64 protein-coding genes and 1 riboswitch (1 of these 65 only partly in view) are annotated in these 55,205 nt (G+C 51.1%); of the genes, 54 read left to right on the top strand and 10 right to left on the bottom strand.

All coding sequences use genetic code 11. The features are described from left to right. Positions 1-93: 93 nt before the first annotated feature. Positions 94-219: a hypothetical protein gene (locus NK662_RS23520; protein WP_279663167.1), complete on the bottom strand. Its 126-nt coding sequence runs from the start codon at positions 217-219 to the stop codon at positions 94-96. A 133-nt stretch (positions 220-352) separates the two neighbouring features. Then, positions 353-495: riboswitch (cyclic di-AMP (ydaO/yuaA leader) on the top strand. A gap of 131 nt (positions 496-626) precedes the next feature. Between NK662_RS23520 and NK662_RS01540 the strand changes: the two genes are divergently transcribed. Beyond that, a complete protein-coding gene (locus NK662_RS01540) occupies positions 627-2,453 on the top strand; it encodes an APC family permease (RefSeq protein WP_254756653.1) in 1,827 nt (608 codons plus the stop codon). A gap of 156 nt (positions 2,454-2,609) precedes the next feature. On the opposite strand, the gene NK662_RS01535 is transcribed toward NK662_RS01540, so the two are convergent. From NK662_RS01535 to NK662_RS01525, 3 genes are read right to left on the bottom strand one after another with little or no spacing between them, the layout of a single operon-like run. Beyond that, a complete protein-coding gene (locus NK662_RS01535) occupies positions 2,610-2,741 on the bottom strand; it encodes a YezD family protein (protein WP_254757423.1) in 132 nt (43 codons plus the stop codon). A 38-nt stretch (positions 2,742-2,779) separates the two neighbouring features. Next, positions 2,780-2,941: a Fur-regulated basic protein FbpA gene (locus NK662_RS01530; RefSeq protein ID WP_254756651.1), complete on the bottom strand. Its 162-nt coding sequence runs from the start codon at positions 2,939-2,941 to the stop codon at positions 2,780-2,782. A gap of 19 nt (positions 2,942-2,960) precedes the next feature. Beyond that, positions 2,961-3,722: an alpha/beta hydrolase gene (locus NK662_RS01525; protein WP_254756649.1), complete on the bottom strand. Its 762-nt coding sequence runs from the start codon at positions 3,720-3,722 to the stop codon at positions 2,961-2,963. 392 nt (positions 3,723-4,114) lie between these two features. Here NK662_RS01525 and NK662_RS01520 point away from each other — a divergent pair, with 392 nt between their 5' ends. The 11 genes from NK662_RS01520 to NK662_RS01470 all read left to right on the top strand — a co-directional run bounded on the left by NK662_RS01520 (position 4,115) and on the right by NK662_RS01470 (position 13,627). Beyond that, positions 4,115-4,879, top strand: coding sequence for an ABC transporter ATP-binding protein (locus NK662_RS01520; RefSeq protein ID WP_254756647.1), 765 nt, complete (start codon positions 4,115-4,117; stop codon positions 4,877-4,879). Between the two features lie 16 nt (positions 4,880-4,895). Next, positions 4,896-5,906: an aliphatic sulfonate ABC transporter substrate-binding protein gene (locus NK662_RS01515; RefSeq protein WP_254756645.1), complete on the top strand. Its 1,011-nt coding sequence runs from the start codon at positions 4,896-4,898 to the stop codon at positions 5,904-5,906. A gap of 11 nt (positions 5,907-5,917) precedes the next feature. After that, positions 5,918-6,778 (top strand): ABC transporter permease, encoded by an 861-nt coding sequence (locus tag NK662_RS01510; protein ID WP_254756643.1) that lies wholly within the window; start codon positions 5,918-5,920, stop codon positions 6,776-6,778. A 59-nt stretch (positions 6,779-6,837) separates the two neighbouring features. Continuing rightward, positions 6,838-7,374 (top strand): NADPH-dependent FMN reductase, encoded by a 537-nt coding sequence (gene ssuE, locus NK662_RS01505; RefSeq protein WP_254756641.1) that lies wholly within the window; start codon positions 6,838-6,840, stop codon positions 7,372-7,374. A gap of 18 nt (positions 7,375-7,392) precedes the next feature. Next, positions 7,393-8,532 carry an FMNH2-dependent alkanesulfonate monooxygenase gene (gene ssuD, locus NK662_RS01500; protein WP_254756639.1) on the top strand — a complete coding sequence of 380 codons (1,140 nt, stop codon included), beginning with the start codon at positions 7,393-7,395 and terminating at the stop codon, positions 8,530-8,532. Between the two features lie 338 nt (positions 8,533-8,870). Continuing rightward, positions 8,871-9,764 (top strand): cation diffusion facilitator family transporter, encoded by an 894-nt coding sequence (locus NK662_RS01495; RefSeq protein WP_254756637.1) that lies wholly within the window; start codon positions 8,871-8,873, stop codon positions 9,762-9,764. Between the two features lie 213 nt (positions 9,765-9,977). After that, on the top strand, positions 9,978-10,295 hold the full coding sequence (locus NK662_RS01490) for an ArsR/SmtB family transcription factor (RefSeq protein WP_254756635.1): 318 nt from the start codon (positions 9,978-9,980) through the stop codon (positions 10,293-10,295). A 70-nt stretch (positions 10,296-10,365) separates the two neighbouring features. Beyond that, positions 10,366-11,403: an ACR3 family arsenite efflux transporter gene (gene arsB, locus NK662_RS01485; protein ID WP_254756633.1), complete on the top strand. Its 1,038-nt coding sequence runs from the start codon at positions 10,366-10,368 to the stop codon at positions 11,401-11,403. A gap of 24 nt (positions 11,404-11,427) precedes the next feature. Continuing rightward, positions 11,428-11,832, top strand: coding sequence for an arsenate reductase (thioredoxin) (gene arsC, locus NK662_RS01480; RefSeq protein WP_254756631.1), 405 nt, complete (start codon positions 11,428-11,430; stop codon positions 11,830-11,832). A gap of 330 nt (positions 11,833-12,162) precedes the next feature. Continuing rightward, positions 12,163-13,059 carry a cation diffusion facilitator family transporter gene (locus NK662_RS01475; protein WP_254756629.1) on the top strand — a complete coding sequence of 299 codons (897 nt, stop codon included), beginning with the start codon at positions 12,163-12,165 and terminating at the stop codon, positions 13,057-13,059. Between the two features lie 256 nt (positions 13,060-13,315). Next, on the top strand, positions 13,316-13,627 hold the full coding sequence (locus tag NK662_RS01470) for a hypothetical protein (RefSeq protein WP_254756627.1): 312 nt from the start codon (positions 13,316-13,318) through the stop codon (positions 13,625-13,627). 150 nt (positions 13,628-13,777) lie between these two features. On the opposite strand, the gene NK662_RS01465 is transcribed toward NK662_RS01470, so the two are convergent. Further along, positions 13,778-14,662, bottom strand: coding sequence for a cation diffusion facilitator family transporter (locus NK662_RS01465; RefSeq protein ID WP_254756625.1), 885 nt, complete (start codon positions 14,660-14,662; stop codon positions 13,778-13,780). 355 nt (positions 14,663-15,017) lie between these two features. On the opposite strand from NK662_RS01465, the gene sigK reads away from it, so the two are divergent. The 3 genes from sigK to NK662_RS01450 all read left to right on the top strand — a co-directional run bounded on the left by sigK (position 15,018) and on the right by NK662_RS01450 (position 17,974). Next, positions 15,018-15,731 carry an RNA polymerase sporulation sigma factor SigK gene (gene sigK, locus NK662_RS01460; RefSeq protein ID WP_254756623.1) on the top strand — a complete coding sequence of 238 codons (714 nt, stop codon included), beginning with the start codon at positions 15,018-15,020 and terminating at the stop codon, positions 15,729-15,731. A gap of 154 nt (positions 15,732-15,885) precedes the next feature. Continuing rightward, a complete protein-coding gene (locus tag NK662_RS01455) occupies positions 15,886-16,770 on the top strand; it encodes an ABC transporter ATP-binding protein (protein ID WP_254756621.1) in 885 nt (294 codons plus the stop codon). A 1-nt stretch (position 16,771) separates the two neighbouring features. Next, the gene (locus NK662_RS01450; protein WP_254756619.1) at positions 16,772-17,974 is read left to right on the top strand and encodes an ABC transporter permease; all 1,203 of its coding nucleotides are present in this window, start codon (positions 16,772-16,774) and stop codon (positions 17,972-17,974) included. A 37-nt stretch (positions 17,975-18,011) separates the two neighbouring features. Here NK662_RS01450 and pssA read toward each other — a convergent pair whose 3' ends face one another. Beyond that, positions 18,012-18,548 carry a CDP-diacylglycerol--serine O-phosphatidyltransferase gene (gene pssA, locus NK662_RS01445; protein WP_254756617.1) on the bottom strand — a complete coding sequence of 179 codons (537 nt, stop codon included), beginning with the start codon at positions 18,546-18,548 and terminating at the stop codon, positions 18,012-18,014. A gap of 105 nt (positions 18,549-18,653) precedes the next feature. Here pssA and NK662_RS01440 point away from each other — a divergent pair, with 105 nt between their 5' ends. Continuing rightward, a complete protein-coding gene (locus tag NK662_RS01440; protein WP_254756615.1) occupies positions 18,654-19,433 on the top strand; it encodes a phosphatidylserine decarboxylase in 780 nt (259 codons plus the stop codon). A gap of 51 nt (positions 19,434-19,484) precedes the next feature. On the opposite strand, the gene NK662_RS01435 is transcribed toward NK662_RS01440, so the two are convergent. Beyond that, positions 19,485-19,637 (bottom strand): sporulation histidine kinase inhibitor Sda, encoded by a 153-nt coding sequence (locus tag NK662_RS01435; protein WP_254757421.1) that lies wholly within the window; start codon positions 19,635-19,637, stop codon positions 19,485-19,487. Positions 19,638-19,912: 275 nt separating this feature from the next. Here NK662_RS01435 and NK662_RS01430 point away from each other — a divergent pair, with 275 nt between their 5' ends. The 8 genes from NK662_RS01430 to NK662_RS01395 are packed head-to-tail and all read left to right on the top strand — an operon-like array spanning position 19,913 to position 24,911. Further along, positions 19,913-20,425: a YqeG family HAD IIIA-type phosphatase gene (locus NK662_RS01430; protein ID WP_254756613.1), complete on the top strand. Its 513-nt coding sequence runs from the start codon at positions 19,913-19,915 to the stop codon at positions 20,423-20,425. A gap of 2 nt (positions 20,426-20,427) precedes the next feature. Further along, complete coding sequence (gene yqeH / locus NK662_RS01425) at positions 20,428-21,534, top strand: ribosome biogenesis GTPase YqeH (RefSeq protein WP_254756612.1); 1,107 nt, start codon at positions 20,428-20,430, stop codon at positions 21,532-21,534. A 26-nt stretch (positions 21,535-21,560) separates the two neighbouring features. Continuing rightward, positions 21,561-22,394 carry a shikimate dehydrogenase gene (gene aroE, locus NK662_RS01420; RefSeq protein WP_254756610.1) on the top strand — a complete coding sequence of 278 codons (834 nt, stop codon included), beginning with the start codon at positions 21,561-21,563 and terminating at the stop codon, positions 22,392-22,394. Positions 22,395-22,397: 3 nt separating this feature from the next. Continuing rightward, positions 22,398-22,688, top strand: a complete 291-nt coding sequence (yhbY, locus tag NK662_RS01415; protein ID WP_254756608.1) for a ribosome assembly RNA-binding protein YhbY — start codon at positions 22,398-22,400, stop codon at positions 22,686-22,688. Next, entirely contained in the window at positions 22,685-23,290 is a 606-nt protein-coding gene (locus NK662_RS01410) for a nicotinate-nucleotide adenylyltransferase (protein WP_254756606.1), read from the top strand. The genes yhbY and NK662_RS01410 overlap by 4 nt, the downstream gene beginning before the upstream one ends. Continuing rightward, on the top strand, positions 23,244-23,816 hold the full coding sequence (yqeK, locus tag NK662_RS01405; RefSeq protein WP_254756604.1) for a bis(5'-nucleosyl)-tetraphosphatase (symmetrical) YqeK: 573 nt from the start codon (positions 23,244-23,246) through the stop codon (positions 23,814-23,816). Before NK662_RS01410 ends, yqeK begins: the two co-directional genes overlap by 47 nt. Continuing rightward, positions 23,809-24,165 (top strand): ribosome silencing factor, encoded by a 357-nt coding sequence (gene rsfS, locus NK662_RS01400; RefSeq protein ID WP_254756602.1) that lies wholly within the window; start codon positions 23,809-23,811, stop codon positions 24,163-24,165. Before yqeK ends, rsfS begins: the two co-directional genes overlap by 8 nt. Then, positions 24,162-24,911 (top strand): class I SAM-dependent DNA methyltransferase, encoded by a 750-nt coding sequence (locus NK662_RS01395; protein WP_254756600.1) that lies wholly within the window; start codon positions 24,162-24,164, stop codon positions 24,909-24,911. The genes rsfS and NK662_RS01395 overlap by 4 nt, the downstream gene beginning before the upstream one ends. A 127-nt stretch (positions 24,912-25,038) precedes the next feature. On the opposite strand, the gene comER is transcribed toward NK662_RS01395, so the two are convergent. Further along, positions 25,039-25,863 carry a late competence protein ComER gene (gene comER / locus NK662_RS01390; protein WP_254756598.1) on the bottom strand — a complete coding sequence of 275 codons (825 nt, stop codon included), beginning with the start codon at positions 25,861-25,863 and terminating at the stop codon, positions 25,039-25,041. A 98-nt stretch (positions 25,864-25,961) separates the two neighbouring features. Here comER and NK662_RS01385 point away from each other — a divergent pair, with 98 nt between their 5' ends. The 3 genes from NK662_RS01385 to NK662_RS01375 are packed head-to-tail and all read left to right on the top strand — an operon-like array spanning position 25,962 to position 29,391. Continuing rightward, positions 25,962-26,549 carry a helix-hairpin-helix domain-containing protein gene (locus NK662_RS01385; RefSeq protein ID WP_254756596.1) on the top strand — a complete coding sequence of 196 codons (588 nt, stop codon included), beginning with the start codon at positions 25,962-25,964 and terminating at the stop codon, positions 26,547-26,549. 58 nt (positions 26,550-26,607) lie between these two features. Then, the gene (locus tag NK662_RS01380; RefSeq protein WP_254756594.1) at positions 26,608-27,024 is read left to right on the top strand and encodes a deoxycytidylate deaminase; all 417 of its coding nucleotides are present in this window, start codon (positions 26,608-26,610) and stop codon (positions 27,022-27,024) included. A gap of 33 nt (positions 27,025-27,057) precedes the next feature. Beyond that, a complete protein-coding gene (locus NK662_RS01375) occupies positions 27,058-29,391 on the top strand; it encodes a DNA internalization-related competence protein ComEC/Rec2 (protein ID WP_254756592.1) in 2,334 nt (777 codons plus the stop codon). Positions 29,392-29,414: 23 nt separating this feature from the next. Here the strand turns inward: NK662_RS01375 and NK662_RS01370 are convergent, their stop codons facing one another. Continuing rightward, on the bottom strand, positions 29,415-29,549 hold the full coding sequence (locus NK662_RS01370) for a YqzM family protein (RefSeq protein WP_254756590.1): 135 nt from the start codon (positions 29,547-29,549) through the stop codon (positions 29,415-29,417). 285 nt (positions 29,550-29,834) lie between these two features. On the opposite strand from NK662_RS01370, the gene holA reads away from it, so the two are divergent. Further along, entirely contained in the window at positions 29,835-30,845 is a 1,011-nt protein-coding gene (holA, locus tag NK662_RS01365) for a DNA polymerase III subunit delta (protein WP_254756588.1), read from the top strand. 78 nt (positions 30,846-30,923) lie between these two features. On the opposite strand, the gene rpsT is transcribed toward holA, so the two are convergent. After that, positions 30,924-31,190: a 30S ribosomal protein S20 gene (rpsT, locus tag NK662_RS01360; RefSeq protein WP_254756586.1), complete on the bottom strand. Its 267-nt coding sequence runs from the start codon at positions 31,188-31,190 to the stop codon at positions 30,924-30,926. A 187-nt stretch (positions 31,191-31,377) separates the two neighbouring features. On the opposite strand from rpsT, the gene gpr reads away from it, so the two are divergent. From gpr to NK662_RS01230, 26 genes are all read left to right on the top strand, one after another. After that, on the top strand, positions 31,378-32,484 hold the full coding sequence (gene gpr / locus NK662_RS01355) for a GPR endopeptidase (protein ID WP_254756584.1): 1,107 nt from the start codon (positions 31,378-31,380) through the stop codon (positions 32,482-32,484). Between the two features lie 42 nt (positions 32,485-32,526). Next, a complete protein-coding gene (locus NK662_RS01350; protein WP_254756583.1) occupies positions 32,527-32,877 on the top strand; it encodes a YqxA family protein in 351 nt (116 codons plus the stop codon). Positions 32,878-33,004: 127 nt separating this feature from the next. Continuing rightward, positions 33,005-34,828: a translation elongation factor 4 gene (gene lepA / locus NK662_RS01345; protein WP_254756581.1), complete on the top strand. Its 1,824-nt coding sequence runs from the start codon at positions 33,005-33,007 to the stop codon at positions 34,826-34,828. A 52-nt stretch (positions 34,829-34,880) separates the two neighbouring features. Continuing rightward, a complete protein-coding gene (gene hemW, locus NK662_RS01340; protein WP_254756579.1) occupies positions 34,881-36,017 on the top strand; it encodes a radical SAM family heme chaperone HemW in 1,137 nt (378 codons plus the stop codon). A 213-nt stretch (positions 36,018-36,230) separates the two neighbouring features. After that, positions 36,231-37,265: a heat-inducible transcriptional repressor HrcA gene (gene hrcA, locus NK662_RS01335; protein WP_254756577.1), complete on the top strand. Its 1,035-nt coding sequence runs from the start codon at positions 36,231-36,233 to the stop codon at positions 37,263-37,265. 98 nt (positions 37,266-37,363) lie between these two features. Next, positions 37,364-37,909, top strand: a complete 546-nt coding sequence (grpE, locus tag NK662_RS01330) for a nucleotide exchange factor GrpE (RefSeq protein ID WP_254756575.1) — start codon at positions 37,364-37,366, stop codon at positions 37,907-37,909. A 20-nt stretch (positions 37,910-37,929) separates the two neighbouring features. Continuing rightward, positions 37,930-39,759 carry a molecular chaperone DnaK gene (gene dnaK, locus NK662_RS01325; protein ID WP_254756573.1) on the top strand — a complete coding sequence of 610 codons (1,830 nt, stop codon included), beginning with the start codon at positions 37,930-37,932 and terminating at the stop codon, positions 39,757-39,759. A gap of 186 nt (positions 39,760-39,945) precedes the next feature. After that, positions 39,946-41,058: a molecular chaperone DnaJ gene (dnaJ, locus tag NK662_RS01320; RefSeq protein ID WP_254756571.1), complete on the top strand. Its 1,113-nt coding sequence runs from the start codon at positions 39,946-39,948 to the stop codon at positions 41,056-41,058. A 63-nt stretch (positions 41,059-41,121) separates the two neighbouring features. Beyond that, positions 41,122-42,066, top strand: a complete 945-nt coding sequence (gene prmA, locus NK662_RS01315; protein WP_254756569.1) for a 50S ribosomal protein L11 methyltransferase — start codon at positions 41,122-41,124, stop codon at positions 42,064-42,066. 9 nt (positions 42,067-42,075) lie between these two features. After that, complete coding sequence (locus NK662_RS01310; protein WP_254756567.1) at positions 42,076-42,825, top strand: 16S rRNA (uracil(1498)-N(3))-methyltransferase; 750 nt, start codon at positions 42,076-42,078, stop codon at positions 42,823-42,825. A gap of 4 nt (positions 42,826-42,829) precedes the next feature. After that, positions 42,830-44,188: a tRNA (N(6)-L-threonylcarbamoyladenosine(37)-C(2))-methylthiotransferase MtaB gene (mtaB, locus tag NK662_RS01305; RefSeq protein ID WP_254756565.1), complete on the top strand. Its 1,359-nt coding sequence runs from the start codon at positions 42,830-42,832 to the stop codon at positions 44,186-44,188. A 185-nt stretch (positions 44,189-44,373) separates the two neighbouring features. Next, positions 44,374-45,048, top strand: coding sequence for a deoxyribose-phosphate aldolase (gene deoC / locus NK662_RS01300; protein ID WP_254757419.1), 675 nt, complete (start codon positions 44,374-44,376; stop codon positions 45,046-45,048). A 194-nt stretch (positions 45,049-45,242) separates the two neighbouring features. Next, positions 45,243-45,416 carry a 30S ribosomal protein S21 gene (rpsU, locus tag NK662_RS01295; protein WP_129727313.1) on the top strand — a complete coding sequence of 58 codons (174 nt, stop codon included), beginning with the start codon at positions 45,243-45,245 and terminating at the stop codon, positions 45,414-45,416. Between the two features lie 14 nt (positions 45,417-45,430). Beyond that, positions 45,431-45,874 (top strand): GatB/YqeY domain-containing protein, encoded by a 444-nt coding sequence (locus NK662_RS01290; RefSeq protein ID WP_254756563.1) that lies wholly within the window; start codon positions 45,431-45,433, stop codon positions 45,872-45,874. A 146-nt stretch (positions 45,875-46,020) separates the two neighbouring features. Next, the gene (gene yqfC / locus NK662_RS01285; protein ID WP_254756561.1) at positions 46,021-46,299 is read left to right on the top strand and encodes a sporulation protein YqfC; all 279 of its coding nucleotides are present in this window, start codon (positions 46,021-46,023) and stop codon (positions 46,297-46,299) included. 12 nt (positions 46,300-46,311) lie between these two features. After that, the gene (gene yqfD, locus NK662_RS01280; RefSeq protein WP_254756559.1) at positions 46,312-47,511 is read left to right on the top strand and encodes a sporulation protein YqfD; all 1,200 of its coding nucleotides are present in this window, start codon (positions 46,312-46,314) and stop codon (positions 47,509-47,511) included. A gap of 3 nt (positions 47,512-47,514) precedes the next feature. Beyond that, positions 47,515-48,474 carry a PhoH family protein gene (locus NK662_RS01275; RefSeq protein ID WP_254756557.1) on the top strand — a complete coding sequence of 320 codons (960 nt, stop codon included), beginning with the start codon at positions 47,515-47,517 and terminating at the stop codon, positions 48,472-48,474. Positions 48,475-48,886: 412 nt separating this feature from the next. After that, entirely contained in the window at positions 48,887-51,031 is a 2,145-nt protein-coding gene (locus NK662_RS01270) for an HD family phosphohydrolase (protein WP_254756555.1), read from the top strand. Further along, positions 51,031-51,504, top strand: a complete 474-nt coding sequence (gene ybeY, locus NK662_RS01265) for an rRNA maturation RNase YbeY (protein WP_254756553.1) — start codon at positions 51,031-51,033, stop codon at positions 51,502-51,504. The genes NK662_RS01270 and ybeY overlap by 1 nt, the downstream gene beginning before the upstream one ends. Then, a complete protein-coding gene (locus NK662_RS01260) occupies positions 51,501-51,857 on the top strand; it encodes a diacylglycerol kinase family protein (RefSeq protein WP_254756551.1) in 357 nt (118 codons plus the stop codon). The genes ybeY and NK662_RS01260 overlap by 4 nt, the downstream gene beginning before the upstream one ends. 17 nt (positions 51,858-51,874) lie before the next feature. Continuing rightward, complete coding sequence (locus NK662_RS01255) at positions 51,875-52,273, top strand: cytidine deaminase (RefSeq protein WP_254756549.1); 399 nt, start codon at positions 51,875-51,877, stop codon at positions 52,271-52,273. Then, positions 52,266-53,174 (top strand): GTPase Era, encoded by a 909-nt coding sequence (gene era, locus NK662_RS01250; RefSeq protein ID WP_254756547.1) that lies wholly within the window; start codon positions 52,266-52,268, stop codon positions 53,172-53,174. Before NK662_RS01255 ends, era begins: the two co-directional genes overlap by 8 nt. A gap of 92 nt (positions 53,175-53,266) precedes the next feature. Continuing rightward, on the top strand, positions 53,267-53,410 hold the full coding sequence (locus NK662_RS01245) for a YqzL family protein (protein WP_254756545.1): 144 nt from the start codon (positions 53,267-53,269) through the stop codon (positions 53,408-53,410). Positions 53,411-53,443: 33 nt separating this feature from the next. After that, positions 53,444-54,190 carry a DNA repair protein RecO gene (recO, locus tag NK662_RS01240; protein ID WP_254756543.1) on the top strand — a complete coding sequence of 249 codons (747 nt, stop codon included), beginning with the start codon at positions 53,444-53,446 and terminating at the stop codon, positions 54,188-54,190. A 237-nt stretch (positions 54,191-54,427) separates the two neighbouring features. Further along, on the top strand, positions 54,428-55,066 hold the full coding sequence (ccpN, locus tag NK662_RS01235; protein WP_254756541.1) for a transcriptional regulator CcpN: 639 nt from the start codon (positions 54,428-54,430) through the stop codon (positions 55,064-55,066). A 23-nt stretch (positions 55,067-55,089) separates the two neighbouring features. After that, a protein-coding gene (locus tag NK662_RS01230; RefSeq protein WP_254756539.1) for a pyruvate, water dikinase regulatory protein crosses the window boundary here: on the top strand, positions 55,090-55,205 show its beginning. 694 nt of this gene lie beyond the right edge of the window; the window shows 116 of its 810 coding nt (coding positions 1-116); its start codon is at positions 55,090-55,092; the stop codon falls past the right edge of the window.

Raw genomic sequence — 55,205 nt, 5'->3', positions numbered from 1 at the left:
ACAGAAGGAATTATGCAATGCGGTCTCCCGTATCCAAGGGGAAAAAGAGGGGTTTTGCGGCAGGGGAAGCAGAAAATAACCTCCTGCACAAGGCTATTCTGCGAGGTCATTTCCTGCTTCTGTCGGGGGCTGTATAAGGTTTTCTCCGTACAGTTTATTAATTTCCTTCACGGTCTCATCAATAAACTCATCGGATAAAATGGGCCGTCGTTCCTTCATCCTGCGGCTCCTCCAATCCATGTGCCGTACTGTATGGTATTAATATAACCAGTCTGCAAAAATGTAGTCTCCGCCTGCATGAATGCATATTTACTTTTACCAAATTTGGGAGTATGATAGGGAGCAGTTTCAAATTTCTAAATCGCTGAAACCAATGCGGTGCGGGGGAACCAGGTTTGTGGGTTTATTTTGAATCCAAGGGGTGAATCCTTTTAGGTAGGGCTACTCAAGGTCCGAATCCGTCAGCTAACCTCGTAAGCGTTCATATGAGAAGGAAGGTGGAACTTGTGACACAGAAAAAATAATGTGCCTGCAAGTTTATTCGTGATGGCTTGCAGGCTTTTTTATTTATCCGGCTTTTGCTTTGTATAATTCTACATATTAGAAAAACGGATGGTGAGCAAACCATGTTTTCTGCGATAAAAAGATTCTTAATCGGACGTCCTTTAAAGTCCACCGAACTGGGAGAGCAGAAGCTGAATAAGACAAAAGCGCTGGCAATTCTTTCATCTGACGCCTTGTCATCGGTTGCGTACGGCCCTGAACAAATCTTAATTGTGCTGGTCACGCTGGGAACGGCTGCTTTCTGGTATTCGCTTCCCATTGCTGTTGGAGTGCTCATTCTGCTTACGGCACTGATTTTTTCGTACAGACAAATCATTTTTGCTTATCCGCATGGCGGCGGAGCCTATGTTGTGTCAAAGAACAATTTGGGGACGAATGCCGGATTGGTGGCCGGCGGCTCCTTGCTGGTGGACTACATTCTAACAGTTGCGGTAAGTGTCTCCGCTGGGACGGATGCCATCACGTCCGCTTTCCCATCCTTGCATGCGCACACGGTGGGAATCGCCATTATTTTCGTGATATTTCTGACCATCTTGAACCTGCGGGGCGTAACGGAATCTGCGTCCATCCTGGCGTATCCTGTATATTTGTTCGTGCTGGCGCTGTTTATCTTAATTGCAGTCGGTCTCTATAAGGTTGCCACAGGCGCCGTGCCGCCGGACTTGCATGCGCCAATCGGCACGCCGATTGCGGGAGTCAGCCTTTTTATTCTGCTGCGGGCATTTGCTTCGGGAAGCTCTGCTTTGACAGGCGTGGAGGCCATCTCCAACGCCATCCCGAACTTTAAAGACCCGGCACCCAAGAATGCGGCCAAAACGCTCCTGATGATGGGGGGGCTGCTCGCCCTGCTGTTCACAGGCATAGTGTATTTGGCATATTACTACGCCATTGTTCCGAACGCGGAAGAAACCGTTGTCTCACAGATTGCTGATAAGACCTTTGGCAGAGGCTTTATGTATTTCTTCATTCAAGGAACAACGGCTTTGATTCTGGTTCTCGCGGCCAATACCGGATACTCGGCATTTCCGCTTCTGGCGGTGAATCTGGCCAAGGATAAGTTCATTCCGCGCATGTTCCTGATCCGGGGGGACCGGCTTGGATATTCCAACGGCATTATCATCCTTGGACTCGCGGCCATCATCCTCATCGTTGCGTTCCAGGCACAAACAGAACATCTCATTCCGCTGTATGCGGTGGGTGTGTTTCTTCCGTTTACCTTGTCACAATCAGGGATGATGGTGAAATGGCTCAAGGAAAAGCCGGAGGGATGGGTGCCCAAATTTATCATCAATACAACAGGCGCCCTGATCAGCCTCATCGTTACACTCATGTTTTTCCTGACAAAGTTTCAGCAGGTCTGGTCCATTTTAATTTTCCTGCCAATTATCATTTTCCTGTTTCATCGAATCCGCAAGCACTATGATGCGGTGGGAGAACAGCTGCGGATTGCTGCTGAACAGCCGCATGTTCCCATCGAGGGCAATGTGATTATTGTTCCTGTTGCGGGCATCACACAAGTGGTGGAGAATTCCCTGAACTATGCGAAATCACTGTCTGCCGATCAAATTATCGCGGTGTATGTCGGCTTTGAACGAGAAGAGGAAAAAGCCTTCGAGGAAAAGTGGAAGAAGTGGCAGCCGGATGTGCGGCTTGTAACGCTGTACTCCCACTATCGGAGCATCATTCAGCCACTGACAAAATTTGTGGATACAGTCGAGCACAAGGCAAGCCAGCACAATTACCGCGTGACAGTAATCATTCCGCAGTTTATACCGAAGCGCAGCTGGGAGAATATTTTGCACAACCAGTCAAGCCTGCTGATCCGATCCTTCCTGCTGTACAGACGAAATGTAATTGTGTCCACTGTGCCGTATCACCTAAAGAAATAGATTAAACCTGCGAAGCTTGAGAAGGCAGCCTTACGGGCTGCCTTCTGTTATTTCCAGAAATGATAAAAGGCAAACAACATACCCGGCGGGCCATCATTGTTTGCCGATTTGCTCCATATTTTCTTCTGCAGTAAACCAGACTTTAAAGTGTACTGTCTATTTGGAAAGCCGATGCTTTTCAGCAACATCCAGCTGTGTAATCTTTCCGTCATGAATCACAATCGTTACAGATCCGTACTTAATTTTCTCCACCAAGGCAACCAAATAGTTGATCTCTGACTGCTTCATCTCCGCCACATATACTCCCCCTCGGGCAATCGTCCCTTTTATTTCTCTGTTTTCCTCACAAAATGGTATCCCTTCTCGAGTTCACTGGTGGTCCATTCAAACAGATGCTTCTCTTCTTTCTTATACATACCGGAGGCAATCAGCTGTTCAATCCAATATTGCTTTCGCTTTTCCAGCATGCCGCGAAGTAGACGGCTCATCTGTTACACATCCCATTCTTTAAATCTGTTGGGGCACCGGTGCACTGCAGCTTTGAATGAAGGAAACCATTTCTGCCGCAATTTTTTCTTTATCGTAGTCCATGGAAGCCACATGATAGGAATCATACAACGGAACGATCTGTTTGATGTCTGAACGGACCAGTTGCATCATTTCATCTGTGTTTTCGGGCGGGACGACATGGTCCTCCACGGAGGCAAATGCCAGAACCGGGCAATGGATTTGCGAAAGTCGTGTTCTCGTTTCATCTGCCAGCTGCAGAAGCTGCTGTATGGCGGAAACAGGAGCCTTTGTGTAAGTAATTTCATATACATCCGGATCCTTAATGTCAGGCGCATCTTCCTCCAACAGCAACGAAGGATCCTGATGCCGAAATGCTTCAAAGGCAGGTATGGTTGTCATCGCAGCGTTAATCAGAATGATACCGGCAACCGGATGCGTGCCGGCCAGATGAGAGGTAAGTGTGCCGCCCATAGATTGGCCGATTACATAGATCTCCCTGCACTGCTCCTGCAGAAACTGATAGCCTTGCTCCAGGCTGTGCAGCCAATCCTTATACGTGCATTGCGCCATTTCCTCATAATGCGTGCCGTGCCCGGCCAATCGGACGCCATATACGGTGAAGCCCTGCGCAGCCAGGCTTTCGCCCAGAAAGCGGACGCTTTGCGGCGTTCCGGAAAAGCCGTGCGAAATCAGGATGCCAGTGTCGCCTCCCGGAAAGAAGAAGGCCTCAGCCCCCGGCAAAATTGGGTAATTCTTCATTTCGTTTCCTCCTTCTGCAGCATTAGCTTCCAATGTGGCAAATATAGAAGAAGACACCAATGCCACAAAGTGGTTCAGGTGCCTTTGGTTGACCAATCGGCTTACACTTATACATCCCATATTAAAATGTATTATTCCTATGAGTCAAGTATGAATTAGGGCATTTGGATTATTTTTTCATATGCAGCATACTTTTTATGATAAAAGCTTTTATTTGAAACTTAGTAAAAATTTGGTTGACATTCCGGTGATGTCGAAGGTAATATTAAGAACAATTCAACACGCTTTGACCGATCAGGCAGACTGAAGGTCCTTAACTTTCCAGGTTAAGGACCTTTTTTGTTTCTTAAAAAAAAGTTAACTGATTGGATTAGTTTAATAAGGAGGGGCATATGGGGGTTCACATTACATCGCTTACCAAGGCATTTGGGAAGCAAAAGCAGACTGTTGTACTTGAGGACATCAATTTGCAGGTTGGAAAGGGAGAGTTCATCACCATCATTGGGCCAAGCGGATGCGGCAAAAGCACGCTGCTGAAGCTGGCGGCAGGATTGGACGGCGAGTATGACGGAAGCATTGAGATGAATGGCGAGGCAATTGCCGGCCCCGGGGTGAAGCAGGGCTTCATTTTTCAGGAGCACAGGCTGTTTCCCTGGCTGACCGTCGAGAACAATATCGCTGCCGATTTGTCCTTGCGCAATCCAAAGGTGCGCAGGGAGGTGGATGAGCTGATTGAGCTGGTGAGGTTGCAAGGCTTCGAGCAAGCTTATCCGAGGGAGCTGTCGGGAGGCATGTCCCAACGTGTGGCCATAGCAAGGGCACTGCTGCGGAAGCCGGAGGTGCTGCTGCTTGATGAGCCGTTCGGAGCATTGGACGCTTTCACCCGAACACATCTGCAGGAGGCGCTGCTGGAGATTTGGCAGAAGCAGCGGACGACCATGATTCTCGTAACCCACGATATTGATGAGTCTATTTATCTGGCGGACCGGGTTGTGATTATGAGCACCAAGCCGGGGCGCATCAGCAGCATCATTCCCATCGGTCTGCCGCATCCGCGCAAACGCGGGAGCCGGCCGTTTCAGGAGCTGCGGCAAAAGGTTCTGGGGGAGTTTGAAAAGGTGGAAGAGCTGCAGTTGATAGATGGCTCAGGAATTTAAAAGGAGGGGAAGAAGAATGAAAAAGCGGAGATTGATTGTATCTGTACTGGCAGCTGTGCTGCTGACAGCAGGATGCACAAGCAAAACGACAAGCGGGGACAACAAAGAGACAGAGAAGGTCACTATTAACATCGGAATTCAGCAAAGTCTTGGACCTTTGCTTATTGCCAAGGAAAAGGGGTGGTTCGAGGAGGAGTTTCGGAAAACAGGGCAGGAAGTGAAGTGGACCGTATTCCAGAGCGGACCGCCGCATTTTGAGGCCTTGGCTGCCAACCGGCTGGATTTCGGAGCAGTGGGAAATTCACCGGTTATTGCAGGGCAGGCGGCAGGCATTCCTTTTACTGAAATTGCTTTGAGCGGCGATGGCTTGAAGGGGAACGCAATTCTTGTAAAGTCCGGCAGCCCAATTCAGAATCTGGCAGATTTAAAGGGCAAGAAGATTGCAGTGGCCAAAGGCAGCAGCGGATTTAACCTCCTGTACCGGGCGCTGGATCAGGCCGGACTGAAGCCGGAGGATGTGAAAATTATTCAGCTGCAGCCGGACGAAGCGCAGCCTGCTTTTGAATCAGGGGCTGTGGATGCCTGGTCCATCTGGGAGCCGTTCATTTCCCTGCAAACCATTACCAATGGGGCAAGGGTGCTTGAGGATGGGCAATCACTGCATGTATATTCACCGGGCTTTGTGATTGCACGTACGGCATTTGTAAAGAAGCATCCGGAGCTGGCTGTACGTTTCCTGAAGGTGTATGAAAAAGCAAGGCTGTTTGAACAGGAGCACCGCGAAGAAGTTATTGACCTGTACGCCAACGCGAAGAAGATTGATCAAGCAATTATTCGCCGGGTGCTGGAAAACAATCAGTCACTTAATCAGCCCATTACAAAGGAAATCATTCGCGCGCAGCAGGACACAGCTGACTTTCAATATTCTCTAAAGGCCATTACAAAGCAGATTGACACATCCAAAGTTGTGGATAACTCCTACATCCAGCAAGCGCTGAAGGAAGTGCGGGAAGAACAGAAAAAGTGAGGGGATGACAAATGAGTAAAGGAAAAGGAACAGCTGATGTGATACATGCCGGCGGCCTCAGAAGATATGGGTGGCCGCAGCTGGCCGGGGGAAGCAGTTCTTGGCGTACCGTTGGCATACTTCGGGGTCTCGCGTTGCCTGTATTGATTGTATTGGTTTGGCAGGCAGGCTGCACACTGCTGCAGGTATCTCCGACTGTGCTGCCGGCGCCGCTGCAAATTTTGCAGACGCTGCAGGACCTGCTGCAGTCCGGGGAGTTGATCAATCATTTGGCAGTCAGTGTGACCCGGGCACTTACCGGCTTTCTGCTGGGAGCCGGTCCCGGTCTTCTCCTGGGCATGCTGATCGGATTGTCGCGGCGCACTGAACAGTTCATGGACCCGACATTACAGATGCTGCGCACCGTGCCCCATCTGGCACTCGCGCCATTATTCATCCTTTGGTTTGGGCTTGGAGAGCTGTCCAAGGTGCTGCTGATCGCTCTTGGCGCTTTCTTTCCGCTGTATGTCAACACGTTTCTTGGCATTCGCGGCGTGGACCAAAAACTGTTTGATGTGGCCCGCATTCTGGAGTTCAGCCGCAGGAAGCAGGCAACAAAGCTGATTTTGCCGGCAGCACTTCCCAATATTCTGCTGGGTATCCGGCTGTCGCTCGGGGCAGCATGGCTCGGACTGGTTGTATCAGAGCTCATGGGAGCGAGCGAAGGCATCGGCTATCTCATCATGGATGCCCGGCAGTTCTCACGCACCGAGGTGGTGTTCATCGGCATTCTCATTTTTGCCATTGGCGGCAAGGCGGCGGATTCCTTTGTCCGCATACTGGAATCCCGGCTGCTGCGCTGGAGGGACAGCTATCAGGGAAAGGAAAGGTGAATATTCCTCCTAAAACCAAGTAAAAACATTTGGAAAATATGATTTGAGGAGGGAGCACAATGGCACAAATCGTCATTATTTCTGGAAGTCCGGCAGCGGTCTCCCGTTCCGCAGCTTTGTCTGCCTATATACGCGAAAAGGCGGAAGCGTCGGGATATACAGCAGAAGCTTTTGCCGTGCGGGATTTACCGCCGGAGGATTTAGTGTACGCGCGCTGGGACAGTCCGGCAATCCAAGAAGCCCAGGCGGCTGTGGCGGAGGCTGGCGCAGTTATCCTCGTCGGCCCGGTATATAAAGCAAGCTATCCAGGTGTGCTGAAGGCATTCCTGGATCTCATCCCTGAGAAAGGTCTATCGGGGAAGATTCTTCTTCCTATCGCAACCGGTGGGACAGTTGCCCATCTGCTTTCGTTGGAGTATGCCTATAAGCCGCTGTTGTCAGTATTGGGAGCAAGAGAGTTTATTGATGGAGTATATCTGTTGGAAAGGCAACTGGCTTATCAGGGACATCAGCTGACATTTCTGGATGCGGAAGCGGAGCAGCGCCTGCTGGCGGCAGTTGAGGGGCTGCTGTCCCGTTTGCAGCAAAATCAATAAAGGAGAGTGGAGAAAAGCATGGATATTTTATGGTTTATTCCGACGCATGGAGACAGCCGGTATTTGGGAACAGCAAAGGGGGGAAGAACAGCGGATTTCTCGTATTTCCGCCAGGTGGCACAGGCGGCTGACCGCCTTGGATACACAGGCGTGCTGATTCCTACGGGGAGATCCTGCGAAGATCCTTGGACACTGGCCTCTGCTTTGTCTGCGGTGACGGAGCGTCTGAAGTTTCTGATTGCGGTCCGGCCTGGCATCATGTCTCCTTCCGTGGCGGCACGCATGGCCGCCACCGTTGACCGGATTTCAGACGGCCGCCTGTTGATCAACGTTGTGGCCGGCGGAGATCCGGTTGAATTGGCTGGCGATGGGTTGTTCTTATCCCACGATGAACGGTATGAGGTGACGGATGAGTTCCTGACAGTATGGCGACAGCTGCTGGAGGGGCGCGAAGTAAACTACGCCGGGAAGCATCTTCGGATTGAAGGCGGACAGCAGCTGTTTCCGCCGGTGCAGCAGCCGCACCCGCCAATTTATTTTGGCGGCTCCTCACCGGCTGGCCAGGCGGTGGCGGCGAAGCATACAGATGTATACCTGACATGGGGCGAGCCGCCTGCCCAGGTGGAGGAAAAGATCAGGCAGGTCCGCCGATTGGCGGAACAAGAGGGAAGAACTGTCCGATTCGGCATCCGGCTGCATGTCATTGTGCGGGAAACCGAACAGGAAGCTTGGGAAGCAGCCGATCGCTTAATTCAGCATGTGGATCAAGGGATAATTGAAGCTGCGCAGCGCACGCTGGCGCGCCAGGATTCTGTAGGACAGAAGCGGATGCTGCAGCTGCATAATGGAGGCAGAGAAGCATTGGAAATCAGCCCCAATCTTTGGGCCGGCGTCGGCCTTGTCCGCGGGGGAGCAGGCACGGCGCTCGTCGGAAGTCCGGAGCAGGTCGCAGCCCGGATCAAGGAATATGAGAACTTGGGGATAGACACCTTTGTCCTGTCCGGCTATCCGCATTTGGAGGAAGCCTATCAATTTGCCGAGCTGGTGTTTCCGATGCTGCCGTTTTCCGGGCAAAAAGCATGCAGGGGCGGCAAGCATATGCCGGCCGGCGAGATGATTGCAAATCAGTATGCTCCACAGACCGCCAGCAAAATATAGCTGATTGCAATATGAAATGAGCAGGCGCCCCTAGGAGGACCTGCTCATTTTACTGCGAAAACACCTATCTTTGAGAGAAAGATAGGTGCTTTTGATTTGCCGCCGGCTAACCCATTAGCAATACATAACACCCTCTAATACACCCTCCCCAGTTGTAAGACCCTGGAATTCATCTTCCAACTTCTTTTTCTATCTGCTAAATAGTATGAAAAAGAGTGCAGAAGGCTATACAAATGGAGATATGGGTATGTTAGTGTTGAGAATAAATGGAGGCTTTATCTTGTTTCGTGATAGGACGCAAAAGTTTTGAAATGTTGGCAAGGCAAGGTGGGAAAGGGATGGAAAATAAGCGGGAACGAATTGCCAAGCAGGTGGCCTGGCTGAGTATCATAAGCAATATTGTGCTGACGGTTGGAAAAATCGGAATTGGCTTGTACGCGGGAAGTGAAGGGGTGGTGGCGGACGGAATCCACTCTGCAGCCGATGTATTTGCATCCGCCATCGTATTGCTGGTGATCGGGATGGCAAATAAGCCGGCAGACCTGGAGCACCCATATGGCCATGGAAAGGCAGAAGTCATTATTTCCGGCATTGTCGGTGTGCTGCTGGGCGCGGTATCTTTCTACATTGTATATGAGGCTGTCAGCGGCTTTTGGCATCCGCTCGAAGCGCCGACGATTGTGGCGATGTGGGTGGCGCTCTTCTCTTATGCGGCCAAGCTGATGCTGTATCGATATTCGCTGAATGTCGCAACGAAATACAGCAGTAAGGCAATTGAAGCCATCGCCTATGACCATAAAGCCGATATTGTCGCATCCCTGGCAGCAGCTGCGGGTGTTCTCTTATCCATCCTGGGGAAAAGACTGGATATTACAGCTCTTTTGTATGGAGATAAGATTGCCAGTATCTTTGTGGCCTATCTGATTTTCAGAATTGCCAAGGAAATGTGCACGGAAGCATTTGATATTCTATTGGAGCGAAGCGTGGATTCGCAGGTGCTTGAGGGCTACAAAGCCGTTGTGCAGCAGTTTCCGGAAGTGAAGAGAATTGACCGGATCCGGGCCAGGGAGCATGGGCATTATGTGCTTGTGGATCTTCGAATTTCCATTGATCATGACAGGACCATTAAAGAAGGACATGACTTGGGCAGAGAGATTAAGCGCGCCTTAATGGAAACGTACAATGAGGTGAATGAGGTGCTGATTCATTTAAATCCTTATTTTCCCGAGTAGCAGCCTGCATCCAATATGCGTAAGCGGCGCCGGCAGAGCCATCCTGGCATGGTTCGCCGGCGCAGGGCGGCTGTGTTCGCAAAAAGGAAATCAAGAACTGGAGGAGCGGATTCCGTCATATTCATCAAGAAAAATTGATGAAGGGCTTACGGAAGCCGCCTCTGCTTATGTATACTAAAAGCATCTAACAATTTGCTGAGGGGAAATGCACTCATGACAGCAGGAAAACAGCGGTTTGATCTGTATGAGAAGAAGTTTAAAGCATTGGCGGACGGAAAGCGTCTCGAAATCCTGTATGAGCTTTGTCAAAGGGGGAAAACATGCGTATGTGATTTGACAGACATCTTTGATATGCCGCAGTCCAAGCTGTCTTATCATTTGAAAGTCTTGCTGGAGGCAGGCTTCATCACGAAGGAAACGAAGGGGACATGGAGCTATTACGATTTGCATGACAGCGAAGTCAACAGTCTGTTGTCGGAGGAATTGTGCTTCGTGTTCCGAAAAGCGGAAACGGGCAAAAGCTGCTGCTAGTCTTTGCTTGTCTCCGTTTGAGGTGTATATCAACTTTTTTTGATGAAAGTAGACTGAAGGGGAATTGGACATGAAGCGTTTATCATTCTTGGATCAGTATTTAACACTTTGGATTTTCCTGGCGATGGCAGCGGGCATCGGGCTGGGATTTGTATTTCCCGGCTTCGTTGACGGGCTGAACCGCCTGCAGGCCGGCACAACCTCCGTTCCGTTGGCAGTCGGTTTAATGCTCATGATGTATCCGCCGCTGGCAAAGGTCCGCTATGAGGAAATGGGGCGTGTGTTCAAGGATGTGAAAGTCCTGGTGCTGTCCCTTGTGCAGAACTGGATCATTGGACCTGTTCTCATGTTTGTGCTGGCAATCGTGTTCCTGCCTGATAAGCCTGAATACATGGTCGGACTTATTCTGATTGGGCTTGCCCGCTGTATTGCCATGGTCATTGTGTGGAATGACTTGGCGAATGGAGACGCGGAGTATGCGGCTGGGCTTGTGGCATTTAACTCTGTATTTCAAATGATTTTCTTCTCTCTATATGCCTACGTATTCGTTACAATCATTCCAGCATGGTTTGGCATACAAGGCGCCATCATTCATATTACCATGGCAGAGGTTGCGAAGTCCGTGCTGATTTACTTGGGAATCCCGTTCTTTGGCGGTATGCTGACACGCCTCACATTGGTCAGAGCGAAGGGAAGACAATGGTATGAAAAGGTCTTTATCCCGAAAATCAGCCCGATGACACTTGCTGCGCTGCTCTTCACAATTGTCATCATGTTCTCCCTGAAAGGAGAAATGATTGTAAGCCTGCCGCTTGACGTGGTGCGCATTGCCATTCCGTTGCTGGTGTACTTTATGGTTATGTTCTTTGTTTCCTTCTTCCTTGGAAGAAGAATTGGGGCGGGCTATCCTGTCACAACCACACTGGCATTTACTGCAGGAAGCAACAATTTTGAACTCGCCATTGCGGTGGCTGTCGGCGTATTCGGTATTCACTCTGGTGCGGCATTTGCCGCTGTCATCGGACCGCTTGTGGAGGTGCCGGTCATGATTGCGCTCGTCAACGTGGCGTTCTGGTTCAAGCGCAAATACTTTGCGGAATCTGTTTAATATTGGGGAAAGGTGGAAGTCAACATGGAAAACAAGAAAATGATCTATTTTTTGTGCACCGGAAACTCTTGCCGCAGCCAGATGGCGGAAGCATGGGGAAAGAAGTATTTGGGTGATCAATGGGATGTATATTCAGCTGGAATTGAAGCGCACGGTGTAAACCCGAATGCTGTAAAAGCCATGGCAGAGGTTGGAATGGATATCAGCGGGCAGACTTCGGATGTAACTGAACCAAGCATGTTAAATCGGGCAGATTTGGTTGTAACGCTATGCAGCCACGCTGATGCAGTGTGCCCGGCGACACCGCCACGTGTGCCGCGTGTACATTGGGGGTTTGATGATCCTGCAGGGAAGGAATGGTCCGAGTTTCAGCGTGTACGCGATGAAATTGGAGCAAGAATCAAAGAGTTTGCGGAAACGGGTAAATAAACGGATTGTAAGGATATGGTCAAGCAAGTGGAAGAAAAGGTGGATGCCTGATTCCGGGCTTCAAGCAAACCATATTTCAGGCTGCCGAATACAGGCGGCCTTTTCTTTTGAGAATTGCCAAGGGTCACGCTGCTGTCTGGACGATAAACCATTTTGGCTGGCGGGGAGCCGCCTTTTGAGAGAAAAGCAGCTGTAAGCAATGGCAAGACCTCATCTTTCCTTTGTCCAAAAAAGCTGAAGAGGCGCTATTCTGTTTCTCTAGACCCACTCGAATTTCCCGTGATATGATGCAAAAGTTCTAAAATATCGACAAGGCAAGGTGAGAAACGGGTGGAGAACCAGCGGGAACGGATTGCCAAGCAAGTAGCTTGGTTGAGCATAGTAAGTAACATCGTGCTGACTTTCGGAAAGATTGGTATCGGTATGTATGCAGGGAGTGAGGGCGTGCTGGCAGACGGTATCCACTCTGCGGCTGACGTATTCGCATCTGTGATTGTTCTGCTTGTCATTGGCATGGCAAACAAACCGGCGGACCCTGAGCATCCATACGGCCATGGAAAGGCAGAGGTTATTATTTCCGGCATCGTCGGCGTGTTGCTGCTGATGGTGTCCTTATATATCGTGTATGAGGCTGTAAGCGGTTTTTGGCATCCGCTTGAAGCGCCGACAATTTTGGCGATGTGGGTGGCGCTCTTTTCTTACGCGGCTAAGATGGTTCTGTACAGATATTCGCTTGCTGTTGCCCGGAAGCACCACAGTAAGGCAATTGAAGCGATTGCCTATGACCATAAGGCTGACATTGTTGCCTCCTTGGCGGCGGCAGCGGGGGTCCTTTTATCAATTGCCGGGGAAAAGCTGGATGTTGCCATTCTCCTGTACGGTGATAGAATCGCCGGTATTTTCGTTGCCTATCTTATTTTTAAGATTGCCAAGGAAATGTGCACGGAGGCCTTTCATATTTTGCTGGAGCGCAGCGTGGAGCCCGAGCTCCTGGACAGCTACAAGGCCGTCGTGCAGCAGTTTCCGGAGGTGCGCAGAATTGACCGGATTCGGGCCAGAGAGCACGGGCATTATGTGCTTGTGGACCTTCGGATTTCAATCTATCATGAGAAGACGATCAAAGAGGGGCATGACTTGGGCAGGGACATTAAGCGCGCCTTAATGGACAAGTATAATGAGATTGAAGAAGTGCTGATTCATTTAAATCCATATTTTCCGGAGGGATAAATCGCACTATGAGTCAGGCGGCAGTTTTCCGCCTTTAGCAGAATTAAACAGAATCGCCGGACCGCAGCGGAAGCAGAGCCCCGCTGTCCGGCAAAGAAGGAACTCCCTGTCAAACAGCTTGGCAGGGAGTTCTTTTGCCAGACAGCTGCCGCGCATGGCGGGCCTTCAAAATCCGCATATAACTTGTCTTCTATCAGACACCTTGTCCACAAGACTAGCATATGATAGATCAGATAGAAACGAAGGAGGTGATGATATGCATTCCTATAACAATCGGTATAACAGCTTGAATGACTATAATGATAGATACAGCCAGAACTACCGTCATGATCTTGATATGGATGACCCAAGCATGGTGCGTTTCTTGGGAACCCTCAGTCCTGGAACGCGTGTTACGCTGCAATATGACGCGCAGCGGCCTGCTGCAGGGGTCTTTCAAGGCTTTCAAAATGGCAACGTGCTTCTTTCCAACTTCAACGGCTTTCCAGGTGTAACACGTGTCGCTGCAAGCCGTATCAATGCCGTTGCTCCATTTAACAGTGCTTACGGCTGGGGCTATAACGACTGACGAGCCAATGCCAGTGTTGCCGGGAAGCGGTCTTAAGCCTTTTCCCATTTTAGAGGGCTGGACGCATTCTGCGTCCAGCCCTTTTTTCAGGCATTACATTCCTATAGACCGGAAAATGCGACGCAGGCCGTACATGGAGCAGAGCGCGCATTAATCAACGTCCTTCAGCGTAGGCTCCATATGCACGTGAACATCATATACGCCGTGTGTCCGCTTGAGTTCATCCTCTACCTTGGTGGCCAAACGATGGGCATCCTGTATATCCAAATGGGACCCGACCAGAAGAACCAAGTCGACGACAGTGTGGCTGCCATAGCTTCGGGCGCGCAGGTTTTCCACCCCTTTTACACCGGGAGTGGCCAATACAGTCTGTCGGTATTTCTCCAGCATTTCCTCATCAAATCCGTCAGTCAGATGATGGGTTGCCTCGCGGAAAATATCCCAGGCTGTTTTGCAAATCAGCAATCCAACTGCCGCAGCTGTAAGGGAATCCAGCCAGTTAAGATGGAATTGGGACCCGATGATGCCGATGGCTGCCCCAATACTGACCCAAGCGTCAGACAGGTTATCTTTCGCAGCAGCCATCACAGCCTGACTGTTAATTTGCAACGCCAGTTTTTTGTTGTACTGATATACGAAGTACATGACTACAGCACAAAACAGACCTGTCCAGGCCGCCAACAAATCAGGTGCTCCGCCGCCGCCGTCGCGAATAGAAGAGACGGCTCCGTACAGCACTTGCAGTCCCACTGCCATCATAATAAAGGAGGCCAGCAGGGAAGCAATGGTTTCCGCCTTCCAATGTCCATACGGATGGTCGCGGTCAGCCGGCTTTCTTGAGAAACGCAGCCCGATCAAGACAGCAATGGAGGCCGCAATATCTGTTGTGTTGTTCAAGCCGTCTGCTCGCAAGGCTTCTGAATTGGCAGTGTAGCCAATGAACAGCTTTAAAACAGACAAACAAACATAGGCGATGATACTGATGATGGCTCCTTTTTCTCCAAGCTTTATATCATGATACCGTGGCTGTTCCATATTTCACCCTCCCATTTCCTTTTACTGCCATCATAGCAAGCGGAAATGGAGTGGGTCTACAGCAATGTTGTTTCCCTATCCTCACTAAATAAGAAGCAAGAAAAAAAGTTGAAGCCGGTGAACATGTAGCAGGGAGGAGGTTGTTGGGTATTTTTAGATACAGGAGGTTACTGTACTATTCCATGGAGAGGACTGCCCGGTATACGTGCATCAGGCTGCTTCCTCTGCCCTAAGCAGCACTGTCTAAAAAACAGTCTTACTCCATGTACATGCCAAAATCCTCTGGTACAAACAAGGACATTCCCGCCGCCGCATACACATCATAACGAACACCATTTTTCGCGGGGGTGAAGGAATGAGCATACTGGCAGCAATCGGCTACATGATCAAGGAATTCCTTCTGTTTGTGTCATACGTCAAAAACAATGCGTTTCCACAGCCACTGCCGCCTGAGGATGAGCAGCGTTATCTGCAGCTGATGGAGGAAGGGGACGCGCATGCGCGGAATATGCTAATAGAACACAATCTTCGACTCGTTGCGCATATCGTAAAGAAGTTTGAGAACACAGGCGAAGACTCCGAAGACCTCATTTCCATCGGCACCATTGGACTGATTAAGGCGATTGAGAGCTACTCACAGGGCAAGGGGACCAAGCTGGCGACGTATGCGGCCCGGTGCATTGAGAACGAAATCCTGATGCATCTGCGCGCCCTGAAGAAGACAAAGAAGGATGTCTCGTTGCATGACCCGATCGGGCAGGATAAGGAAGGCAATGAAATCAGTCTCATTGATATCTTAAAGTCCGAATCAGACGATGTAATTGATACCATTCAGTTGAACATGGAGCTGGAGAAGATCAGGGAGTATATCGGCATTTTGGATGACCGGGAGAAGGAGGTCATCCTGAACCGGTTCGGGCTTGGGATGGATAAGGAGAAGACGCAGCGGGAAATTGCGAAGGCACTGGGGATTTCGCGCAGCTATGTATCCCGGATTGAGAAGCGGGCGCTGATGAAGATGTATCATGAGTTTGCCAGGGCGGAAAAAGAGAAGAAGAGCAAGGGATGAAAGGGAGTTCTAAAAGCAGGAGCGTCTGCTTTTAGAGCTCTTTTCTTGTTTGGAGGATATCCAATGAACCTTATCTGTATCTATTTATTGGAAAATATTATGTAACGAAGGTATGTTCCCATGCTATACTTTTAGTAGAATAGGAGGAACTGCTATGACACTTAAAGTACAAGGACTTACAAAGTCATATGGGGAAACAAAAGCGGTGCAGCAGGTCAATTTTTCGCTTCAGCAAGGCCGTGTGCTCGGGCTGTTGGGCCGTAACGGCGCCGGGAAGACAACCACGATTAAGCTGCTGCTTGGGCTGCTGCAGCCGGATTCCGGCAGCATGACCTGGAATGGCAGGCCGCTGCGGCGGGAGGAGGTATCCATCGGCTATTTGCCGGAGGAGCGCGGTCTGTATGCGAAAACAAAGATTACCGATCAGCTGCGCTATTTCGGCCAGCTGGAGGGCATGACAAGGAAGGAAGCCGATGCTGCCATTGAGTATTGGCTGACGAAGCTTGAGATGACAGAGTACCGGAACAAGAAGGCCGGTGAGCTTTCAAAGGGAAATCAGCAGAAAATCCAAATTATTGCGACGCTCCTTCATAATCCGGAGATTGTGATTCTGGATGAGCCCTTCAGCGGTCTCGATCCGGTGAATGCTTCCGTGCTGGCAAATTTAATTTCGGAGCAGATTCAAGCCGGCAAAACGGTCATTTTCTCGAGCCACCGGATGGAGCAGGTAGAAGCCTTCTGCGAGGAGATTGTGCTGCTGCACCGCGGGCAAATGGTGCTGAGCGGCACGCTGACTGAAATCAAGCAGACATACGGCTATCGGACGCTTACGCTTCCGGGCACAGCCGAGGTCCGGAAAGCGCTGGGAGATTTGGGCAGGGCGTTTGAGGAGCGCGGCCATGATGCGGCTGTCCGTGTGCAGCATGATGAGGAGGCCTTGCATCTGCTTGGGCAGCTGCGGGAAAAGGGCTTGCGCTTCCGCTATTTTCAGATGCTGGAGCCGACCCTGCAGGAAATCTTTGTAGAGAGGGCGCGATGAGATGAGACAGTTTGGGACGGTATTTCTCTTCTATTTAAAGGAGGGCTTTCGCTCAAAGGCAATTATGATTACAGCCGCCATTCTATTCCTGGGGACAATTGGCGTGTTTGGCATCGGCAAGCTGACGAATGGAGATGGCGAGAAGGATAAAATTGCGTATGTGGCGGAGTCGCCGTTATATCAGCTTGACCTGCAGGGGCTGGAGAAGCAGCTGGCTCATGTGGAGTTTAGTAAAGCGGAACCGACAGAAGCCGCCATTGAGAAGGGGGAGCTTGCCGGAATTCTGCGGGTGGAGGAAAAGCAGGGAAGACCGGAAATTTCATATACATATAAGTCGTTTCGCGACGACCAGCTGATAGCTGTGGCAGCGCAAGCTGTGCAGCAGAAGTATTTAGAGCGCGTGATTGCCGAAACAAACACATCTCCGGAGACAGCAGGGAAGCTGCTGACACCGCCGAAGGTACAGGATAAGGTGCTGCAGGATACGATGAGCACCATGGGAGTCGTATATATCTTTACATTCCTAATGTATGTGCTCATCATCAGCTTCGGCTCCGGTGTGGCTACATCGATTGCGGCGGAAAAATCATCGCGTGTCATGGATATTCTTGTTCCCAAGGTAAGGCCCATCCTGCTTATGTACAGCAAGGTGCTTGCAAACCTTTGCACCGGCTTGTTCCAGCTGGCTGTTCTGGCTGCAGCATACGGATTAAGTGTGCTCCTGAAGCTGGCCAAACCCGACCGGCTGAGCATTTTCAGCATGAAGATTGATGTGGACCGGCTGACACCGGCTGTCATTATCGCGTTTGTTTTGTACTTTGCACTTGGCTATCTTGTATATGCCATGCTGTATGCGGCCATTGGCGCCATGGTCAGCAAAACAGAGGATATTGCGTCTGCATCCTTCCCGGTTACGGCCCTTATGGTGGGTGCATTGTTCATCGGGATGAAAGCCATGACGGATGCGAAAGCGACCATTGTGGTGGTTGGCTCCTATATTCCGTTTTTTACGCCGACAACGATGTTTGCCCGGGTGGTAAGCGGAGAAGCGGCAGTATGGGAGGTTGTTGTGACGCTGCTGCTGCTGCTTGTGACATTGGGTATTCTGAACACATTTGCCGGCCGTGTCTACAAGAATGGAGTGTTGAATTACAGCGAGAAGGTGCAGTGGAAGGATCTTCTGCGCTTTGCGCGAAAGCAGTAAGCAAATAGGAAAACGAGGCTCCGGCGGGCCTCGTTTTTTACATTTTTTTCAGTTTTACACTGCTGACCATCAAGAAGGACAGTGCAATCAGCAGCACAAGGAAGACATTCGTAGAGACTGTGCCGGCCAAGAAGTAGCTCAGTGTCAGGAGGCAGCCCGCAACCGTAATCGGGACACCTTGGAAATAGCCGTTGGATTCTGTCACGTTGAAGCGGGCAAGGCGGAAGGCGCCGCAGGCGATGTACAGGATGGTGAAGAAGGCGCCGGGCACACTGTAGTCATAGAGGACGGTCTGGTAAATCAGGAGGGCCGGGGCAACGCCAAAGGACACAAGATCGCAAAGGGAGTCCAACTGCCTGCCGAGCTCAGATTCAATCCCGAGCTTGCGCGCAAGCATGCCGTCGAACCGGTCGGAGAGGGCGGCCAGGAAGATAAAAATGAGTGCGAGTTTGAATTCGTCCTGCAGAGTAAAAAGAAGGGCCGCGCATCCAAGAGACAGATTCACCATCGTGCAGATGTTGGCTGTTTGCGCCTTCAGCTTGCGCAAAGTCGAATCAAGGACCTGTAATAGCAAAGATTCTTCACTCCTTATGGATAGGAAACAAGATTTAGAATATAATAGCAATATTGTACTGGAGAGAATTCTGTTCCGTAAAGATGATTTTAGGGGGTTTCACTCGTGCGCCGCACACTATACCGGTTTTTGATTGAACTAACGAATGGGCGCTTTACATCGTATTTGCTGCGCAAATTTGCGCAGTCGCGCCTGAGCAGAGCCATAATCCCATCATATGCGCGTGTATTTAAAATACAACAGGGAGAGATGGAAAAAGAGCTGCACGAATACCGCACCCTGCATGAGCTGTTTACCCGGCGGCTGAAGGAAGGCCGGCGCCCGATTGAACAAAGCGCGGATATCATTATCAGCCCGGTGGACGGCGTGTTTGCGGATGCCGGTCCCATTACGGAGGATAAGGTGTTCCATGTGAAAGGGAAAAACTATTCTGTTGCGGATATGCTGGGGAGCCAGGAGAAGGCTGGAACATACAAGGGCGGAACATATGTGATTCTGTACCTCAGCCCAAGCCACTATCACCGGATTCACAGCCCGGTGTCAGGCCGTGTTCTCAGGCGTTATACGCTCGGCAGGAAGTCCTATCCGGTGAACGAGCTGGGCTTGAAATACGGAAAGGATACGCTGTCAAAGAACTACCGCTCCATCACGGAGGTGGACAGCGCAGGAAAGCATACAGCAATTGTTAAGGTGGGCGCCATGTTTGTCAACAGCATTGAGCTGCTGCATCGAAACGATGAGCTGCAAAAGGGTGAAGAGATGGCATACTTCACGTTCGGGTCTACAGTTGTCCTGTTGTTTGAGCGTGGCATGGCAGAAGTGGATGCCGGTTTGAAGCCGGGACAAGGCGTTGTTGTCGGACAACGGCTCGCAAAAAGGTTGTAATGCCGTTCCTTTTATGATAGAAAGAAAGAGCCGTCTTTGGCAGATGGCTCTTTATCTATGTACATAAGAAGCGCGTTCTTGTTTGTCCTCAAGAGAGCGGCGGATCATCTCCTGCTTAATCAGCATGATGAACTCGGGATTTAAATTCAGTTCTTTTGCTTTATAATAAGATTCAGTAAGCAATTCATCCGATAGTTTTTCCATCATGTCTGCCATAGCGGCATGTCACCTCCATCGGTAAGTAGGACATATAGCTTGTCCTCTTGTTGCATTTACTGTATCAAAAAATATGACTTGCCACAACGCAGCGCTTATCCACACAGCTTGGTGGATAACCTGTGTATGGGTTGTGTGTAAATTCTGGAAAAGCTGCAGGGATAACGTGGACAATGTGCATAACGTTATCCACAGGAGTAAGGGCGAAAAATGCTGTCGAAAACTTTTCCAGAAATTCCCCGTTAGAAGAGGTGGAAAAAGGAATGAAATTGTTTTTACCGAATGAATATGTGAAAAATGTGTATCAAATTACACCGGAAGCGCTGTTGCAGCGCGGAGTGAAGGGCATTATCACGGACTTGGACAACACGCTGATCGAATGGGACCGGCCAAATGCGACGCCTGAGCTGGAGTCATGGTTTGCCGGGATGAAAGCAAGCGGCATTAAGGTGACAGTTGTATCCAATAATAATGAGAAACGGGTAAAGGATTTCTCCGCACCGCTTGATATTGCCTTCATCCACAGCGCCCGCAAGCCGATGACGAGAGCTTTCAAGAAGGCCTTGCATACGATGCAGCTGCGTGCGGAGGAAGTGGTGGTCATCGGCGATCAGCTGCTGACGGATGTACTGGGCGGCAACCGGTTGGGGCTGCATACAATTCTTGTGGTTCCGGTTGCCCAAACAGATGGTTTTGTAACCCGCTTTAATCGAAAAATTGAAAGACGCCTCATGCGCAATATGAAGCAGCGGGGCCTCATTCAATGGGAGGAATAAGATTGACAGAAGAATGGAAATGTGTCGGTTGCGGTGTCACCATCCAGACCGAGGATAAGCAGGGTCTTGGCTATGCACCGCCGTCCGCATTGGAAAAGGAACAGGTCATTTGTCAACGATGCTTCCGTCTGAAGCATTATAATGAGATTCAGGATGTCTCTTTAACAGACGATGACTTTTTGCGCATTTTAAATGGAATCGGCCAGACGGATGCTCTTGTCGTGAAAATTGTGGATATCTTTGACTTCAACGGCAGCTGGCTGCCTGGTCTTCACCGCTTTGTCGGCCATAATCAGGTGCTGCTTGTCGGCAATAAGGCTGATCTTGTGCCGAAGGCGGTCCGCGCCGAGAAAATTACGCACTGGATGCGCCAAAGCGCGAAGGAGCTTGGGCTGAAGCCGGCGGATGTGTTCTTGATCAGCGCGGCAAAGGGGCAAGGCATCAAGGAGCTTGCCGAGGCGATTGAACAGTATCGTGAAGGCAAGGATGTGTATGTGGTCGGCTGTACGAATGTCGGCAAGTCCACTTTCATTAACCGGATGATCAAGGAATTCAGCGATGTGCAGGAGAATGTGATCACGACTTCACACTTCCCTGGCACAACATTGGACTTAATTGACATTCCGCTCGATGAGACATCTTCTATGTTTGATACGCCGGGCATCATCAACCACCATCAGATGGCGCACTACGTGGATAAGCGCAGCCTGAAGACCATCACCCCGACCAAAGAGGTCAAGCCCATGGTCTTCCAGCTCAATGAAGGGCAAACCTTATTCTTTGGCGGCTTGGGCCGTCTGGACTATGTCAGCGGCGGACGTCATTCCTTCGTATGCTACATGTCCAACGCGCTCCACATCCACCGGACCAAGCTGGAGAAGGCGGACGAGCTGTACAAAAACCATGTCGGTGAATTGCTGACACCGCCATCGCCCGAGGAACTGCCGGAGTTTCCGGAGCTGACAAGGCATGAGTTCATGATCCGCGAGGGGAAAACAGATATTGTATTCTCCGGCCTGGGCTGGGTCACAGTCAACGAGCCAGGGGCGAAGGTAGTGGCACACGTTCCAAAAGGCGTGAGTGTCTCCATTCGCAAGTCCTTGATTTAAAAATATACAAACAATGGGAGAGGGACATGAAGAAGCTATACGGTGTCATCGGCAATCCAATCGGTCATTCGTTATCACCGCTGATGCATAATGACGCGCTGTCGCACTTGGGGATTGACGCGCATTATCATGCATTCCGCATCAAGGAAGAACAGCTTGAGAATGCGGTAAAGGGCTTTCGGGCAATTGAAATTTCCGGCTTTAATGTGACGACGCCGCATAAGGTGGACGTCATGCGGTATTTGGACGAAGTGGACGAGCTTGCCGGGCAAATTGGCGCCGTCAATACGGTTGTTAACCGAAATGGAGCTCTCGTTGGTTATAACACTGACGGAATAGGGTATATCCGTTCGTTGCAATCTATAAGCAAAGAACCTCTTCAGGAAAAGCGCATTCTGCTGCTGGGGGCGGGTGGGGCCAGCCGGGCGATTTTCTTCTCTTTGGCCGCACTTGGCGTCCGTGAGGCTGACATCGCCAACCGTACAGCAAGCCGGGCACAGGAGCTGATTGACGCTTGCCGTTACGAGATCGCCTCAAAGGCAATCACGATGGAGCAGGCCGAAGCACAGCAGCACGAGTACGATATCATCATCAATACAACAACGGTCGGCATGTCGCCGCATGTGGCGGATACACCGCTGCCGATCCGCAGCCTCAAGAGGGGCGCCATTGTATCGGATATCATTTACAACCCGTTTGAAACACGCCTGCTGCGGGAAGCAAGAGAGGCGGGCGCCATTGTGCAAAACGGGGTGGATATGTTCGTGTACCAGGGCGCACTCGCGTTTGAGTATTGGACCGGTCAGTGGCCGGACGTGGGGCGGATGAAGCAAACCGTTATAACAAAGCTTGGAGGATAACTCATGTTAACAGGAAAACAAAAGCGTTACTTGCGTTCACAAGCGCATCATTTGTCCCCGATTTTTCAGGTGGGCAAAGGCGGCGTGAACGACAATATGATTAAACAAATCGGCGAGGCGTTGGAAGTGCGCGAGCTGATTAAGGTAAGCATTCTGCAAAACTGCGAGGAAGACCGCGGCGAAGTGGCGGAAGCACTGGCAGAGGGAGCAGAAGCGGAATTGGTGCAGGTCATCGGCAACACGATTGTGCTGTACAAGGAATCCAGCGAAAATAAGCAAATCGTCCTGCCATGAAGAAGGTCGGCATTGTCGGAGGAACCTTTGACCCGCCGCACTATGGCCACCTCTTAATTGCCAACGAAGCCTATCACGCACTGGGGCTGGATGAGGTTTGGTTTTTGCCGAATCAAATCCCTCCCCATAAGCTGGGCAAGGATGTGGCCGGCGCAGCGGACCGCGTTGAGATGCTGCGGCTTGCGGCGGCCGGCAAGCCAGCCTTTTCCCTCTGTCTCATCGAGCTGGAGCGGGAAGGGCCTTCTTATACATATGATACCATTTGCCGGCTGCGGCAGCAGTATCCGGACATTTCATTTTTTTTCATCATCGGCGGGGACATGGTGGAGTACCTGCCAAAATGGCACCGGGTGGAGGAATTGGTCAGCATGGTGCAGTTCGTCGGGGTGACCCGTCCCGGCTATACGCTACATACACCATATCCCATCCAAAAGCTGGAGATACCGGAGTTTGCGGTATCCTCCTCGCTGATCCGTGAACGGTTCCAAAGCGGCGGGACCACCGACTATCTATTGCCGGAGAAGGTAAGGGAGTATATTCAGAGGAGCGGATTGTATGGAGCGTCAACGAGCACTGGAGCTCGTCCGTCAGCAGATGCATGAAAAGCGCTATATTCATACGCTGGGTGTGGTGGAAGCAGCCATTGCCCTGGCAAAGCGTTATGGCGCTGACGAGAAAAAAGCGGAGCTTGCAGCCATTTTTCATGATTACGCAAAGTGCCGTCCCATTGCTGAAATGGAAGAGATTATCAAGCGGGAAGGAATGGCTGCCGAGCTGCTCGAGCACAACAAGGAGCTGTGGCATGCGCCGGTTGGGGCATACTTAGCAGAAACGGAAGCGGGCATCCGGGACCCGGAAGTGCTGCAGGCCATTCTTTATCACACAAGCGGGCATGCAGGCATGAGCCTGCTGGATAAAATTATTTATGTGGCGGATTATATTGAGCCCGGCCGCAGCTTTCCCGGTGTGGAGGAAGTCCGGGAGCTGGCGGAACAGAGCCTGAATCAGGCGCTGCTCCAGGCATTGAAGAATACGATCCGGTTTTTGCTGGAGAGAAATCAGACGGTATATCCGGATACCTTCCATGCCTATAATGCAGTGCTAAAGGAGGAACAACAAAATGGATAATAAAGAATTACTGACAGTCGCGGTAAAAGCGGCAGATGATAAAAAAGCAGAGGATATTGTCGTATTGAATATGAATGGCATTTCTCCGGTAGTGGATTATTTCTTGATCTGTCATGGCAATTCCGACAAACAGGTGCAGGCCATCGTGCGCGAAATGAAGGAAAAGGCGCACGAGAATGGCTTGGACGTCAAGCGCATCGAAGGCTTTGATGAAGCAAGCTGGGTGCTGGTGGACCTGGGAGATGTAGTGGCGCACGTATTCCATAAGGATGACCGCAGCTACTATAATCTGGAGCGTCTGTGGGGCGATGTGCCGCGCGAGGACTTGCATGAAGTGTTGAATCAGTGAGCTACGAACGGTTTGCTTTTTTGTATGACACTTTAATGAATGATGTGCCGTACGAACGCTGGGTGCAGTATGTGGAGAACATGTGCCGTGAGCATGGGGTGTCCGGAAAAGAGGTCTTGGATGTTGCCTGCGGCACGGGAAGCATTGCGCTGCCGCTGCTGCAGCGGGGATTTTCTGTTGCCGGCACAGACTTGTCCGAGGACATGCTCACGGTCGCGCAGCAGAAGCTGGCGGAGCATGGCTTTCAAATTCCCTTGTATCAGCAGGACATGCGCGGGCTGGAGCTTCCGGGACAATTTGATGTGGTCACCATTTTTTGCGATTCCTTAAACTACCTGGTGGAGGACAGCGATGTCCAGCAGACCTTTATCCGCGTGCGGGAGCATATAAAGGACGGCGGACTATTCCTGTTTGATGTGCATTCTCTGTACAAAATCCATCATGTTTTCATGGATGAAGCCTTCACGGTAAATGAGGATGAGATTGCGCTGATTTGGAATTGCTTCCCTGGAGAGTATGCGGACAGTGTGGAGCATGAAATGACCTTTTTTGTGCAGGATGTGGAGACGGGCATGTACCATCGTTTTGATGAAGATCATGTACAGCGCGCGTATGAGGTTGAAGAACTGGCGGCCTGGCTCGGGGATGCGGGGTTTGAAGTGCTCAGCGTGGCGGGTGAGTACGGCGATGCCGCTGTTGGAGAAGAAGAGGAACGCATTTTCTTTGCGGCGAGAAAGAAGTCATAGTGATATGGCTTCTTTTTGTTGTGCCGAGTGCCGCCCATTGTCAGCCTGATACAAAGAAAAGTCCGCATGCCGCGGACTTTTTTTATGGGAAAGAAAGGATTTTGTATTCTTTTGTCGTAACCATATATTAGCTGTGTTTAAACTGTTCATTGATTTGCTCCACGTCTTCTCGGAACTTCGCGTGCGTCCTCTGCAGCAGGTGTTCAAACATGTCGCCTGTCTCTTCCTCCAGCACGGCAATGCCTTCCCCTGTAATTCCGCCCTTTACGCATACCTTTTCCTGCAGAGTCGGCAGGGTGAAAACCTCTTTCTCGAGCAGCTTGCCCATACCGATAATCATGCCGGTAGCCAGCGCTGTCGCATCCTCACGCGTAATTTTCGTCTCTGCCACAGCTGCATTAATGAAGCGCTGCAGCAGGTAGCTGAAAAAGGCCGGTCCGCAGCTGACGATATCTGAGGAAACCCTCGTAATGCTCTCATCAATGATAAGCGGAGTGGAAATGGCCTGGAACAGAGTCATTACACGCTCCTGCCACTCTGCTGTGCAATGCTTTCCAAATGTGCAAAGGGAAACACCGGACAGTGCCCGGTTCGTAATGCTCGGAATGACACGCGTGACATTGCAGCTGACGCTTTGCTCCAGTTGGCTTGTTGTGATTGGGCTGGTAATGGAAACCAGGCATTTCTCCCGCGTCAGGCAAGCTCCGTATTGCTGCAGAATAGGCTGGATTTGCAGCGGCTTGACACAGAGGAAAATAAGGTCTGATTGCTGTATGACTTCTTCTATTGTTTCCCCAACTGTAATGGAAGGGTATCGGTCGCGGATGCTGTGGGCTTTTGCGGCGGTCCGGTTGATGATTGTGAGGCATGAAGGCGTCAATGCATCTGCTTCAATGAATGCATCAATGAGAATTCTCCCCATATTTCCTGTCCCTATCATTCCTACGTTCAATGTTTCATCCCTCCTTCGTAGCGGCTTTCTCCTAAACAATATGAGTGTTTCCCTCGTTTTATGATTTTGTGTCATGTATGGAAAGGGGTGTGGATTATTTGGAAAAGTACAAGAAATGGGGCATTGCCGGCATTATGCTTATGCTGCTCATCGCCCTGTTTTATAGTCAGACAAGGGGAAGCGGGGCTGAGGAGACTGCGCGAATCCCTGCCGCCGTCCGGGAAGAAGCGCCAGAGACCAACAAGCAAAGCAAAGCGCCGCAGGAGCCCCGTCAGCTCGTTGTGGATATAAAAGGCGCCGTACAGCGCCCGGGGGTCTATGAGCTGCCGGGCGGCTCGCGCATGCGTGAAGCGGTTGAGCGGGCCGGCGGGCTGCTGCCGGAAGCGGATGGGGCGAAAATCAATCTGGCACAGCTGCTGCAGGATGGCATGATGGTGTATGTGCCGAGAGCCGGGGAGCAGATAGCTGCTCCGGAGGCCCCGGAACAGGCGGCCAAGATAGCGGTGAATACAGCGACCAAGGAACAGCTGCAGCAAATCCCCGGCATTGGTCCAAAGAAGGCGGATGCCATCGTGCAATACCGCGAGGAGCACGGGCCGTTTCAACGTGCTGAGGATTTGTTGGAGGTGCCCGGCATTGGCGAGAAGCTGCTTGAGCAAATGAAGGGAAGCATGATTGTGCCGTAAATGCATTGACGCTCTCTGCCGCCCTTTGTACACTGAAGGCAAAGGAGTGAGAGATGTTATGCGGAAAAGCTGGGATGAGTATTTTTTGAGCATTGCAAGGGAGGTGGCGACGCGCTCCACGTGCCCGCGGCTGAGTGTCGGCTGTGTCATTGTGAAGGACAAGCACATTATTGCAACAGGCTATAATGGTTCTATTCACGGCCATGAGCATTGTGACGAAGCCGGCTGTCTGATTAATGAAGCGGGGCGCTGCATCCGCACGCTGCACGCGGAAGCCAACGCTGTTCTGCACGCGGAGCGGGATCATTTAAAGGGTGCGACGGCCTATATTACCCATGAGCCGTGCGAAAACTGCGCGAAGACGCTGGCGCAGGCGGGCATTACCCGGGTTGTCTACAGTCATGCGTACCCGAATCCGTGGAATCGGCACTTCTTGCGGGATGTGGAAGTCGTCCATCTGCCTCTATATTCTTAGGAAGCAGCATTGCTTCCTCTAACGGGGTGACATATGAGAGAGCAATGGTGTTATATTGCTGCCGCCTGGATGCTTGGAATCGCTGTTACGATGCTTCATCTATCAGCCGCCAGTCTGGGTGTGGCGGCCTTGTACGGTATATATTGTGTGTTTTGTTTGCGGCGCCTTACAGCTGCCGCCGCCGGCATTGCTTTTGCCATTTCTTTGCTGTACTGCTTCTGGACTGAGCAGTACAACAAGCCTGCTCCGGCTGCGAACCCCGGCTCCTTTCAGGCTGTGTTCACCGGGGCGCCGCAAATAGACGGGGACAGGCTTTCAGCTGCCCTTCAGACAAAGCAGGGCGAGAAGCTGCGCCTCACCTATATGATTTCTTCCCCTGCCGAGAAGGAGCGGCTGGGCAGGCTGAGAGCCGGTACAACCTGTTCCTTCACCGGCGAACGCACCGTTCCGGATGGCGCGCGCAATTTCCGGGCATTTGACTATGCCGGCTACCTGCGCCGGCAGGAGGTGCATTACCTGTTTCAGGCCGCTTCTCTTTCCTCCTGTTCCATGCAACAGCCTTCCTTCACCCAATGGCTCTTTTCGGTCAGGCAAGCCGCCGTGGATTATGTGCACCGCACATTTCCCGGGGAAACGGCCGGCTTCATCAACTCCCTCGTATACGGAGACCGCCAGGACTTATCACAGGAAACGGAAGCAAGCTATCAGCAGCTTGGGCTCATTCATCTACTCGCAATCTCGGGTTCGCATATTAGCCTGTTGACGGCCGGCTGCTACTATATTCTGCTGCGCTGCGGGCTGACGCGGGAAACCACAACCGTGCTGCTGCTCCTTGTGGTACCGCTGTATATGTTTTTGGCCGGTGCCTCTCCCTCTGTCATTCGCGCCTCGCTTGCCGCCATAATTGTGCTGGGCTGCACGCTGTCATCGAAGCGCATATCCGGCATGGATGCCCTCAGTATTACTGCGCTGTGTATGCTTGCGTGGAATCCATACCTGCTGTATGATATCGGCTTTCAGTTCTCCTTCCTGTCAGCCGCGGCACTGCTGCTTTCAGCCCGCACCATTCTTGCGGAAGGAAACGGCATGCTGAAGAATCTCCTGTATGTAGCAGTTGTGGCGCAGCTTGTGGCTCTGCCGGTCACACTCCACCATTTCGGACAGTTTTCCCCATACGGCATTCTTTTGAATCTCCTCTATGTACCGTTCCTTTCCTTCCTCATCATGCCCCTTTGCCTGCTGACCCTTGGCGCGGCTGCTGTCATTCCGGCTGCAGGCAAGGGGCTTGCGGCTGTGCTTGGGTGGCTTTTATCAGTCTCCCATACGTTTTTGCAATGGTGCGAGCAGCTTCCGCTGGGCAATCTGGTATTTGGACAGTCACCGTGGTGGCTGACCCTATTGTATGCAGCCGCCCTGCTTTGGCTGTTGGCTGAATGGGAGCGGAAGGGGAGATATCAGCTGGTTTCCTGGCTCCTGTTTCTCAGTATGATGGCTGTACACTACTTCTCGGACGTATGGAACCCGTACGGCCGCGTAACATTTCTGGATGTTGGACAAGGGGACTGTGCGGTCATCCAGCTGCCCCGCGGGAGCGGCACCTATGTAATTGATACGGGCGGCACCATCACCCTCCCAAAGAAAGAGTGGCAAAAGCGGAAGCGGACATATGAGGTGGGGAGAGATACTGTGCTCCCATATCTCCGCAGCCACGGCATCAAGAAAATCGATAAGCTGATTTTGACGCATGGCGATTATGACCATATGGGAGCGGCTGCAAGCATCCTGGGGGGGATCCCCGTGAAGGAGGTTTGGCTTGGAAGCAAAAAGACTTATACGGAGCTGGAAACGGGGATTGCGAAGCTGGCGCAGGAAACGGGAAGCCGTCTGGTGCAGGCGCAAGGCGGCATGGACTGGCAGGCGGGAGACGCAGTATTTCGCATATTGGCTCCAACGGGGACAGATTTGCAGGGGAATGATGCTTCTATTGTCATGCGTGCTGAGATGGGAGGCCTGAGCTGGATGTTTACCGGAGACTTGGAAGAGGAAGGAGAGCAACGCTTGATCCGGCAGCACGGCGATTTGCGGACAGATGTGCTGAAGGCGGGGCATCACGGAAGTGAAACATCCACGACAGCGGCCTGGCTGCAGGCATTGCAGCCGCGCATTGCTGTTATTTCAGCCGGGCAGAAGAACCGCTATGGGCACCCGCATGTGCCTGTGCTCAAGCGGCTGCAGGAGCTGAATGTGCAGGTCCTGCGAACAGATCGTTCCGGGGCAATTACCTATGTTTTTCGCGGCAGGAGCGGAACCTTCCGCACAGCCCTTACATATGATGACAGCACAGAGCAGGAAAACAGGGCCAAATAAAATAAAGACTGCTGGGAGCAGTCTCAGGAGCCGATATACTTAATAGCTGTTGCGATGATGAAAAGGGTTGCAAAAAAGCCGAATGAAACACCAAACCCTATTCCGGAATCAATAGCATCGTTACGCTTGCTTTGAACGTTTTTTTCAAATTCGTTCATGGATTATCCCTCCCCAATGTTTCCATAATCAGTATAAAATAATGTCAGAAAAAAATCTACAATTTATCGAGGGTTTTCCATGCATGTCAACAGTTGTCACTTATACTTCAAATCCAGGTACGCACAATAACGTTACGATATCCGCTGCCGGGCAGGAAACCCGGGGCCTGGCTGGCAGCGGTTCATATAGATCTGGGGCGGACATAGCCATCCGCTCCTTTTCCCTTGTAAAAGGAAGCCGCCACCGGTACTATATAAAGAAAGCTGGTTACGGGGAGAAATGAAATGAACGCGCTACAGAAGAAGATGAAAAAGAAGCAATTTTCACCCATATACTTATTGTACGGAACAGAGGCGTACTTCATTCAGGAAACGCTGCAGCTGCTGCTGACAGAGGCGTTGGCGGAGGAGGACCGTGAATTTAATACGGTTGTGTATGATTTGGACGAGTCCTATTTGGAGGATGCGGTGGAGGATGCCCGCACCCTTCCGTTTCTTGGGGAACGCAAAGTAATTATCATAAAGTCCCCCTATTTCTTGACAGCGCAGAAGGAAAAGCTGGAGCAGAATGTAAAAGTGCTGGAGGAGTATGTGGCCGAGCCGTCTCCGTTCTCCATCATGATTTTTGTGGCTCCTTTTGAAAAGCTGGATGAGCGGAAGAAGATTACGAAGCTGCTGAAAAAGGAGAGCGAGGTATTGGAGGCCAATGCGCTGCAGACCCAGGGTATACAGGGCTGGATTGAGGAGCAGGCTGCTGCTGCTGGGATTGGCGTGGAATCCGGGGCGGCAGAGGCTCTGCTTGGGCTTGTTGGCACCAATATGCAGCTTCTGTCGCAGGAAGTACAGAAGCTTTGCTTATATCTTGGGACAGGCGGAGTGCTGACACGTGATACAGTGGAAGAGCTTGTGCCGAAATCCATGGAGCAAAATGTATTTGCCCTGACAGAACGGGTGATGCGCAGAGATACTGTCGGAGCGATGCGGATTCTGGAGGATTTGCTCGTCCTGCAGGAGGAGCCCATTAAAATCCTGGCTCTGCTGGCAAGCCAGTTCCGGCTGCTGTATCAGGTGAAAGAGCTCCAGCAGCGCGGGTATGCACAAAACCAGATTGCTTCGCATATCGGGGTGCACCCATACCGTGTCAAGCTGGCCATGAATCAGACAAAGAGCTTCTCCTTTGAAGCGCTGCGCAGCATCATCGATCACCTGGCGGATGCGGATTATGATATGAAGACGGGAAAGCTTGATAAGCGTCTGATTCTCGAGTTCTTTCTGATGCGGCTCCGCCATATATAACTGCAAAAGCCGCCCGTACAAGGCGGCTTTCCTTTTGGTGAAAAAAGAAAAAACGACCTGTACAGGTCGTTTTGCGCATTACGCGTTCAGTGCATTCAATCTTTGTGCCAAGCGGGATTTCTTGCGAGCTGCAGCATTCTTGTGGATCAAACCTTTAGTTGCTGCCTTGTCAAGTTTCTTCGCTGCTGTAGCAAAAGCTGTCTTCGCAGTTTCTACATCGTTAGTGTTAAGTGCTGCTTCTGCAGTCTTAACTGCTGTACGCATGTCAGACTTCAGAGAAGCGTTATGTGCACGACGCTCTTCGCTCAGTTGCGCGCGTTTGATAGCAGATTTAATGTTAGCCATTCTTTTCACCTCCTGGTGCAATCGAGGGACTCGATACTACATAGAACAAGAGATATTCTATCAAACGTACAGCATAATTGCAATAGAGTTGCCAAATGATTTTCTAGAAAACAAAACCAATAAGAATTGTCATCCCGGAAATTGGCAATTCTAACAGTAAGAATGAAGAAGGCTGGAGGGAATTGCTATGGGTGAACTGGATTTAAGCAAATATGCCGTCCGCACCGACCTGGCTATTGAAGCGCACCAGATGCTGATGGACCAACAGGAAGCGGAGAATGCCAGTGCTATTCCGGGCGTGCATCTGCAGGAGCGCGAAGAGGATGACATTACGATCACCAGAGTGAAAATTGATGAAGAGGCGGCTCCCTCCATGGGGAAAAAAGCCGGCAACTATTTGACAATTGAGGTGCAGGGGATTCGGCAGCAGGACACGGAGCTGCAGGCGAAGGTGGAAAAGATTTTCGCCCGCGAGTTCGCGCAGTTTGTAGAGGATATGGGCATCTCCAAAGAGGCAAGCTGCTTGATTGTCGGCCTTGGCAACTGGAATGTCACGCCGGATGCCCTGGGCCCGATTGTGGTGGAAAATGTGCTGGTGACCCGGCATCTGTTTGAGCTGCAGCCTGAGCGGGTGGAAGGCGGCTTCCGTCCGGTCAGCGCGCTGCGCCCCGGCGTCATGGGCATTACGGGCATTGAAACAAGCGATATCATCTATGGCGTCATCGAAAAAACAAAGCCGGACTTTGTCATTGCCATTGATGCGCTGGCTGCCCGTTCGATTCAACGTGTGAACAGCACAATTCAAATTTCTGATACAGGCATTCATCCGGGCTCCGGCATCGGCAACAAGCGCAAGGAGCTGAGCAAGGAAAGCCTTGGCATCCCTGTGATTGCCATTGGAGTTCCGACAGTTGTGGATGCCGTGTCCATCACCAGTGATACGATTGATTTCATCTTAAAGCACTTTGGCCGTGAACTGCGGGAAGGCGATAAACCGGCCCGTTCCTTGCTGCCGGCCGGCTTCAGCTTCGGGCAGCGGAAGAAGCTGACCGAGGATGATCTGCCGGATGAGAAGCAGCGCAGCACATTCATGGGGATTGTAGGAACACTTGAGGATGCTGAAAAACGGAAGCTCATTCATGAAGTGCTCTCGCCGCTTGGCCATAACCTGATGGTGACACCAAAGGAAGTGGATGCCTTTATTGAGGATATGGCGAATATTTTGGCAAGCGGGCTGAATGCCGCGCTGCATCCGCAGGTGGACCAGGATAATACAGGAGCATATACCCATTGAAGCCGTGCCAGCAGCACGGCTTTTCTGCAGGAGGTGAAGCAGATGAAATTCTTTGTGCGCTGCCTGGTTGTTATGGCAGTATTACTTGTTTCTGTCCTGTGCGGCATGCAGCTGGCGAATGACGGCTTGAAGCGGATGAAGGGCTACAATGACCCAACCTTTGAGCAGGTGGCTCATATTACAGGAACGGAAGATGGCAATGTGGAAGCGACGCTGCTGGGGCATACTGTCACAATTGAAGAAAAGCAGCGGCGGCTGGAGGAGCTGCGCAGCTTCAATGCTGTGGCCAAGACAGGTGATTTTTTGGCGCTCGGCGTGCAGAAGGCCGCACGCTTCTCGACAGACATCGTAATCAGCAAGATTAAAGAGATTTTTGCTGAATTGAATAAATAAGCAGCCTGCCTTGTCTCTGCATATGGTGGAAGAGAGCGCATGTATGACTTTTCATTGAATCTTTACAACTGTATTGATATAATCAAGAGCAGTGTATGTTGGCGAGATTACTAGGAGTGAGAAACGAATGAATAGAGAAGAAAGAGCAAGCAGGCAATCGCGCATCCGCAACTTCTCGATTATTGCCCATATCGACCACGGCAAATCGACGCTTGCGGACCGCATTTTGGAAAAGACAAATGCGCTGACGCAGCGCGAAATGAAGGATCAGCTGCTGGATTCCATGGACCTGGAGCGTGAGCGTGGAATTACAATTAAGCTGAACGCAGTACAGCTGAATTATAGAGCGAAAGACGGACAAGATTACACGATGCATCTCATTGATACACCGGGACACGTCGATTTTACCTATGAAGTATCCCGCAGCTTGGCGGCATGTGAGGGCGCCATCCTCGTTGTCGATGCGGCACAGGGAATTGAAGCGCAGACGCTGGCAAACGTGTATTTGGCCTTGGATAACAATCTGGAAATTCTGCCGGTCATCAATAAAATTGACTTGCCGAGCGCAGAACCTGAGCGTGTCCGCCAAGAGGTCGAAGATGTAATCGGACTGGATGCCTCTGAGGCCGTTCTGGCTTCCGCCAAAGCGGGCATTGGAATCGAGGAAATCCTGGAGCAAATCGTGGAGAAGGTGCCGGCTCCGGACGGAGATCCGGAAGCACCGCTGCAGGCGCTGATTTTTGACTCCCTGTACGATGCATACCGCGGTGTGATCGCATATATCCGGGTTGTTAATGGTACAGTCAAGATTGGCGATAAAATCCGTATGATGGCGACAGGCGCGGAGTTTGAAGTGACGGAGCTTGGGGTGTCCACGCCCAAGCCTGTGCTGCGCAAAGAGCTGTCTGTCGGTGATGTGGGCTTCCTGACAGCTTCCATTAAAAACGTCGGCGATACTCGCGTCGGTGATACCATCACGCACGCGAAACGTCCCGCAGATGAGCCGCTTCCGGGCTACCGCAAGCTGAACCCGATGGTATTCTGCGGCTTGTACCCGATTGACACAGCCCGTTATAACGACCTGCGTGAAGCATTGGAGAAGCTGCAGCTGAACGATTCTGCCCTGCAGTTTGAACCGGAAACATCGCAGGCGCTCGGCTTCGGTTTCCGTTGCGGCTTCCTGGGACTCTTGCACATGGAGATCATTCAAGAACGGATTGAGCGCGAGTTCAAAATTGATTTGATTACAACGGCGCCAAGCGTAATCTATAAAGTGTTCCTGACAAACGGTGAAGAGCTTACGGTGGATAACCCATCCAATATGCCGGATCCGCAAAGCATGGATCGTGTAGAGGAGCCTTACGTGAAGGCTACCATCATGGTTCCGAATGATTATGTCGGCGCTGTGATGGAAATTTGCCAGAATAAGCGCGGCACATTCATCGATATGCAATATTTGGATACAACGCGTGTATCGCTGATCTATGATATTCCGCTGTCCGAGATTGTCTATGATTTCTTTGACCAGCTGAAGTCCAGCACAAAGGGGTATGCGTCCTTCGACTACGAGCTGATCGGCTATAAGCCGTCCAAGCTGGCGAAGATGGATATTCTGTTGAACGGCGAGCAGGTGGACGCATTGTCCTTCATTGTACACCGCGACTCTGCTTACGACCGCGGCAAGATTATTGTGGAGAAGCTGAAGGACCTGATTCCGAGACAGCAGTTTGAGGTGCCGATTCAGGCGGCAATCGGAAACAAGGTTGTAGCCCGTTCCACCATCAAAGCCATGCGCAAGAACGTACTCGCGAAGTGCTACGGCGGTGACATTTCCCGTAAGCGCAAGCTGCTGGAGAAGCAAAAAGAGGGCAAGAAGCGCATGAAGTCCGTCGGTTCTGTCGAAGTGCCGCAGGAAGCGTTCATGGCTGTCTTGAAGATGGACGATAATTAATGAAGGAAGCCGCAGTGAGCGGCTTCTTTTTCTTACGAAAGGGGGCAGGCATATGGTGAAGTCCGCTTACATTCATATCCCATTCTGCCAGCATATTTGCCATTATTGTGATTTTAACAAGGTGTTCATTGACCGGCAGCCGGTGGAGCAGTATCTCGATTATGTAGAAAAGGAAATCGTAAATACAGTGGCGCAGCAGCCGTTTGCTGAGCTTGATACTATTTTTGTCGGAGGCGGTACACCGACTGCGTTGAATATGCCGCAGACGGAGCGCCTGCTGGAGATTATTCAAACAAGGCTGCAGCCGCTTGGGACAAACGCAGAGGTTACCTTTGAAGCCAATCCGGGAGATTTGCCGAAGGAAAAGCTGCGTCTGCTGCAGGAAGGCGGGGTGAACCGTCTCAGCTTTGGCGTGCAGACCTTTAACAATGAGCTGCTGAAGCGGATCGGCCGCACCCATACGAGTGAGGATGTGTTTCAGGCGGTGCGCGATGCACAGGAGGCCGGTTTTGCCAATATCAACCTGGATTTAATCTACGCACTGCCGGGACAAACGCCCGAGGACGTGAAAGAAACACTGGACATTGCTTTTACACTGGATGTGCAGCATTTTTCCGGCTACTCCTTAATTATCGAGCCGAAGACGGTGTTCTATAATTTGGTGCAGCGCGGCAAACTGCCGCTTCCCGGTGAGGACAGCGAAGCGAAAATGTATGAGCTGGTGATGGATGAGATGGAGCGGCATGGCTATCATCAGTACGAAATCAGCAACTTCTCCCGGGCGGGCTATGAAAGCCGCCATAATCTCGTGTACTGGAACAATGAGCCTTATTACGGCTTCGGGGCGGGCGCGCATGGTTATGTGGCCGGCAGACGCCTGCAGAATGCAGGCCCGTTGAAAAAGTATGTTCAGCTCATTGATGAGACCGGGCTGCCGTATACTAATGTGCATGAGGTGACGGAGCAGGAGCGCATGGAGGAGGAAATGTTCCTAGGCCTCCGCAAAACCGCCGGTGTGGGCAAGGCGGCATTTCTGCAGAAGTTCGGGCGACCGATGCATGCGGTGTTCGGAGAGGTGCTGGAGGAAAATAAGCGACAGGGTCTGCTTGAGGAGACAGAAGAGGCAGTGCGTTTGACGAGAGCGGGAAAGCTGCTGGGCAACGAGGTATTTCAAGCATTTCTGCTGTGAGAAACAGGCTGGTTCTTCATTCGGGACCAGCCTGTTTTGCTCTGAAGCGGCAATTCTGCAGATGAGTCCGGGGAGTCTGCGGCCGGTGCGTTGTTTATTAAATGCTTTTTCTCTCCCCGCGAGGTTTTGCGTTGACAATTGCATATCCGTTTTGGTAATTTAATAGTAGATTTAGCACTCGAAGTGAATGAGTGCTAACAGAGGTGATACTGTATGCTTACGGAACGTCAGCTCTTAATTTTACAAATTATTATTGACGACTTTATTCGGTCGGCGCAGCCAGTCGGGTCGCGGACGCTGTCGAAGAAGGAGGAAATCACCTTCAGCTCGGCAACCATCCGCAACGAAATGGCAGACCTTGAAGAACTCGGGTATATTGAAAAGCCGCACAGCTCCTCAGGGCGCGTTCCATCGGACAAAGGGTATCGTTTCTACGTGGACCATCTGCTTGCGCCGCAGCGGCTGCCGGCAGAGGATATCAGCCACATTAAGAGCTTCTTCGCCGACCGCGTGTACGGCATGGAGAAAATTGCGCAGCAATCCGCACAGGCTTTATCGGAGCTCACAAGCTATACGTCCATCGTGCTGGGACCGAAGATGAGTGAAAACAGGCTGAAGAGCCTGCAGGTTGTCCCGATCGGTCCGCAGACGGCAGTGGCCATCATCGTAACGGATACGGGACATGTGCAAAGCAGAACAGTTACCGTGCCGGCCTCCATTGAGATTGAAGAGCTGGAACGGATGGTCCGCATTTTGAACGACAAGCTGCAAGGTGTGCCATTGTCTGAACTGCACAACAAGATTTTCAAAGAAATCGCGCTTGTGCTGCGGCAGTACCTGCATAACTACGACAGCGTCATGAAGCTGCTGGACGGAACGCTTCGTTTTCCACTGTCTGAAAAAATTTATTTTGGCGGCAAAACAAATATTTTATCCCAGCCGGAGTTCCGCGATGTGGATAAGATTCACTCCTTGTTGACCATGATTGAAGAGGAGCAGCGTGTGTATGAAATGCTCAGCCCGCAGTCGACCGGCATTCAGGTGAAAATCGGCCGGGAGAATGGGTCGTTGGCGATGGAGGATTGCAGCCTGATTACCGCAACGTACTCCATTGGCGGGGAGCAGCTCGGCACCATTGCGGTGCTGGGGCCGACCCGGATGCACTATTCGCGGGTCATCAGCCTGCTGCAGCTGTTCACATCGCAATTAACGAATGTGTTCCATGGTCTGCATCAAAATAAAGAGTGATGGAAAAATAAGGATAGAATTGCCGGGGAAACCGGCTGTACAATATGCGGATTAGCATGACGCATGCTAATCCCATCCTTTTGAGGGAGGTGAAAAGAATGGAAGAACGTAACGAGCAAGCTGTGGAAGAGCAAATGGAAGCAGCTGCAGAAGTGACCGAGCAGGAAGCAGCGGAGGAGACTACAACAGAAGCTGTGGATGCAGAGCACGCCGCACTGGAGGCGAAGCTGGCAGAAACAGAAAACCGTCTGCTGCGTCTGCAGGCTGATTTTGACAACTACCGCCGCCGCGCCCAAAAGGAAGCGCTGGATGCGGAAAAATATAAAGCACAAAATCTTGCAACGGGCATTTTGCCTGCGCTTGATAATTTTGAGCGGGCTTTGAAGACGGAAGCAAACGAGGCGAACCAGGCCTTGCTGCAAGGGATGGAAATGGTATACCGCCAGCTGCTGGAGGCACTGCAGCAGGAGGGTGTAACAGCGATTGAATCTGTGGGCCAGCCATTTGACCCGTATCAGCATCAGGCTGTCATGCAAGTATCTGACAGCAATTATGATTCCAACACGGTGGTGGAGGAATTCCAAAAGGGTTACAAGCTGAAGGACCGCGTCATCCGCGTGGCAATGGTGAAAGTAAACGAATAAGTTACATAGGAGGTTGCGTCATGAGCAAAATCATTGGTATTGACTTAGGTACAACGAACTCTTGCGTGGCAGTTATGGAAGGCGGCGAGCCGAAGGTTATTGCAAACCTGGAAGGCGCGCGCACAACTCCATCTGTTGTTGCGTTCAAAAACGGTGAGCGTCAGGTTGGTGAGGTGGCGAAGCGCCAAGCGATCACAAACCCGAACACGATCATGTCCATCAAGCGTCACATGGGTACAAACCACAAAGTGACTGTGGAAGGAACAGATTATACACCACAAGAAATTTCCGCCATTATCCTGCAACACTTGAAGTCCTATGCGGAAGAGTATCTGGGCGAAAAGGTAACAAAAGCGGTCATCACGGTTCCCGCTTACTTCAATGATGCTGAGCGTCAGGCAACAAAGGATGCCGGCCGTATTGCAGGCTTGGAAGTAGAGCGTATCATTAACGAACCGACAGCGGCTGCGCTGGCATATGGCATGGATAAGGCAGACGAAGAGCAAAAGATTCTTGTATACGACTTGGGCGGCGGTACATTCGACGTGTCCATCCTCGAACTGGCTGATGGCACATTCGAGGTAATCGCCACTGCCGGTGACAACCGTCTGGGCGGCGACGACTTTGACCAAGTGATCATTGATTATTTGGCTGAGCAATTCAAGAAGGAAAACGGCGTGGACCTGTCCCAGGACAAAATGGCGCTGCAGCGTCTGAAGGATGCGGCAGAAAAGGCGAAGAAGGACCTGTCCGGCGTATCCCAGACACAAATTTCCCTGCCATTTATCTCTGCAGGCCCTGCAGGACCACTTCACCTGGAAGTGAGCCTGACAAGAGCGAAATTCGAAGAGCTGTCCGCGCACCTGATCGAGCGCACATTGGGGCCGACTCGCCAAGCGCTTCGCGATGCGGGCATGTCTGCAAGCGAACTGGATAAAGTCATCCTGGTTGGCGGTTCTACACGTATCCCTGCTGTGCAGGAAGCGATCAAGCGCGAAACAGGCAAGGAGCCGTTCAAAGGCGTAAACCCTGACGAAGTTGTGGCACTTGGCGCTGCGATTCAGGGCGGCGTGCTTGCCGGCGATGTAAAAGGCGTGCTGCTGCTTGACGTAACTCCGCTTTCCCTTGGCATTGAAACAATGGGTGGCGTGTTCACGAAGCTGATTGAGCGCAACACGACAATTCCAACAAGCAAATCCCAAGTGTTCTCCACGGCGGCAGACAACCAGCCGGCAGTAGACATTCATGTTCTGCAGGGCGAGCGTCCAATGGCGGCTGACAATAAGACACTGGGCCGCTTCCAGCTGTCCGACATCCCGCCGGCACCGCGTGGCATTCCGCAAATCGAAGTTACATTTGACATCGATGCGAACGGTATTGTAAACGTGCGTGCGAAGGACCTTGGCACAAACAAGGAGCAAAGCATCACAATTACTTCTTCTTCCGGCCTGTCCGATGACGAAGTACAGCGCATGGTGCGTGAAGCGGAAGCAAATGCGGAAGCTGATAAGCAGCGCAAGGAAGAAGCGGAGCTGCGCAACGAGGCAGACCAGCTTGTATTCCAGACTGACAAGGTGCTGAAGGACCTGGAAGGCAAGGTTGATGCAGCGGAAGTAAGCAAGGCGAACGATGCGAAGGATGCCTTGAAGGCAGCCATCGAGAAGAACGACCTGGCAGACATCCGCGCGAAGAAGGATGCCCTTCAGGAGGTTGTGCAGGCGCTGTCCGTGAAGCTGTATGAGCAAGCGGCGCAGGCACAGCAAGCACAAGAAGGCCAAGAGCAGGCTGCGGGTGCGAAGAAGGATAATGTTGTGGATGCAGAGTTTGAAGAAGTAAAAGAAGATAAGTAAGATCAAGAGAAGAGTCAGAGTCAAGAACGCCTTGGCTTTGACTTTTTTCATGAGTGGAAGAGCGGCTGGGCTGGTTTCGCTTTTCGTGATGTCCAGCTGCGGCAGCCAGCCTCCGCTTTTCGGTTGCAAATCTCTTTTATTCGGTGATACAATTACCTTTATGTGAAAGGAGTCGGGTTGGTTTCTATGAGCAAACGAGATTACTATGAAGTGCTTGGCGTAGGCAAAACAGCCACGAAGGATGAAATTAAGAAAGCATACCGCCGTTTGGCGAAGCAATACCATCCGGACGTCAGCACAGATCCAAATGCGACTGAGAAATTTAAAGAAGTACAGGAAGCCTATGAAGTGCTGAGCGATGATACGAAGCGCCAGCAATATGACCAATTTGGCCACGCGGGACCGCAGGGCGGCGGCTTTGGCGGTTTCGACGGCGACTTTGGCGGCTTTGGCTTTGAAGATATATTCAGCTCCTTCTTTGGCGGCGGGGGCAGACGGCGTGACCCGAATGCGCCGCGTCAAGGCGCGGACCTGCAGTACTCAATGGTGCTGAGCTTTGAGGAAGCGATTTTCGGCAAGGAAACTGAAATTGAGATTCCAAGCGATGAAACGTGCGATACATGTCATGGCTCAGGCGCGAAGCCGGGCACACACAAGGATACATGCTCCCACTGCGGCGGCTCCGGCCAAGTCAGTGTGCAGCAAAATACACCATTTGGCCGCGTGGTGAACCGCCGTGCATGCGAGCACTGCCAAGGAACAGGGCAGATCATTAAGGAAAAATGCACAAAGTGCCACGGTGCGGGCAAAGTGCGCAAGCGCAAGAAAATCAGTATCAAGATTCCGGCCGGTATTGATGACGGCCAGCAAATCCGTCTGTCCGGCAAAGGCGAGGCAGGCGCGAACGGCGGGCCGCACGGCGATCTGTATGTGGTGGTCCGTGTCAGATCACACGAGTTCTTTGAGCGCAACGGAGATGACATTTACTGTGAAATGCCGTTGACCTTCACGCAGGCCGCACTTGGCGATGAGGTGGAAGTACCGACAGTGCACGGCAAGGTGAAGCTGAAGATACCGGCGGGCACACAGTCCGGCACGGAATTCCGTCTGAAAGGAAAAGGCGCGCCAAACGTGCGCGGCTACGGACAGGGCGACCAGTATGTCATCGTCCGTGTGGTAACGCCGACAAAGCTGAACGCCAAACAGAAAGAGCTGCTGCGTGAGCTGGCAAATGGCGGCGAGGACCTGCACAAGGACCACAGTCTGTTCGCCAAGCTTAAAAGAGCCTTTAAAGGGTAATACTGGTAGGAAAACAGGCGCCTTCATTCCGCGGAATGAGGGCGCTGGTATAGGAGAATCTGTATGAAATGGTCAGAGGTGAGCGTCCATACGACGCAGGAGGCAGTTGAGGCTGTTTCCCATATTTTGCACGAAGCAGGCGCCAGCGGTGTTGCGATTGAGGACCGCGCGGAGCTTACGAAGGAACGCGAGAATGTGTATGGTGAACTGTACGCGCTGCAGGCGGCCGATTACCCTGAAGAAGGTGTCCGTATTAAAGCGTACTTTCCGGTAACAGAGGAATTTGACGACATGATCGTGAATGTACGGGGGGCCATCCAAGTATTGTCCTCCTTCGGAATTGACCTTGGCGCGGGCACTGTGACTTGGAAGGAAGTCCGTGAAGAGGATTGGGCTAATGCCTGGAAGCAGTACTATCACCCGATTAAGGTATCCGAAACCTTTACAATCGTGCCGACCTGGGAAGAGTATAAGCCAGAGGCGGAGACAGAGAACATTATTGAACTGGACCCGGGCATGGCGTTTGGAACAGGGACGCATCCAACAACAATTATGTGCATTCGTGCATTAGAAAAAACCGTGCAGCCCGGTGACTCCATCATTGACGTGGGAACAGGCTCCGGTATTTTGGCTATTGCAGCAGCAAAGCTTGGGGCATCCGCCGTGCAAGCCTACGACCTGGATCCGGTAGCGGTGGAAAGCGCCCGGGCAAATGTGGAGCTGAATCGCGTGTCCGATATGGTGACTGTGGGACAAAACAGCCTGCTTGAGGGAATTGAAGGCCCAGTTGATCTGATTGTCGCAAACCTGCTGGCAGATATCATCTTGCTGTTCCCGCAGGATGCGGCGCGGGTGGTGAAGCCGAACGGGCTGTTCATTACATCCGGCATTATTGAAGCCAAGCAGCAGGATGTGACAGAGGGCTTGACAAAGGCCGGCTTTACGATTGAAGAAGTGCTGAAAATTGAGGATTGGGTGGCGATCATCGCCCGCAATTCCGACCGGTAAGGTGAGAGCATGCAGCGTTATTTTGTAGCCGAAGAGCAATTGCAGGACGAAGTCATTACAATAGAGGGCGACGACGCACATCATATCGTCCGCGTCATGCGGATGAAGCAGGGAGATGGGCTGTATGCCTGCGTGAACGGCAGAACAGCTCTTTGCTCAATTGCTGAAATTACCAATACAACTGTAAAAGCGGCTGTTGTACAATGGATTGAGGAACAAAATGAACTTCCCGTTTCTGTCACGATCGCAAGCGGACTGCCAAAAGGAGACAAGCTCGAGCTCATTATCCAAAAGGGCACGGAGCTGGGGGCAGCCGCCTTTTTGCCGTTTCAAGCAAGCCGTTCCATCGTGAAATGGGACGACAAAAAGGGAAGCAAGAAGACAGAGCGTCTTATAAAAATTGCGAAGGAAGCAGCGGAGCAGTCGCATCGCAGCAGGGTGCCGGCAGTAGAGACGCCGGTTTCCTTCAAGCAGCTTCTTTCCATAAGCAAGGATTTCGACGCTTGCATCGTTGCTTATGAGGAAGAGGCCAAGCAGGGTGAGAAGAAGAGCTTTGCCGGGACTTTGGAAGGATTGCAGCCGGGAAGCAGGCTTCTCGTTGTATTCGGGCCGGAGGGCGGTTTAACAGAAGAAGAGGTGCGGCAGCTGAGGGAGCAGGGAGCTGTCCCATGCAGTCTCGGGCCGCGCATTCTACGTACCGAAACAGCACCACTTTATGCATTATCCGCTGTTTCCTACTATTTTGAACTAATGGGGTGAGACTATGGCAACTGTTGCGTTCCATACACTTGGCTGTAAGGTGAACCACTACGAAACAGAGGCAATCTGGCAGCTTTTCAAAGAAGCTGGCTATGAGCGCACGGAATTCGAGCGTACTGCCGATGTATACGTGATTAATACATGTACAGTAACAAATACAGGCGATAAGAAGAGCCGTCAGGTCATCCGCCGTGCAGTGCGCCAGAATCCGGATGCCGTGATTTGTGTAACGGGCTGCTACGCGCAAACATCTCCGGCTGAAATTATGGCAATTCCGGGTGTGGACATTGTAGTCGGCACACAGGACCGCGTGAAGATGCTGGATTACATTGCGCAATACCGCGAAGAGCGCCAACCGATCAATGCGGTTGGAAATATTATGAAAGCCCGTATGTATGAGGAACTGGATGTTCCTTACTTTACGGACCGCACTCGTGCATCCTTGAAAATTCAGGAGGGCTGCAACAACTTCTGCACCTTCTGCATCATCCCTTGGGCGCGCGGCCTGATGCGTTCCCGTGAACCGCAGGAGGTCATCCGCCAGGCACAGCAGCTTGTGGATGCCGGCTACAAGGAAATTGTGCTTACAGGCATTCATACAGGCGGCTACGGCTCTGACATGAAGGACTACAACTTGGCCATGCTCCTGCGCGATTTGGAAGAACAGGTGAAGGGCTTAAAGCGTCTGCGTATTTCTTCTATTGAAGCAAGCCAAATTACAGACGAAGTCATTGAGGTGCTGCGCAATTCCAAAGTGGTTGTGCGCCATCTTCACATTCCGATCCAGTCCGGTTCTGATACCGTGCTGAAGCGCATGCGACGCAAATACTCCATGGCATTCTTCAAGGAGCGGATTGATCGCTTGAAGGAGGCACTGCCGGGCCTTGCCATTACATCGGATGTCATCGTCGGCTTCCCTGGCGAAACGGATGAGGAGTTCATGGAAACCTTTACCTTCATTCAAGAAAACCGTTTCTCTGAGCTGCACGTATTCCCGTACTCCAAGCGTACCGGCACACCGGCAGCGCGTATGGAAGACCAGGTGCCGGAGGAAGTGAAGAATGAGCGTGTGCATAAGCTGATTGCGTTGTCCGATCAGCTGGCGAAGGAATACGCCTCTGCTTTTGAAGGCGATGTGCTGGAGATCATTCCAGAGGAGCCGTTCAAGGAAAGCGACGAGGAAGGTTTATTTGTCGGCTATACGGACAATTACCTGAAGGTTGTCTTTAAAGGAAGCGAAGACTTGATTGGCGAGCTGATTAAGGTGAAAATTACAAAGGCTGGTTATCCGTATAACGAAGGGCAATTCGTGCGCATTTTGGACGATATGGACGTGGCGGAAACGGAAATTGCCAGTGCGTGAGCATGCAACATAGGTTGCATGCTTTTTCTTTTGGAAGCCATATCAAAACAGGCTGTAGGGAAAGGGTGCGCATGTTTGGTGTAGGAACAGCAGAATAGGGAAAAACTAGGATGGGAAAATACTGTTTCATGTGATATAATGCTATCGGTTTAGGTTGTCAGACAACTAACAATACATAGGGGGCAATAAGCATGAACTATGCAAAATTGATTGACCACACTTTATTGAAAGCGGATACGAAAAAGGATGCCATTGTGAAGCTTTGCCAGGAAGCGAAGCAGCACCACTTTGCTTCAGTTTGTGTCAATCCAACTTGGGTGGAAACGGCAGCCCAGCTTTTGCAGGGCAGTGATGTCAAGGTTTGTACCGTAATTGGCTTCCCGTTGGGAGCAAATACGCCGGAGACAAAGGCATTTGAGGCGCAGGATGCCATTACAAAGGGTGCGACGGAAGTGGATATGGTCATCAACATCGGTGCCCTAAAGGATGGCAACGATGAGCTTGTGGAGCGCGACATCCGCGCTGTTGTTGAGACAGCAGCTGCCGGCAGAGCCCTGGTGAAGGTAATCATCGAGACGAGCCTGCTGACAGATGAGGAGAAGGTACGGGCTTGCCAGCTGGCGGTCAAAGCAGGAGCAGACTTCGTAAAAACGTCTACAGGCTTCTCTACGGGCGGCGCTACAGTGGAGGATATTGCGCTTATGCGCAAGACAGTCGGTCCTGACATCGGCGTGAAGGCATCCGGCGGCGTGCGTGATGAAGCAGGCATGAAGGCCATGGTGGAAGCAGGGGCAACCCGCATTGGCACGAGCTCCGGTGTTTCTCTTGTGAGCGGCCAAGCGGCTACGACAGACTATTAAGAAGAACGGAACAGACACTTTTCGCGCTGTTTCTGTACGCAGGCCGGGGAATCTCCCGTACCTTTTTTTCGGGGAAGAGAGTTGCCAAGCAGAACAGAATGTATTATAATCGTTAAAGACATGCTCAAAGAGTGTTCTTTTTGCATGGTGTAAGTTAAGATGCAAGTGGATGTTTCGGAGGGAGGGAAAGAACAATGTCTAAAACAGTCGTTCGCAAAAACGAGTCTTTGGAGGATGCACTTCGTCGTTTTAAGAGAGCCGTTTCTAAAACTGGTACGCTTGCGGAAGCAAGAAAGCGCGAGTTTTATGAAAAGCCAAGCGTAAAGCGCAAGAAGAAATCTGAAGCGGCAAGAAAGCGTAAATTCTAAGAGAGGGTGTACTTATGAGTCTTCTCGATCGTTTAAACGATGACATGAAACAAGCGATGAAGAACAAAGAGAAAGAAAAGCTTTCCGTCATTCGTATGGTAAAGGCTGCCTTGCAGAACGAAGCGATCAAGCTGCAGCGCCCGCTCACTGATGAAGATGAGCTGACTGTGCTGACACGTGAAGGCAAGCAGCGAAAAGACTCCCTCCTTGAATTTGAAAAAGCGGGTCGTGAAGACCTTGTTGATAAGATAAAAGGCGAAATCGCTATTTTAGAGACATACTTACCGGAGCAGCTGACAGAAGAAGAGCTGACTGCCATCATCCGCGGGGTGATTGAGCAGCTGGGCGCATCCTCCAAGGCTGACATGGGAAAAGTGATGGGTGCCGTTATTCCAAAGGTTAAAGGGAAAACGGACGGTTCTTTAGTGAATAAGCTTGTTTCACAATTGCTCGCATAAAAGCGTCTCCTCCGGGAGGCGTTTTTTTGTGCAGTCCGGCTTCAGCAGCCTCCCCGAATGGCTTGTGATTGGGGAGGCTGCTGACGCTTTTTGTGCTTCTTTTTTACTCCCTGTGTTCATACATATGAGATGAGAGGGGGTTCTTCATGAAGAGATTGCATCAAGTGAAGGATTGGCTGATGAAGAAGATGGACCTTCCCGCAGATGTGCTCATGGATCTGCCGAGGATTACGATGGTCGGACAGATACATATCTATATAGAAAATCATCGGGGCTTGCTCGTGTTCTCGGATACAGAAGTGCGCCTGCTCTTAAAGCAGGGGCAGTTGTTAATAAGAGGCAACTCCTTTGTCATCAAGACGATACTCCCAGAAGAATTGTTGCTCGAAGGAACAATTGAACAAGTACTATTCTTGAATGAATAAGGGAGGAGAAGCATGAAAAATCAATGGTTTACCACCTTTCTCGGACATGTCAGGGTGCGTCTGCAGGGAGTCGGGTCGGAGCGGTTTGTAAACGATTGTGTCCGAAGGGGAATCTATGTATGGAATATAAAAAAGACCGGGAGTGAAGCCCTTACTTTCTCCATGCTGCTGAAGGATGTGAAGAGGCTGCGCCCGATCTACCGAAAGCATGATTGTGACTTAAAGTTTGTTGGGAGGCGCGGCCTGCCGTTTTTGGGGCGGCGGCTGCTGAAAAACAGCGGCTTCCTCATTGGGTTTGTCGCCTTCTTTGTGTTTCTCGTGCTGTTGTCCAATATGGTCTGGAAGATTGAAATAGAGGGAGCGAAGCCGGAAACAGAGTATCTGGTGCAAAAGGAATTGGAGCGTATGGGTGTTTCCACAGGAAAGCTGCAGTTCCGGCTGCCTGACATTGAAACCGTGCAGCGGTCGCTTACGAATAATGTCAACTCCATCACATGGGTGGGGGCAGAGCTGCGCGGAACAACATTCTACTTTAGCGTTGTGGAGAAGAATGAACCGGAGCCGGAGAAAGCACTGCGTCCGCAAAACTTGATTGCCAGCAAAACGGCAGTGGTGAAAAAGATTTTAGTGGAGGATGGAAAGGTAATGGTGGAGGTGCAGCAGCTTGTGAAGAAAGGGCAGCTGCTGGCATCCGGTCAGTACGGCCGGGAGGATAATCCGACGATTATCCCCGCAAAGGGTGTTGTGTTTGGTGAAACCTGGTACGAGTCCAATATTGAAGTCCCGCTGAAGAGCACCTTTCGGGTGTATACAGGAGAATTTTTTAAGAGACACTACATAAAATTCGGGGATTTTGAGATAAAAGTGTGGGGGTTTGAGAAAAATAAGTACAAGCGTTATCAAGAGGAACAAGAGGTCCACTATGTCAATTTCCTCAAATGGAAGCTTCCTGTTGCCTATAAAGAGGTAACGGTGCGCGAAGAGGAAGAGGCCGGCCGCCAGTATACAGAGAAGCAGGCTGTCGAGGTCGGGAAGGAAATGGCCCGGGAGGAATTAAGGAAGAAACTCCCGGAGAAAGCCACCATCACGGGAGAAAAGGTTTGGCACAAAGAGCTGAATAATGGTAAATTAAAGTTATCGTTACACTATACGGTAATTGAGGATATTGTTTCAACACAACCAATACGACAATCCAAAAACCAAGGAGATTGAGGAATGGCCGAGCAATTAACAGAGCTAAGTCAACAAGTAGAGAACCACAACGAAGCGGCAGCGCTTTTTGGTGTACATGATGCCCATCTGAAGCTGATTGAGCACGAGCTGAATGTTTCCATCATTACACGCGGGGAAACTGTGCGTGTGTCAGGTACAGAAGAAGCAGTAGGGATTGTGGAAGAAGTCCTGCAGCGTTTGCTGGCTGTCATCCGCAAGGGTGTATCTATTTCAGAGCGTGACGTTGCCTATGCCGTACAGCTTGGACAAAAGGGAAAGCTGGAGCATTTTGAAGAGCTGTATGAAGAGGAAATTATGCGCAATGCCAAGGGCAAACCCATTCATGTGAAGACGATGGGCCAGCGCCAGTACGTCTATGCCATCAAAAAGAACGACCTTGTCTTTGGAATTGGCCCAGCGGGAACGGGCAAAACGTATCTGGCTGTTGTAATGGCAGTGCGTGCCTTAAAGAACGGCTATGTGAAGCGGATTATTCTGACGCGCCCTGCTGTAGAAGCCGGAGAGAGCCTCGGATTTCTGCCTGGTGACTTAAAGGAAAAGGTGGACCCGTATCTCCGTCCGTTGTATGATGCCCTGCATGATGTGCTGGGGCAGGAGCATACACAGCGTATGATTGAGCGCGGCACGATTGAAATTGCTCCGCTTGCCTATATGCGCGGCCGTACTTTGGATGATTCCTTCGTCATTCTGGATGAAGCACAAAACACAACAGGAGCGCAAATGAAAATGTTCCTGACGCGTCTTGGCTTTGGTTCCAAAATGGTAATTACAGGGGATCCGTCCCAAGTGGACCTGCCCAAGGGCGTGAAATCAGGCTTGACGCTGGCAACCTCTGTCCTGCAAAATGTACCGGGCATTTCCTTCCAGCGTTTGGAGCAGTCCGATGTCGTGCGCCATCCGTTGGTGCAGCGTATTATTCAAGCATATGAAGAAGTGGAATGACCCCATTGCGGGTCATTTTTTTATCTGTCAGCGTTCTGTTGGCGGCCAGAACCTCCCTTCGGATGGATAAATGGGCTGCTTCGGCTCTTCTGGTGTCCAGCTGCGGGGGCAGGCTCCCTGCCAGGGAAGAACCCCCGGCACAAAAAGGCAAAAAGCGCCTTTTCGACCGAGGAACCTTCCCTTCTGGGAGCCGGGCGAGCCCCCGCCGCTTTTCGATGTGTCCAGCTACAGCATCCAGCCATCTGCCAGGGAGAACCTGCCCGCATAAAAGGCAAAAATCGCCTTTTAGCGGCCAGAACCTCCCTTCGGATGGCTAAACGGGCTGCTTCCGCTTTTCGAGGTTGGCATGGATGGGTTTTTCTACTATCATAGGAGGAGAACGTATTTTGGGGAAGGGGAATGTACTGCCACTATGTTCAAGTCGAAACGGCTTCTTTTCAAGATGCGCCAGCTGCATCAGTCCAAGCTTGTCGGCGGAATTTTGTATGTCCTCCTCGGGACGGTCATTTTCCTGGCCCTTGTTGGCAATGTGCGGCCTGATGAGCTGGATGTAAAGCTGTTGTCCATTGCCAAAAAATCCATCCACTCACCGGTTACGATTGAGGATAAGGTTACAACGGAGCGCAGAAAGCGTGAGGCCGCTCAGACAGTGGAGGATCAATATACATATCGTAGTGAGTACAAGCAAAATCGCAGTGAGATTATAAGTTCCATCTTTGAGGCGGTTAAAGAAGTGCAGGATGAGGACAGGCTGAAGGAAAAGCTGGAACAGCAGCCGCCTGCGGCTCTGCCGGTACAGCTGGACAAGCTAAAGGAGAAGCTGCCTGCCGATGTGCTGAAGAGCCTGTCCAATGAAGTGCTGCAGCAGCTCTTGAAGGCCTCGCCTGACCAGTTGCTCGTCGCCAAGGAATCCACCTTGACAGCGGTGAATAATCGCATGAGCACACATATCAAAATTCATGAAGTGAATCGGGCGCGTGAGCAAATCGCGGACGAATTGCGCTATGCAAATGTGAACAGCGGGTTAAAAACGGCAATTATTGAAATTGGGCAATATGCCATCGTCCCAAATTATGTGTTTGACCCGGCTGCGACTGAAGAGCGAAGAAAGGTGGAAATGGATGCTGTCGAGCCTGCTTATATTTTGCAGGGGCAAATTCTTGTGAAGCAAGGGGATACTATTACCCGGGAAGTATACGATCAGCTCAAGCTGGTGGGGCTGCTGGACAACGGACATGCCTTTCAGCCGTTTCTCGGCTTGATGCTGCTTGTCGGGGTGCTGCTCTTCTTCCTGGTGCGGCAATTTGTTATTTTCTTCAAAAATCACCGGGAGGATAAGCCGTATGTGATGGCCTATGTTCTCATTGTCACGGTAACCATTATTGTGATGAAAACATTGAGCCTATTCCAAAACGTCGAACTGACAAGCATTGGCTATGTCATGCCGGTGGCAATGGGGACACTTCTGATTAAGCTGATGATCGGCGACCGTTTTGTTGTTCCGACCAGCATTTTGTTCTCAGTGTGCGGCAGCATCATGTTCAATGAGGGAATTACGAGCACCTTCAACTATGCAGTTGGTCTATACATGCTGATCAGCTCCTTGTCTGTCAGCGCTTTCTTAACCGATAAATACCGCCGCAGCCCGATTTTGCGGGCGGGCTTGCTCGTCTCATTGGTGAACGTGCTGACTGTAGGCGCCATCCTGCTGCTGCGGAGCGGCCACACTTCGTGGACGGAGGTGGGTCTCCATCTTCTGATGGCGGCTGCTTCCGGAATTATTTCGTCGATCTTGACCATGGGGCTGCTGCCGTATCTGGAAGGAGGGCTGGGCATTGTGTCCACGATGCGTCTGACTGAGCTTGCAAGCCCTAATCATCCCCTGCTCCGCAAAATTTTGCTGGAAGCGCCGGGAACGTACCATCACAGCATTATGGTTGCCAATTTATCGGAGGCTGCCTGTGAAGCAATCGGCGCCAATGGCCTGCTTGCCCGTGTCGGGGCATACTACCACGACATTGGCAAAACCGTACGGCCCCAATTCTTTATTGAAAATCAAATGGGTCAGCTGAATCCCCATGATCAGCTGACGCCTGAAATGAGCCGGGATATTATTCTTGCGCATGTGACGGACGGAGTGAAGCTGCTGAAGGAGCATCGGATTCCGCAGGAAATTGTTAAGATTGCTGCACAGCATCATGGAACAACCCTGCTGAAGTATTTTTACTATAAGGCCTCAAAGCAGGACAAGGAAGCTTATACGGAAGAGATGTTCCGCTATCCGGGACCCAAGGCGGATTTCAAGGAATCTGCTGTTGTCGGCATTGCCGACAGCGTAGAAGCGGCTGTCCGCTCCATGGATGCCCCGACACCGGAGCAGATTGAGCAGCTGGTGGAGGGGATTATTGCAGACCGCCTGCAGGACGGACAGTTTAATGAGTGTGAATTAACCTTTAAAGAGCTGCAGATTGTGCGCAAAGCTCTATGTGAAGCCTTGAATGGCATTTTTCATTCCCGCATTACCTATCCAACGCTGTCAAAAGAGAAGGTGAAATAATGACAAGATTAATCATTGATTTCTTTGATGAAACAAAGGAAGTAACAGAGGAACAAAAGGACACCATTCAGAGCCTGCTGCAAACAGCGGCTGAGATTGAAGGTGTAGAGGAAGGAGCGGAAATGTCTATTACATTTGTGGATAATGACCGCATCCAAGAGCTGAACCGCGAGTACCGCGATAAGGACAAACCAACCGATGTCATCTCATTTGCCATGGAGGATGAGGTGGAAGGAGAGCTGCAAATCGTGGGCGAAGAATTGCCGCGCGTGCTGGGGGATATTATCATTTCCATTCCCAAGACGAAGGAACAGGCGGAAGAATACGGACATTCCTTCATGAGAGAGTTGGGCTTTCTCAGTGTACACGGCTTCTTGCATCTCCTTGGCTATGACCATATGACAGAGGAAGAGGAGAAGGACATGTTCGGCAGGCAGGAGGAAATTCTGAATGCCTTCGGACTGCAGCGATGAACCGGTCTTCCTTGACCAGAAGCTTTCTCTATGCAATCCAGGGAATCGTGGCCTGTATCCGTACGGAGCGGAATATGCGGATCCATTGCACGGCCGCTGCTGCGGCTGCTGCGTCAGGAATTTACTTCCATATCACGAGAGAGGAATGGCTGGTCCTGCTGCTGACAATCGGAGGGGTAATCAGCCTGGAGCTGGTGAACACAGCCGTGGAAAAGGCCGTGGATTTGGTGACGGAGAAGCCGCACCCGTTGGCGAAATTCGCCAAGGATGCGGCTTCAGGGGCTGTGCTTGTCTTTGCCTGTCTGTCTGTCGTCATCGGCATTTTGATTTTTGCCCCGTATATTAGAACCTAAGAGAGAAGGAAGAGAATATGAATATGCAAGAGCTCGTCCAAGAAGCAGTCGAGGCACGCAAACAAGCCTATGTGCCATATTCTAAATTTGCGGTGGGTGCCGCCCTGCTGACGGCAGACGGCAAAGTGTACCGCGGCTGCAACATTGAAAATGCCGCTTACAGCATGTGCAATTGTGCAGAGCGCACGGCAATCTTTAAGGCTGTTTCTGAAGGAGAAAAGAAGTTCACGGCTATTGCTGTTGTAGCGGATACGGATCGTCCAGTGCCGCCGTGTGGTGCTTGCCGTCAGGTTATGGTAGAATTGTGTCAGCCTGAAACAAAGGTATATTTAACAAATTTGAAGGGCAATCTTCTTGAAACGACGATAGAAGGACTATTGCCTGGAGCTTTCTTACCGGAGGATTTACATGAATAAACAAGGATACAAATCTGGCTTTGTCAGCATCATTGGCCGTCCGAATGTCGGGAAATCAACATTTCTAAACCGTATAATTGGACAGAAGATTGCGATCATGAGCGATAAGCCGCAGACAACACGCAACAAAATACAAGGTGTGTACACGGAAAATGAGGCGCAAGTCATTTTTATCGACACACCCGGTATTCACAAGCCCAAGCATAAGCTTGGCGACTTTATGGTGAAAATTGCACAGAATACACTGAAGGAAGTGGACGTTGTCCTCTTTATGGTGAATGCGGCAGAGGGTCTCGGGCGCGGGGATGAGTATATCATTGAAACGCTGCAGCAGACGAAACGGCCGGTGTTTCTTGTTATCAACAAGATTGATCAAATCAGTCCGGATGACCTCCTGCTGCTGATTGATAAGTACCGCACGCTCTATCCATTCGCAGAGATTGTGCCGATTTCCGCTTTGGAAGGAAATAACGTAGATGCTTTAATTGGCGCGATTAAAAAGTATCTGCCGGAAGGGCCGCAATATTACCCGGCTGACCAGGTGACGGATCACCCGGAACGCTTCATCATCTCTGAGATGATCCGGGAAAAGGTGCTGCATCTGACCCGTGAAGAGGTGCCGCATTCTGTTGCTGTGGTCATTGACGCGATTGAAAAGCGTGGTGGGGGCGCAGTGTATGTGAATGCTACGATTGTAGTCGAGCGGCCTTCACAAAAGGGAATCATCATTGGCAAGCAAGGCAGCATGCTGAAGGAAGTCGGCAAGCGCGCCCGCCAGGATGTGGAACTGCTGCTTGGTTCAAAGGTATTTCTGGAGCTGTGGGTGAAGGTGCAGAAGGATTGGCGCAATCGCATGTCCCAATTGCGTGACCTCGGCTTCCGGGAAGATGAGTATTTGTAAAAATTTTGCGCACATGAAATCGGGCAATTAAGGTCACCTTAAGAGTAAAGAAATTGGAAGTGATGCTAGGCGAATGAGGAAGGTGGGTTCTTATGTTGAAGTTTACCTGGAATATATTCTCACAAACCGGCAATATTGAAACATATCTCCTGTTTAAAGAGCTTGAACAGCAAGATCAAGAAATTCCTGATCAGCAGCAGGAAGAACTGGCGGATATAGATTCTCCGATTTCTTGACCTTACTTGCCCGTACCGCGGGTGGTGACGGGCGTGTTCCAGAAAATTGAGGGAGTTGTCATTCGGACAACGGACTATGGCGAGACAAATAAGATTGTAACCTTCTACACACGCGAGCTTGGGAAAATCAGCGCTATGGCGCGGGGGGCAAAAAAGCCGAAGAGCCGGCTTGCCTCTATTACGCAGCCTTTTACACATGGCTATTTCCTTGTGCAAATGGGGTCAGGACTTGGCACCCTGCAGCAGGGGGAGATGCTTTCCTCCATGCGTGAGATTCGCGAGGACCTATTTGTCACCGCATATGCTTCCTTTGTCATCGAATTGACAGATAAGGCAACAGAGGATAAAAAACGAAATCCCTTCCTCTTTGAATTGCTGCTGCAAACGCTGCAGTACATGAATGAAGAAGTGGATCCGGAGATTTTGGCGCTTTTGTATCAGACAAAGATGCTTCCGGTGCTGGGGCTCCATCCTGCATGGGATGCCTGTGCCATTTGCCGGCAATCAGATGATTTTGCCGCCTTCTCTGTGAGGGAAGGGGGCTTTCTATGTAAAGCACATGCCGCGCAGGACCCTTACAGTTTTCCGATCAGTGAGGCGGCAGCCAAGCTGCTTCGGCTGTTCTATCATTTTGACTTAAATCGCCTTGGCAATGTCTCGGTGAAGCCGGAAACAAAGCGGCAAATGCGCAAGATCCTGAACGCTTACTATGATGAATATGGCGGGATTTATCTGAAATCGCGCCGCTTTATCGATCAGCTGGATAAGCTGCAGCCGTAGAGATGAGACATACATATCATGTACCCCGGGCATCGCCCGGGGTCTTTGCTGTCTGCACAACAAAAGGGTGCCGGCTTTCAAAAGCGGGAGAGTATACGTATGTGTCAACGAACGGCAAAAAAGTGATACCGCTTACAGCTATATAAAAAGAAGAAAAACCTTTTCTTTTTCCGGATGCGTATTTCGTATATAATATTGAAAAGATAGTATAGCCTTTTTGGCAAAGCAACAAAGGTGGTGATTATCATAGAACTCAATAAACGCCAAGAGCTCATTATTCAAATTGTCAAAGAACGCGGCCCGATAACCGGAGAAGCCATTGCAGATCAACTGAACCTGACAAGAGCGACCCTGCGCCCCGATTTGGCCATTCTAACGATGGCCGGCTATCTGGAGGCACGCCCGCGGGTCGGCTATTTTTATACAGGGAAAACAGGGGGACAGCTGCTGTCGGAGGCTGTGCGCAAGCTGATGGTCCAGGATTATCAATCCCTTCCTGTAGTGGTGGATAAGAATGTGTCTGTCTACGATGCCATTTGCACAATGTTTCTGGAGGATGTTGGCACACTATTCATTGTGGACCATGATTCCTTGCTTACAGGCGTTGTGTCCCGCAAGGATTTGTTGCGTGCCAGCCTGGGAAAGCAGGAACTGACAGCCGTACCGGTGAACATTATTATGACAAGAATGCCGAATATCACAGTGTGCCAGCGGGAAGACAGCCTGTACGAAGTCGCGAAAAAGCTCATTGAAAAGCAAATTGATGCGATGCCGGTTGTCAAATATACAAACCGGGGGGCAGAGGTGACGGGCAGAATTACCAAAACAAACATCACGCGCGCGTTTGTCGATCTCGTCAATAATGAGGTGCTGTAACAATTCAAAAGTGAGGTAATGGAATGAGTAATCAAATTGTCTATGTTGTATCCGACTCGGTGGGCGAAACGGCAGAGCTTGTGGTGCGTGCTGCAATGGGCCAATTTACGTTTGCGCCGGATATCAGGCGGGTGCCATA

This window comes from Ectobacillus ponti (genome assembly GCF_024294785.1).
GTDB lineage: Bacteria > Bacillota > Bacilli > Bacillales > Bacillaceae_G > Ectobacillus > Ectobacillus ponti.
This window is presented reverse-complemented; position numbering and strand designations above follow the sequence as displayed.

Excerpts from the sequence above, each read along its gene's own strand:
- NK662_RS01270 (WP_254756555.1), top strand. The coding sequence starts at position 48,887 with ATGTTCAAGTCGAAACGGCTTCTTTTCAAGATGCGCCAGCTGCATCAG.
- NK662_RS01540 (WP_254756653.1), top strand. The coding sequence starts at position 627 with ATGTTTTCTGCGATAAAAAGATTCTTAATCGGACGTCCTTTAAAGTCC.
- NK662_RS01350 (WP_254756583.1), top strand. The coding sequence starts at position 32,527 with ATGAAATTCTTTGTGCGCTGCCTGGTTGTTATGGCAGTATTACTTGTT.
- NK662_RS01290 (WP_254756563.1), top strand. The coding sequence starts at position 45,431 with ATGAGTCTTCTCGATCGTTTAAACGATGACATGAAACAAGCGATGAAG.
- NK662_RS01430 (WP_254756613.1), top strand. The coding sequence starts at position 19,913 with ATGAAATTGTTTTTACCGAATGAATATGTGAAAAATGTGTATCAAATT.
- arsB (WP_254756633.1), top strand. The coding sequence starts at position 10,366 with ATGAAGCGTTTATCATTCTTGGATCAGTATTTAACACTTTGGATTTTC.
- NK662_RS01525 (WP_254756649.1), bottom strand. The coding sequence starts at position 3,722 with ATGAAGAATTACCCAATTTTGCCGGGGGCTGAGGCCTTCTTCTTTCCG.
- NK662_RS01310 (WP_254756567.1), top strand. The coding sequence starts at position 42,076 with ATGCAGCGTTATTTTGTAGCCGAAGAGCAATTGCAGGACGAAGTCATT.
- arsC (WP_254756631.1), top strand. The coding sequence starts at position 11,428 with ATGGAAAACAAGAAAATGATCTATTTTTTGTGCACCGGAAACTCTTGC.
- era (WP_254756547.1), top strand. The coding sequence starts at position 52,266 with ATGAATAAACAAGGATACAAATCTGGCTTTGTCAGCATCATTGGCCGT.
- sigK (WP_254756623.1), top strand. The coding sequence starts at position 15,018 with ATGAGCATACTGGCAGCAATCGGCTACATGATCAAGGAATTCCTTCTG.
- NK662_RS01260 (WP_254756551.1), top strand. The coding sequence starts at position 51,501 with ATGAACCGGTCTTCCTTGACCAGAAGCTTTCTCTATGCAATCCAGGGA.
- rpsT (WP_254756586.1), bottom strand. The coding sequence starts at position 31,190 with ATGGCTAACATTAAATCTGCTATCAAACGCGCGCAACTGAGCGAAGAG.
- NK662_RS01410 (WP_254756606.1), top strand. The coding sequence starts at position 22,685 with ATGAAGAAGGTCGGCATTGTCGGAGGAACCTTTGACCCGCCGCACTAT.
- hemW (WP_254756579.1), top strand. The coding sequence starts at position 34,881 with ATGGTGAAGTCCGCTTACATTCATATCCCATTCTGCCAGCATATTTGC.
- rpsU (WP_129727313.1), top strand. The coding sequence starts at position 45,243 with ATGTCTAAAACAGTCGTTCGCAAAAACGAGTCTTTGGAGGATGCACTT.
- NK662_RS01520 (WP_254756647.1), top strand. The coding sequence starts at position 4,115 with ATGGGGGTTCACATTACATCGCTTACCAAGGCATTTGGGAAGCAAAAG.
- NK662_RS01435 (WP_254757421.1), bottom strand. The coding sequence starts at position 19,637 with ATGGAAAAACTATCGGATGAATTGCTTACTGAATCTTATTATAAAGCA.
- NK662_RS01515 (WP_254756645.1), top strand. The coding sequence starts at position 4,896 with ATGAAAAAGCGGAGATTGATTGTATCTGTACTGGCAGCTGTGCTGCTG.
- mtaB (WP_254756565.1), top strand. The coding sequence starts at position 42,830 with ATGGCAACTGTTGCGTTCCATACACTTGGCTGTAAGGTGAACCACTAC.
- yqeK (WP_254756604.1), top strand. The coding sequence starts at position 23,244 with ATGGAGCGTCAACGAGCACTGGAGCTCGTCCGTCAGCAGATGCATGAA.
- NK662_RS01510 (WP_254756643.1), top strand. The coding sequence starts at position 5,918 with ATGAGTAAAGGAAAAGGAACAGCTGATGTGATACATGCCGGCGGCCTC.
- yhbY (WP_254756608.1), top strand. The coding sequence starts at position 22,398 with ATGTTAACAGGAAAACAAAAGCGTTACTTGCGTTCACAAGCGCATCAT.
- NK662_RS01530 (WP_254756651.1), bottom strand. The coding sequence starts at position 2,941 with ATGAGCCGTCTACTTCGCGGCATGCTGGAAAAGCGAAAGCAATATTGG.
- rsfS (WP_254756602.1), top strand. The coding sequence starts at position 23,809 with ATGGATAATAAAGAATTACTGACAGTCGCGGTAAAAGCGGCAGATGAT.
- dnaJ (WP_254756571.1), top strand. The coding sequence starts at position 39,946 with ATGAGCAAACGAGATTACTATGAAGTGCTTGGCGTAGGCAAAACAGCC.
- NK662_RS01490 (WP_254756635.1), top strand. The coding sequence starts at position 9,978 with ATGACAGCAGGAAAACAGCGGTTTGATCTGTATGAGAAGAAGTTTAAA.
- NK662_RS01255 (WP_254756549.1), top strand. The coding sequence starts at position 51,875 with ATGAATATGCAAGAGCTCGTCCAAGAAGCAGTCGAGGCACGCAAACAA.
- yqfD (WP_254756559.1), top strand. The coding sequence starts at position 46,312 with ATGAAAAATCAATGGTTTACCACCTTTCTCGGACATGTCAGGGTGCGT.
- dnaK (WP_254756573.1), top strand. The coding sequence starts at position 37,930 with ATGAGCAAAATCATTGGTATTGACTTAGGTACAACGAACTCTTGCGTG.
- NK662_RS01370 (WP_254756590.1), bottom strand. The coding sequence starts at position 29,549 with ATGAACGAATTTGAAAAAAACGTTCAAAGCAAGCGTAACGATGCTATT.
- yqfC (WP_254756561.1), top strand. The coding sequence starts at position 46,021 with ATGAAGAGATTGCATCAAGTGAAGGATTGGCTGATGAAGAAGATGGAC.
- lepA (WP_254756581.1), top strand. The coding sequence starts at position 33,005 with ATGAATAGAGAAGAAAGAGCAAGCAGGCAATCGCGCATCCGCAACTTC.
- holA (WP_254756588.1), top strand. The coding sequence starts at position 29,835 with ATGAACGCGCTACAGAAGAAGATGAAAAAGAAGCAATTTTCACCCATA.
- NK662_RS01535 (WP_254757423.1), bottom strand. The coding sequence starts at position 2,741 with ATGAAGCAGTCAGAGATCAACTATTTGGTTGCCTTGGTGGAGAAAATT.
- grpE (WP_254756575.1), top strand. The coding sequence starts at position 37,364 with ATGGAAGAACGTAACGAGCAAGCTGTGGAAGAGCAAATGGAAGCAGCT.
- prmA (WP_254756569.1), top strand. The coding sequence starts at position 41,122 with ATGAAATGGTCAGAGGTGAGCGTCCATACGACGCAGGAGGCAGTTGAG.
- NK662_RS01450 (WP_254756619.1), top strand. The coding sequence starts at position 16,772 with ATGAGACAGTTTGGGACGGTATTTCTCTTCTATTTAAAGGAGGGCTTT.
- gpr (WP_254756584.1), top strand. The coding sequence starts at position 31,378 with ATGGGTGAACTGGATTTAAGCAAATATGCCGTCCGCACCGACCTGGCT.
- NK662_RS01465 (WP_254756625.1), bottom strand. The coding sequence starts at position 14,662 with ATGGAACAGCCACGGTATCATGATATAAAGCTTGGAGAAAAAGGAGCC.
- ssuE (WP_254756641.1), top strand. The coding sequence starts at position 6,838 with ATGGCACAAATCGTCATTATTTCTGGAAGTCCGGCAGCGGTCTCCCGT.
- NK662_RS01455 (WP_254756621.1), top strand. The coding sequence starts at position 15,886 with ATGACACTTAAAGTACAAGGACTTACAAAGTCATATGGGGAAACAAAA.
- ybeY (WP_254756553.1), top strand. The coding sequence starts at position 51,031 with ATGACAAGATTAATCATTGATTTCTTTGATGAAACAAAGGAAGTAACA.
- NK662_RS01380 (WP_254756594.1), top strand. The coding sequence starts at position 26,608 with ATGCGGAAAAGCTGGGATGAGTATTTTTTGAGCATTGCAAGGGAGGTG.
- NK662_RS01470 (WP_254756627.1), top strand. The coding sequence starts at position 13,316 with ATGCATTCCTATAACAATCGGTATAACAGCTTGAATGACTATAATGAT.
- aroE (WP_254756610.1), top strand. The coding sequence starts at position 21,561 with ATGAAGAAGCTATACGGTGTCATCGGCAATCCAATCGGTCATTCGTTA.
- NK662_RS01495 (WP_254756637.1), top strand. The coding sequence starts at position 8,871 with ATGGAAAATAAGCGGGAACGAATTGCCAAGCAGGTGGCCTGGCTGAGT.
- hrcA (WP_254756577.1), top strand. The coding sequence starts at position 36,231 with ATGCTTACGGAACGTCAGCTCTTAATTTTACAAATTATTATTGACGAC.
- NK662_RS01375 (WP_254756592.1), top strand. The coding sequence starts at position 27,058 with ATGAGAGAGCAATGGTGTTATATTGCTGCCGCCTGGATGCTTGGAATC.
- ssuD (WP_254756639.1), top strand. The coding sequence starts at position 7,393 with ATGGATATTTTATGGTTTATTCCGACGCATGGAGACAGCCGGTATTTG.
- NK662_RS01245 (WP_254756545.1), top strand. The coding sequence starts at position 53,267 with ATGTTGAAGTTTACCTGGAATATATTCTCACAAACCGGCAATATTGAA.
- NK662_RS23520 (WP_279663167.1), bottom strand. The coding sequence starts at position 219 with ATGAAGGAACGACGGCCCATTTTATCCGATGAGTTTATTGATGAGACC.
- NK662_RS01275 (WP_254756557.1), top strand. The coding sequence starts at position 47,515 with ATGGCCGAGCAATTAACAGAGCTAAGTCAACAAGTAGAGAACCACAAC.